This is a genomic window from Mucilaginibacter frigoritolerans, assembly GCF_007830615.1.
GTDB classification, from domain to species: domain Bacteria; phylum Bacteroidota; class Bacteroidia; order Sphingobacteriales; family Sphingobacteriaceae; genus Mucilaginibacter; species Mucilaginibacter frigoritolerans.
Window position 1 is genome coordinate 230687 of record NZ_VLLI01000003.1, and the last position, 57671, is coordinate 288357.

The window sequence follows — 57671 nt, forward strand, 5'->3', positions numbered from 1 at the left end:
GATGTAGTGGACATTTCGGAGTTTCAGCAATTTTCGGCCCTGGGAGAACTATAAGAAACAGGTATCATGAACAAACTAAAGTACGAGCGACCATATATAAAAAAACTGACTGCCGGGGCAATGAACAAATTTGGCAGCCTTAGCGGGTCGCAGCCATTTAAGTTTATTGACAACGTACCTGTTAAAAGCCTGGTGGAAGCGTATGGTTCGCCGTTATTTGTTATTTCCGAAAAGCATATCCGCCGCAATTACCGGGCTGCATACCGGGCTTTTAGCACCCGTTATCCAAAGGTACAATTCGCCTGGAGCTATAAAACCAATTACCTGAATGCTGTTTGCAATATTTTTCACCAGGAAGGCAGCTGGGCCGAGGTGGTATCAGGTTTTGAATATCAAAAGGCACTGGGCAACGGCGTACCGGGTAATAAAATCATTTTTAATGGCCCTGGTAAATCCAAAAAAGACCTTTTACTGGCAGTTGAAAATGATTCGCTTATCCACATTGACCATCTGGAAGAACTTGGCCTTTTATTACCCTTATGCGAGGGGCTTGACTATCAACCCAAAGTAGCTATCCGCGTAAATATGGATACCGGCGTTTACCCGTTATGGGACCGTTTTGGTTTTAATTACGAAAACGGCGAAGCTTGGCGGGCAATTTTAAAGATCGTTAATTCGGGCAAATTGAAGCTTACGGGTTTGCATTGTCATATCGGCACCTATATACAAACTACGGCCGCTTATGGGGTTGCTGCATCCAAAATGGCTGCATTGGCCATAAAATGCAATACCGAACTCAAACAGCATATTGAGTACCTCGACCTTGGCGGTGGCTTTCCATCAACGAATACCTTAAAAGGTGCTTATTTGCCGGGGACAGATACCATGCCCACCATTGATGATTTTGCCGAAGAAATAACCGGTACGCTCATCCGCGCAGGTTTTGAAAATGATGACCTGCCCCTGCTGATACTAGAAAGCGGGAGGTTGCTAATAGACGATGCAGGTTACCTGCTGGGCACCGTGCTTGCCAACAAACGCTTAAGCGACGGCAAGTTGGCTACCATTGTTGACATTGGCGTAAACATTCTATTTACCTCCTTTTGGTACGACCATCAGGTTAGCCCGGCAGATGATTATAGCCCAACTGTTGAAAATACCGTAATATATGGCCCGCTGTGCATGAATATTGATGTGATAAGGGAAAGCGTTAACCTGCCCTTACTCAAATCAGGCGATCATATTGTGATACATAAGGTGGGCGCCTATAATATGACGCAGTGGATGCAGTTTATTGCCCTGCGCCCAGCCATCGTGCTGATTGATGAACAGGAACAAGTTCATTTAATAAAAGCGGCAGAAACCCTGGAACATATTGAAACGAACGAATACATACCCGAGCATTTGAAATAAAGCGTGAAAAATAAGATCTCATCATTTATTGGGTCAATTTTAAACACCTATGCCATTTTGTTTTTTTCGCAAAACAAAGTACTGGGGGGTATTCTGCTGTTTGTATCATTCGTTAATCCCCTGGCCGGGCTAAGCGGACTCTGCTGCACTTTGTTTACATTAACAGTAATCAATATTCTTGGCTACCAACATGAAAACATACAATCGGGTGTTTATAGTTTTAACAGTCTGCTGCTTGGATTAGCTTTTGGCACATTTTTCAACTTAACCGGCTATTATGTTTTATGGCTGGCGTTTGTCTGTTTGCTGGTAATTATGCTCACCATCATCCTTACCGACAGGCTGGGCAAACTTGGCTTGCCTATATTATCCATCCCTTTTATATTGTGTTATTGGCTGGTGCTTTTTGGCGAAGGTGTTTACTACCATGGCGGCCTTCAGCAAAAAAATACTTTCCTGCTTATTCATAATGCAACTGGTACAGGTTGCCTTGTTAACATCTACCAGTATTTTTCTGTTGGTCTGCCATGTTACCTTGGCTTGTTTTTCCGGGCGTTAAGTGCGGTGCTTTTTCAGAATAATATACTAACAGGCATACTCATTAGCATTGGGGTATTCATCCATTCGCGCATTATGTTTAGCCTGCTGGTTATTGGGTTTATTAGCGCCCTATTGTTTAATACCATCACCCATAACTATCCCGATGGTATCAGCTACTACAATTTAGGCGCTAATTTTATGCTTTCAACAGCTACTATCGGCAGCTTTTTCCTAATACCGTCCGTCCGCTCTTACCTGTTGGCCATTTTGTCTGTGCCGGTAATGTTTATCATTACCAATGCGCTTACAGGAATTATGGCGACATACAATTTACCGGTATTCGCCCTCCCATTTTGCGTTATTAATATCACTCTGCTCTATTTTTTATTGTTGCGAAGGAAGCCCGGAAAACTGCAGCTCATTGGCTTACAGCATTATTCGCCCGAAAGGAATTTGTACCAGTTCCTTAATCAAAAGGATCGGCTGGATGATTTGAAATACTTCAGGTTTAGCCTACCGTTTATGGGCAGTTGGACAGTTTCACAGGGCTATAACGGCGATATTACCCATAAAGGAGAATGGGGTAAGGCCCTCGACTTTGTAATTGAAGATGATGACAAAAAAACCTACAGTCACCAAGGCAATCTGCCTGAACATTTTTATTGCTTCAATAAACCTGTGCTGGCCTGCGGCGATGGCATTATAGCCAATGTTGTTGACCATGTGGAAGACAATGCCATTGGCGAGGCAAACAAAAAGGAGAACTGGGGCAATACAGTGGTTATTAAACACCTGAATGGTTTATATTCAAAAGTTTCGCACCTAAAAAAAGGCTCCATAAAAGTTAAGGTGGGCGATATAGTAAAAACCGGCGACCTGCTTGGCCGTTGCGGCAGTTCGGGCCGTTCGCCCGAGCCACACCTGCATTTCCAGATACAGGCTACTGCTTATATCGATGCCAAAACACTGGCCTACCCCTTTGCTTTTTACATGACCGGCAACGGCAAAAAAGCATCGATCAACAGCTACAAAATCCCCGAAGGGGGACAGGTATTAACACCACCAGCCATCCATAAAACCATTCGCAAAGCTTTTGATTTCCAACCCGGATACACAGCAGTATTAATGTCTGAAGATTGTAAAATGGAGTCTATTGAGGTTTTCACAGATGAATCCGGCCAATCTTATCTCTATAGTAAAGAAACCAGCGCAGCGGCTTACTTTATAAACAATGGCACCCAATTTTATTTCACCAGCTTTTATGGCGATACCAACTCACTGCTTTACTATTTTCATTTAGCGGCCTATAAGGTTATTTTTGTGAATGATGACAGCATTTTAGCCAGCGATGCATACCCGATTCATTTGCACCACAATAAAATTCAGTTGTGGTTACAGGATATTATAGCTCCCTTTTACAGGTTCATCAGCTTAAGCTATCAAAGCAGCAACTTGTCCAAAAAAGCAGGAATAGCTATCAGCGTTAAACAGTTCAAAAATATTTTTGGCACCACAAGGCAGGAAATGGACGCTTCTATTGATATTTCAGAAGCCGGCATACAGGAGTTTAGCATCCACATTAACAAAGTTGACATTAAAGCGAAATGGGTAAGGGGAAATATTTACTGATATTAATTTTTACTGTTATGATGCATAAAGCATGGTGCCAGGAAAGCAATATCCAGGCAGCTGACAGCATTTCGACTGATTTATACAATAAAGGCAACTGGAAACAATTGATCAGCTACGGCAATAAGGCCCGTGCCGATGGTGTTTATTTTCCTGGATTGCAGTTAAAGGTTGCTTTTGCCTTTTTTATCACAGAAAATTATAAGCATGCTTTAAACGAATACCAGCGAGTGTTAAGCAAAGACCCTTATAACGAAACGGCACGTTACTACGCTTATTTCTGCTGTAAATTTTTGAATGATGATCTGCAGGCGGCCTATCATGCATCGTTTATGGATAAGGAAGCCTTAAACAAAGAGAGCCTTAAACCCTATGGATTAATAGCTGTCGGCGCAGAATCGGGTGTAAAGCAGAATAATGACGTTAACAGGGACAATGGATTTTACGAGCGCATTACAGCAAGTAACCGTTTGAGCTGGCGCTTCCAGCTTGATCAGTCGCTGGCTTATTTTAACCAAAATATTTTTAAGCTGGCAGATGATGCCGATAATGATGATGCCTCCACCCGTTCAGTCGATAAGCAAAAGGAGTATTATGCTAAATTGAGTTATTACGTAACTCCAAAACTATCTGTTATTGGTTCATTTCATTATTTAAATACTCAATTTAATAACACAATATATAACAGCAATTTGGGTTTAATAGGATTAAAATATGCCGCAACTTATACTGATATACAGGGTAATATTAACTTTGGCAGGCTTCAAAACAAGCCGATTGAACAATACAACACTAAGGTAACTTATTACCCGTTTGGAAATTTTAATTTATATACAACAAGCCGGGCATCAGTTAAACATTTAGACGGGGCCAATAATTTTATTTTCAGCCAGGCTGCTGGTTTTAAATTGATGAAAAATACGTGGCTGGAGTCAACCGTAACCTTGGGTAATGAAGATGATTATTTTGATGCCGATGGGCTCTATATTTATAACGCGATTGATAAAACAACATTTAGATGTGGCGAAACTGTCTTTTACCTGTTAAATTCGCATGCCCAGTTGCAATTAAGTTATGCTTATGAAAAAAAGACAGATACTTACCAATCATTAAAATATGATCAAAATGCTGTTACTTTAGGTTTTTTATGGAAATTTTAAAAAGAAGCTTATTACTCTTCATTTTATGCTTACTGGCTGCAGCAACGCAGGCCCAGACAAATGCCATTTTGCAAAAAGCCTTTCGCAACAGCTATACCGACGAATTAAATAAAAATTATTCGGCAGCCATCAATGATATATCCCCCTATTATACCGAAAGCAGTTACGAAATAAACATAAGACTGGGCTGGCTCCACTATTTGAACCAAAACTACAACGCTTCGCAAAATTATTACCAGAAAGCTGTAAATCTTAAACCAGGCGCCATCGAAGCCAAATTTGGCTATGTAAAACCATTATCGTTTTTGCAAAGCTGGGATAAAGTACTCGACCAATATTTGGCAATCCTGAAAATCGACCCAAAAAACACTCAGGCAAGCTATTGGGCTGGGGTTATTTATTATAACCACAAACAATATGAAACATCGACCAGGCTTTTTAAAGTGGTGGCCGATTTGTACCCTTATGATTATGACGGCAACCACATGCTGGCATGGTCACTTTTTATGGCTGGCAAAAAAGCTGAAGCCAAAGATTATTTCGAAAAAGCCCTTTTGATTAAACCTGGCGACGAATCAAGTACCGACGGTTTAAATCGGTGTAAATAGCTTCTATTCCTATTTTCCGGATAAAGATCATTTAATCGACAAAAAAACCACCTTCATCGACACATCGTTCCCATCCCAAAATTTCCGTCTTATTTTTAATTGTGATAAAGCAGGAAGCTTTATTTCCAAAACAATTATGAATTAAAATTTACAAAATGAAAACAAAAATTATTTACCCCTGCCTGGTGATGCTAAGCACCCTGTTTATCCTTTCTTCGTGCAAAAAGGATGTAACTTCAAATTCAAGTTCAAAAACTACTACTACTTCAACTACAACTTCTTCCTCATTAACGGGAAGCATTGCCCTTACTACGTTGGCAAGCACTAAAACCAGCACAACCGATACCATTTACCTGGTAAATTGTTTCCCGTCACATGGCACCAAAGATTCTGTTGCTTTTAGCGCATTACCCTCTGCTATAGGCACTTATTTAACCGCAAACTATTCGGGCTATACTTTTGAAAAAGCCTTTAAAACAACCGACAGTCTTAAGGTAGCTAATGGCTTTGTGGTGATCATTAAATATAATGGCAACCTCATCGGCTTAAAATTCAGCACATCCGGAACATTTGAGAAAGTATTGGAGCAAAAGGATGGCGCTAATATGGGTAATGGCGGTCTGGGATGGCATGAAGGCGGCCCATTCTGCGACAGGGATGGCAAGCACCGTGACACCATTGCATTATCAGCTTTACCAACAGCGGTATCAACCTATTTTACAACCACCTACCCCACAGATACCCTGCTGCATGCTTTTGTTACACCTGATACCACTTATGTACTCATCAGCAAAGACACTGTACTTTACGCTACTAACATAACTGCCACCGGGACACTCATCAGCAGGATAAAAGTGGCGTCGCATGGCGGCAGATTCACATCGGTAGCACAGACAAGCTTATTAGCCAGCATTACTACTTACTTAACCACCACTTACCCTGGTTATGTTTTCCAAAATGCTTTCTCCGAAAGTGTTAATGGTTCAATCGTTGGATACCATGTATTCATTACCTCCAACAGCACCAACTACGTCGTCAATTTCGACTCCAGCGGCACTTTTGTAAGTGCGAAAGTGGTACACTAATACTAATTTCTATCATATATAATACCCCCTACCCGGCGCTATTTCTAATAGTGCTGGGTTTTTTATTTTTGTCATCTTTTATTCTTATTTGTCTGTTTACACCGAAAAAGGAGGAAGATTAACAGAATATCTGTTTAAGAGGAGGTGAACAACTCATCTTGTTTTTGATGCAATTTAAACCGAAACCCGATATTTCTGAAAAATGCACCCTAACATCACTTAAAGCCCAATTTAACTGTTCGATTCTTCTATAACCAATTGTCAGAGGCTATTCTTCTGCATTTTAAAACAAAGAATGTAAAGCAGCGGGCATTATTTTAATCCTAACCTGCTGCGCAAGGAATCCCGGTAGGTGCTGCCGATGGGAATTTTTTCACCGTTAATGACGAGCTGATGCACTTCAATCATGGCAATATGTTTGATGGCCACCACGTACGATTTGTGCACCCGTATGAATTCTGCTGCCGGCACCATGTCGAAAATATCACCCATGTTTTCGCGGATGAGTATTTGTTTGTCTTTTAAATGCACGGTAATGTAGTTGCCATCCTTCTCCAAATAAAGTATATCGCTGATCTTTACCTGGTAGGTATGCGGGCCGCTTTTGATAAATACTGTTCCGGCCTCATCCTCCTTAATTGCTGGTTTATTTTGCAATACAAGCACGTTCGACGCTTTATTGACTGCCGCCAGAAACCGTTCGAAAGTAATGGGCTTCAGCAGATAGTCTATTGCGTTGAGGCTATAGCTTTCAACAGCGTAATTGCTGTAAGCCGTGGTAAAAATAACCATCGGCTTTGCCGCGAGCGTTTGTATCAGCTGCATACCGTTGATGTCGGGCATATTGATGTCGAGGAAAATGAGATCAATCTTTTCACGGTTTAGAAACTCGATGGCTTTCACTGGTTCGCGGAATGTTGCTTTCAGGTCAACCAGGTCACTCTTCTGGCAATACCTTTCAATCACTTCCAGTGCTTTGGGCTCGTCGTCAATAGCTATGCAATTCATGAGTGTAGGTTAATTTTTAATTCCACTGCGAATTTGCCGCCGCTATCTTTTATAGCGAGCTCATGCTTATTCGGGTAAACCAATTCCAGTCTCCTTTTCACATTTTCCAGGCCGATGCCACTCTTTTCGTCTTCCATCTTTTTGACGCCATAGATGGTATTTTCGCAGGTAAAGATCAGTTGTTTGTTCACTACCGCGATGGAAATATCTATTTCGGATGACTGCCCTATCGCAACTCCGTGCTTAAAAGCATTTTCAACAAAGGGTATGAACAACATCGGTGCAACGAAAATACCTTCGGTTTGTTCCGGGTAATCGAATATTACGTTTACCTCGTCATCAGCATAACGTAATTTATTGAGCAGTATGCAATTGTCCAGGTATTCTATTTCTTTCTTCAGGGGCACATTCTCTTCATTGCTCTCGTAAATCATGTAGCGCATCATTCCCGAAAGCTTTGAAATGCCATCGGCCAGGTTATCATTTCCTTTTTCCTGGGCCATTGAAAACAGGTTATTGAGGGTATTAAAAAGAAAATGAGGGTTGACCTGCGATTTCAAAAATTTGATCTCCGTATCCAGCTGAACCGCTTCCAATTGAACGCGAAACTTTTCGGCCCTGGCCCACTCTTTCAGAAAGAAATAGGCTATGGAAAGGCCGAATACAATAATGAAAACAAACCATACTGAATTTGATAAACCATCCGGGGCAAAAACAACAGCATTGGTTTGCGCAATAAAGTTATCCTTTTTTATATTTGGAGGAGGGCCAGATAAGTCCTTACCCCGGTCGAATTTAAAAGTATGTATAGCCGGTTGCCCGTTATTCTGCGTTGGCAGTAGTTTATCTGTATAGTAACTTGCCATGATGATGGCAACAAAATAAAGGACAGGTATAGCAACCCTGATCAGTATATTCTTATAGCGCAACGCCTTTTTAAATAATAAGAAGATATTGCCGTAGAATAATAAGACAAGAAAACCAAACGTAAGAAATAAATGAGGCGATAAGGTATGCTTTACGTCCCTGCGTATAACAAAGTCCTTTTTCATAGTAGCGACATCATGATCTATCCGTATCATAACGTGCGACTCGGTAAGCGACAAAAGCGCATAGAACACCCCAATCCAGAATGCTATGTGAAGCACTACCTCTATCCAGTCTTTTTTCTTAATGGAAATCATATAAAACAAAGGTAAAATCCTGTCAATAGTAACAATAAATTATGTTACTAATAAGACCAATTGTTGGCTAAACTGTTCCTTTTTGTTATTGCAGGATAACAAATATCCCTTTTTCGCAATTGGCGAGCCGCTATTCATACCAAAGTTTTCAGGTTACTGTGCCGGGAATATAGTATTGCTTAAAATTATTACAATATGAAGAAGCAATTACTAATGGTCGCGACTTTAATGTTCGCGGTATTCGCCGCCAGGGCACAAAAAACAGACACTGCCGGGTATATGGTGCATTACAAGTTTTCGCACCTGAGGGACACTAACAACCGCGCAAATCCTTATACCGAAAACATGGCGCTGTTCCTCGGCCAAAATTCAAGCGTCTACAAAAGCTATGATAAACAGCTCCAGGATGCCTTGTTCAAAAAACAAGTGAAAGAAGCAATTGCAAACTCGCCCAATGGTAACATTAGCATTCACACTAAAAATACCGCTTCGCCTTTACAATACTATCAGTTTTCGGCACAGAAGAAATTGTATAGAAAGGAATCACTCGTTATTAATAGCTACCTGATCGAAGAAACCTTGCCGGTTATCGATTGGAAGATCAGCAGCGATACGGCCAGTTTTGGTGGTATGCATTGCCAGAAAGCAACCGCACATTTTAAGGGGCGCGATTATACCGCATGGTTTTGCGCGGATATGCCTTTTCATACCGGGCCATGGAAGCTGAACGGTTTGCCCGGTGTGATTCTGGAAGCCTACGATGCAAAAAAAGAAGTGGTTTTCAAGTTTGATGGCATTGAAAAAGTGGCACCGGCCCAACCCGTTGCTGCCGTAGCAGAGCCTCAATCGGGGGACCGTAGGATGGTCATGATTGGCGGGGATGATTCAGATACCGATCCGGCTGTTATTCAACTGCCTTCACGCTCTATCAAAACAACGGACAAGGAATTTGCCAAATTGCAGGATGCTATGCGGAAGGACCCGGATGCTTTTGCGCAAGCTATGATGGCCTCATCCGGCATGAACAGGCCGGGTAATGCCAATGGCCCGGGGCCAGACCATATCAAAATCAAACTCGGCCCTCAGGCGGTGATCAATAATCCTATTGAGTTATCGGAAAAATAATTATGCTTTTTATGCGATATTTTATATTACTGCTTTGCGGCATGCTATTTTCTGCTCTTTGTTTTGCCCAAAACAATATCCATGGGGCGGTTAAAGACAGTACAGGAAAAGCCGTGCCCTTCGCAACCGTGAGCCTGAAAAACAAGGCAAGCAATGCGATAGTAACTTATACCGTTACCGATGACAAAGGGGGTTATAACCTTACCAAGCCATCCGGCCTAAACCCCGATAGCTTATTGGTAGAAGTGCGCAATATAGGCTATAAGAGCCAGGCAAAAGCTATCAAAGGCATAGCTCCGGTTAACTTTGTATTGCAGGCATCCATTAACCAGTTGCAGGCGGTTGTGATCAAAAGCAACCGCCCGGTTTTGCGCACCAGCGGCGATACGCTCAGCTATAAAGTATCCGATTTCAGCAGCCCCCAAGACAGGGTTATTGGCGATGTGATCAAAAAACTGCCGGGTATAGCGGTAGCTGCCGATGGGACGATCAGCTATAACGGCAAGACCATCTCCAACCTGTACATCGGCGGGGATAATTTGCTGGACGATAAATACAATATTGCTACCAATACCGTGCCGCAAGGCGTGGTTGATCAGGTACAGGTGATACAAAATCATCAGCCTATAAAAATGCTGCAAAACAAGGTTACGAGTGAAGATGTGGCCTTGAACCTCACTATCAAAAAAGACGCTAAATTACAGCTGGTAGGGCAGGAAAGCATAGGAGCAGGTTTGCCTGGCAATTACGATGTGGACCTGAACGCCATGATGTTTAAAGACAACTATAAAGCCATCAATTACCTGAAGGGGAACAACACAGGAGAAGATGTGCAAAATGATTTTCTATCGCACAACCAATCTTCGTACCTGCAAAAGATCGATAATAACCTACCCGCTACCGTACTGTCGCTGGGAACGGTTAATACGCCCGACCTGGCTGAGAACAGGTATCTGTTCGATCAGTCCGCCGCCGTTAGCCTCAACAATTTGGTAAACCTTAAAAAAGGTGAGCAATTAAAGGTGAACCTGCATTACGTGCACGATACGCAATACCAGAATTACAAAGAACAAACACAAGTTTATTTACCAAATGATACCGTTCGGTATAATGAGACTGAAAGAAACAGGTTCAGGCCCGACATTCTGCACGGACAGTTTACGCTGAATGTCAATAAAGATAAATATTATCTGAATGATATTTTGGTAACTGATTACAGTCGCAAAACAGATTACTCTGGGCTAAATACAAATGGGACGGCTGTTAATCAAATCTTTAAGGATAACACATTCGATTTTTCGAACGAGTTTAACCTGATGCAACCGCTTAAGTCGAATAATATCATCGAGTTTTACTCCTACATCAGCCATGTGGGCGAGCCCGAAAACAGAACTATAGACCCCGGATTTAATCCCGCCGTGTTCAATAATGGCATCCCCTACGCGCAGCTGAATCAAACGGTAAATGTGCCTACCTGGTTCACCAATAACTATTTTTCGTTTAAGTTACCTTCCAACTATTTTACCCAAAGCTACCGAACGGGATTTGTGGTGCAGTCACAAAAACTGGTGTCAGACCTGGATGTAGTACAATCCAATAATGTCATCAACCCAGAGTCCGACAGCTCGGCTAACCGCCTGAGCTGGACGAGGAAAAAGGTGTATGTAGAAGCTGCTTACGATTTTCCGGGCAAGATATTAAAAGCCAACCTTACACTGCCCCTCAGCCTGCAGCAAATCAGTTATTCCGACAGCCTGTATGCGCTGAACAAAAGTTTGACAAAGTTATATTTTGATCCTCAACTTCACGTCAAATACATGGTTGGCATCGAAAATTTCATTACCGCACTTTACAGTTTCAGGAATGTGATCGGCAATATCCAGGATGTTTACCACGGTTATATTTTACAGGATTATCGCACATTGTATGCCAACAATGCCAACCTGACGGAACAGAAGGACCAGACGGCTGCGTTAGGATTCAATTACAACAAAGCGCTGACATTATTTTTCTGGAGCGCCAATGTTTCTTACGATCATATTAACGCCAACAATATTACCTCGAGTATTATTTCGAATAGTTTTCAGCAACGTATCGTTTTGCCTTATCAGAATACGACAGATTCATGGACCGCTAACGGCTATATCAGTAAATATTCTTTCGCCTTGCGTACTACGTTTAGTGGAGGCATCCTGTGGCAAAGCAACCGATCGAACCAAATACAGAACAATGCCCTGTTGCCCTATAATACTGTCGCAAAGAATCTTAACGTGGGCGCCGAAACCAAGGTAAGCAGCGTGGTAACATTTAGCTATAAGGCTATCCTGAACCAAACCGACAGCCATTCATCTGCTGATGCACCCACCTATCACATCAAGGAATTGGTACAGCAGGCCGCTCTTAACTATAATCCAAGCGACAACCTGCTTTTCAAGCTTTCGGGTGAACACTATATCACCTACCAGAACCAGGCGAGTGATCTGAAGTACTTTTTTGCGGATGCCTCAGCAAAATTCAGGATCGAAAAATGGAAAACTGACCTCGAACTGAGCGCCGCCAACTTCCTGAACGTAAAAAATTACAATGCCCTTTACTTATCAGCCAATACATTGACAGCCAGTTCGTATACCCTTCCGGGAAGAATTGTCCTTCTCAAAGTACTGTTTAACCTTTGATTTGTATTCTTTTGTTTAACCCAGCTGTTCGAAGCTGTAAAACTTCGGACAACTATACCTGTAATCTCCAACCACCCCAAACAAAAAAACCTTCTGGAAATAGCCTAAGGGGCTTTTATTCTGTCTTTAAACTTTTTATCGGATTAGCCAACGCTGCCTTTATACTCTGGTAGCTAACCGTGAGCATTGCAATAATCAATGCACCAGCGCCGGCGGAGGCGAATATCCACCAGGCCAGATCAGAGCGATATTGAAAATGAAGCAGCCATTTATACATAAAGTAATAAGCTGCCGGAATGGCGATCAGCAACGAAATAGCCACCAACACTACAAAGTCCTTCGACAAAAGGCCCCAGAGATTAAGCACTGAAGCACCCAGCACCTTGCGCACCCCGATCTCCTTGATACGCTGCTCGGCCATGAATGAGGCCATACCGAACAAACCAAGACAACTAATTAAGATGGCGAGGGAGGCGAAAAAGCTGGCTAAGGTACCATAACGTTCTTCATCGCCGAATTTTTTGTTGTATTCCTGGTCGACAAAGCGGTATTCGAAGGGCTGGCCGGGGTTATAAGTTTTAAATACCGTTGCTATTTTATCTAAAGAACGGGTTGCGCTTTTGCCGGGGTTTATTCTCAGCAACACGTCATCTCCCGGGCCTTTAGAAAGGAAATAGGCTGTCGGCTTCACAGGATCATAAGGCGAATCATTTATCATATCTTTTACTATGCCTATGATTTGAATAGGATCTTTGTCATCATGTATAATCTGACCAACAGGATTCTTTAATCCCATAAATTTCGCGGCGGTTTGGTTAATGATAATTGCTGCTGTATCGGTCAAAAAGTCACGCGAAAAATCACGCCCTTCAACAAGCTGCCATCCAATGGTTTTCCCATAATCGAACGACACGGCGTTTTGAGCAAAGTCTACATTAACGTTGGGATCCTTGCCCGGCCAACTGATGCCGCTGGTGCCGCTTGTATTAACTGTTGGCGCCGACGGGGCCTCGGCAATAGCGGTAATGGCCCCGGCCTTAAATAAATCAGCCTTTACCGTCTCGAAATTTTTGTGGATATCGGAGGTGACGGTCGGAACAGCAACGAGCCCCTGGCGGCCATAACCCACCGGCCTGTTTTTGGCAAACTGCACCTCCCTGAAGACCACAATGGTCCCAATGATGAGTACCACCGATATGGCGAACTGCACTATCACCAGCACTTTACGCGGCACTGCGGCAAACCGCCCTACCCTGAATGTGCCTTTTAACACCTTTATCGGCTTAAACGACGATAAATAAAAGGCTGGATAGCTCCCTGTTATCATTCCGGTTGCCAGGCAAAAGGCCAAAGCTACGATCCAGAACAGCGCTTTGTCCCAGGGAATATTCACCTGTTTATCGGCCACTTGGTTAAAAAATGGCAGCGCCAATTGTGCCAGCAATAACGAAATGACAAAAGCCATAAGCACGCATAACAACGCTTCGCTCAAAAACTGGTATATAAGCTGGCTGCGCGATGAACCGATGGTTTTGCGTATCCCCACTTCGCGTGCGCGCTTTTCAGAGCGCGCCGTGCTCAGATTCATAAAGTTAATGCAGGCCAATAGTAAAACAAACATCCCAATGACACCGAATAACCAAACGTATTGTATCCTGCCACCGCGGTTAACGCCACCTTTGAAATCGCTATATAAGTGCCACTTGCTCATCGGGAACAGGAACAGCGCGGGTTTCCTTTTGGCAAATCGTCCGCTCACATGATTTAGCTTTACATCCCGTATTTTTAGCGACACCGCATCCAGATCGGCGTTATCGGCCAGTTTAACATAAAGGTGTACGATGTTGGGTCGCCACGGGTCCTTCATCTGGCCGAATTGGCCAATGTTATAAAGCATTTGCCAGGGAGCGATAAAGTCCATCCCAGCCAAATCCGAATTTTTCGGTATGTCTTCATAAACACCTGCAACTTTCAGGTTGGTTTGGTTATCAAATTTCAGTACCCGTCCTATAGGGTCAGCATTATTAAAATAAGCTTTAGCAGTCGATGCTGATATAATGATAGAAGACGGATCGTTAAGTGCATTTTTAGTCCCTGCAAGCATTTTCAGCGAGAATATATCCGGCCCCTGCGGCTCCATAAACGAGCCATGTTTAGAAAGCTTTTTATCGCCCAGCGTGAGGATATGGTCTCCATCTGCGGCTTGCATTGCAACCTCTGGAAAATCGCTGCTATAGCTTTTACGCAACTCGGCAGCAAGCGGATAAGGAACCACGAACCATGTCTCTACCCCGCCGTTATTGATTATGTTTTGAACGACCTTCGCTATACGGCCATAGTTTTTGTGATACCCGTTAAAGGTTACTTCATCCAAAATCCACAAACTGATCAGCATTACTACTGCCATACCCACTGCAAGGCCACCTATATTAATTAGCGACAATAACTTATTCTTAATAAGGTTGCGCCATGCAATTGTTAAATAATTTTTAAACATATAATTGCGATTTAACTTTACAGGAGCCCAACCTGGCGGGCTTCCTGAACGCAATATTACCGACGGTAAGTGTGATGGGATGGCCAACTTATCATTTGGCAACTCTTTTTTCAGGCCGTTCTTGTATTCCACCGGGGTTTTTCCGGTCATCTCTTTGAAAACGCGGTTGAATGTTCTTTGGGAATTAAACCCCGACTCGTAGGCGATCCCCAGCAGTGTGAGCCGGTCGTGGGCCGGGTCCTGCATCTTCCGGGCAACTTCACGAACCCGGAATTCGTTAATAAAATCGTTGAAGTTCTTTTCCATCCCCACATTAATAATCCGCGATAAATCGTGCGGGTGAATATTCAGCTTTGCTGCCAGGGTGGTCAATGTTAGTTCGGCATCCTCGTAAAGGCGATTTGCGGCTACGGCTTCCTTTAGCCTGCGGCTTTTTTCCTTTGCATCATATCTATCGGTTATCGGCGTGGCCAGTTGTGTGCTGCTATCCAATTTTAGCATCACTTCGGACGCCATGCCAATAAGCACAAAAGCAACGGCAAAACTCAAGGCATCATTAAACAGCCATAACACGCAGAGCAAACCGAGCAGGTGCAATGCCTTATCCAATCGGCGGAAAGCAAAGCGCGGCTTATCCATCAGCACCGGCTGCAAGCGGCTATAAAAATGCTGTATCAACCGGTGTGACAGGTATAAATAAATGACAACCGAAATGAGCACCAGCCAGCCCGGCAGCCAATACGCAACCAGTAAAGGGCAAAAATGTAGAACATCCTTTCGACCAAATTGTAGGTTTGGTGCCGTCATCCGCCGCACATAAAAATACAACAGCGGCCCCAGCGCCGGTAAAAAAATCGATGAAAGCCCGCCAGTCTTCAGTACAATTACAGCTAAAGCGGCACTTAAAAACAGGTTGGCTGCTTGGCCTTCCCTTTTTGCGAATGCTAAAAGCAGCGCAAGTGTAAACCCCGAAAACAGGGTTGCCATGGCGGCCACATGGTACAGGTTAATATGGAATATATCAGGATTCAAGTAATTCAAATGGCCCAAAGGTTGTTCCAAATTTACAACATATTGATACATACAAAATTATGCTATGATAAATATGTTTTGCTGTAACGGAAGCGAACATAGGGCGTTCGGTTTTGGGGTGGGTAGGGGCATTGGTTTCGCCGGTTTGTTGAATTGTTGCGAATAAGTATACCAAGCAAAAAACCGCCCTACTTTCGTAAAGCGGCTTAGTAGCCGACTGGGATCCAACCGGTGTTCCTATGATTACGCAGCAATTCTGATTTTAAAACTTATAAGATAATGTTGTTAAAAACTGGCGCGGGGCAATTGGGGTGATACTGTAATTATCATGTATTAAGTAATTCAGTGTATTGGTAACATTTGTTATGCTTGCCAGCAGGGATATTTTTTTATAAGTGTAGCCCGCTGAAAGATCAAGTGTGGTAAACCCGCTAACAGGAACCAGACGGCTGTAAGCCTGTGTTTGCCCAACGGTGTTGTTATACCCTGCCATTCTGCTGCCAGTATAAAATGCGGTGGCTCCAACTTTAAATCCCTTTAGGGCCGGGTCTGTAAATGTATAGAACAGGGTAGCATTAGCGGTGCTTACCGGGCTGATCACTAAGCGTTCGCCCAATATAGGTGAGCCTTTTAAGCCTGACGTTTTGGTATACCGCGCGTTGTTATAAGAATAGCCGGTGATAAAATAAAAATTCTTTGAAATATGCCCGGTTATATCAATATCAAAACCATCGCTGGTAGTTTGTCCGCTCAGTTCTTTAACGGTGTTATCGCTGTTAACGGTGCCGTCGGCTTTAAATGGCGCTACCACAGCCAGGTTGCTGTTGATGATACGGTACACACTCACATTGGCAATAATTTTACCATCAAACAATTCGTTTTTTGAACCCACTTCATACTGGTTTACCAGAGATGGCTTAAGTGCCTGCCCGGTATTAACATCTGTACCGGTATTAACCAGAAAATTATTGCTGTAGCTCGCATATACTGAACTTGTACTTATGGGCTGATAGATGAATGCCAATTTGGGTGAAAATGCGCGATCATACCTGGTTAATGCAGTTCCTACGCCCGAAGTTTGCTTTAACAGGTATTGGATATTGGTTTGGTCAGTTTCCTGCCATGACCACCTTATCCCTGCCAGCATTTTAATTTTATCGGTAAAACTTACTAAATCCTGAGCATAGGTTCCCAAACGGTAAACAGGTGCTGTAGTACGTGAAGTATCTGTTGCATTCGGAATATCCGTTCTTTGCGTGTATTTGTTCAGGTCGATAGTATTGATCTTATCATAAATATAAGTGCTGATATTCTGGCCCGCAACACTGTAACCATTGGTCACATTTACCACTTTGGTAACATCGGTTCCTATCAATAACTGGTGACTTAGCGACCCGGTTTTAAATTTACCGGTTAAATTAACCTGACCAGTGTAGTCGTTTTCAATCGTATTTGCACGGGCAAGTCCCCTGTTCCAATCGCCTGTAGCGCTTACGGTATTGGGTAGACTTGCCTGGTATGAATCGATATCAGTTCCCTGACCGGATATGATTGCATTTAAATGCCAATTGTCATTAAACTGGTGGTTTAAAGTTGCCATCCCCGAAAACTGGTTCATGTGGCTATAAGCCCATGAGGTATTAATGTATTGTGAACGCGGCACCATTGTAGGAATGGCCCGTCCATTATTTAAAGACCCGATGCCAAAGTCGGGGGTCAAACTCTCACGCAAATAGTCGCCTTCAACCAGCAGCGTAGTTTTTTTATCAAGATTAAACAATAAAGAAGGGTTTACATATTTACGTATAGTATACACATGGTTGCGATAGCTACCATCGTTTTCATATACTCCAATTAGCCTGAAAGCTACATTTTCACTGATCGGCCCGTAAACATCCACACTTGGTTTAAACATATCATAACTCCCGTATCGCATAGAAACCTCGCCGCCGCTTTCAAATTGGGGCTTTTTAGTAACCATATTAATAATAAGGCCGCCAGATACATTACCATAAAGCAATGCGGCACTTCCCTTCAATACTTCTACAGATTCCAGGGTACTTGCTTCAGGAAAACCAGCCGTGTTGGTTAGCACGCCGTCCTTAAAAATACTGCTTGATGCACCGGTTATGCCAATGCTGTATCCCCGGGCAGAAAACGTTTCGCCTACTCCGCCTCGTGTTTGTGTTAACGAAACGCCGCTTACATTTTTTACCGCATCACCCAATCGGTTTATTTGCTGATCCTCGATAACCTGGCTGCTTACCGTTCCGGTACTTTGAGGAAGATCAAGAGGGCGAATATTTGCTTTATCTAATGATACCGGTTTGGGCGCTCTATTTGCATTAATAATTACCTCGTTTAGCTTTGAGGAGCTTTCTGTTAATGTAAAATCTGCAATAGTTGTAGTTGATTTCGTTACAGTAACCCGTTTTTCCTGACTTTGGGTGCCAACAAATGAAACCACAACGGTATAGTTACCCGGTTTAATACTGCTGATGATATAAGTACCATCAGCTTCTGTGCTGGTTGCACGGTTAAGTTCCTTAACAGAAACTGTTACAAATGCTGCCGGTTGCCCGTCTGAAGTTTTAACTGTCCCTGAAATTTTGCCGCTTGCCAGATCATCGGCCTTAACAATGTTGCAGCATATGATCATTAAAAAAGTAAGCCTGATAGATATTATATAAAGTATTTTCATTTGTTATTTAGATTAAGTCTAATTAAGCGCAAAGATATAACCACAATTAGAAATCCCAAACACTATTTAGAATTAATTTAAATAAGGGCGAAGAAGAAAGATTTTCCTCGCAATGGTATATTTGTAACTGATGAAGATCATAATTACCTTATCACCGTTATTAATGCTACTGGCAGGCTGTCAATTTGACCCATATGCAAATGATTTCACAAACCAAAATTCAATAATGTAATAGGTGTCTATAAGTTTGAACAGCAAGCCATTGGAAATGACTCAATTACAAATAAAGCAAAGTATGGAAGCATTACTTTAAATGCAGATAGCACATTTGAAGCTGTTAACGTTCCGAATGCAGTTAATGATGCATTTTGGGGAATGATAACCAGTAAAGGAAAATGGCGTATAGAAATAATCGGAGGAGTTGACAACGGTGGAGTTGCGCAAAACAACTGGGGTGTCATATTAACCGACATGCCTGCATCTTTACAATATATTGGTTTCATGAATGAAAAACCACCATATAAGTTAATAATAACTTATGGCGACCCAGATGAAGGAGCAGTTTCTATATATAAGAAACAATAGCATTTATATGGTAGTTTCGCGCTTTCCCTTTAACTGGTCGAGGTTTACAAACCTCGTCCTAAAATGTGTTAAGCTTGCAGCTTAATGACAGATCCTGGCAATCGGTTGGGCTTTGCCTTTCAAACATGCTTTCCGTTATCTCAGCCAAGCGGTACGCTTGGCTGAGCGGAGCATTTGATTATTGAGGAATCACTTTTTGCGCCTTTAGTTCATCAAATAACCTATAGAACATCTTCTCGGTATCAACAAATTCATGGAATCCCAAGAGCCTTGCCTTCGTGCCATCGCCAAAAAAATCATAATCCCAGCCAAAAACCGCATCGCCAAATGGCCATGAAGAGACTTCGTGATAGCTATGCTTTTGTAAGCCATATTTCTCCTGTATGTTTTTCCACAAGGGCGCCTTGTCCGCCATCACAGTTTGCAAAGACATTTGCAAAGGCGGCGCAATTTCCAAACCAAAGTATCTTGCAATCTTGGGCCACAAGTCGTCCCAACGGAAAAGATCGCCATTGGTAATATTGAAAGCCTGATTAGCGCACTGCTCGTTTGTTGCTGCCCAAACCGTTGCCTTTGCCAGCAACCCTGCGTCCGTCGTTTCCAGCAATTTATTATAAGCGCCCGGTTTTCCCGGAAAACGCAAAGGCAAACCTAATTCTTTCGATATGGAGGCATAGACAGCAATTACCAGCACCAGATTCATCGGGTTGCCCAACGCTGTCCCGGCAACTACAGATGGTCGTATGGCAGACCATGTCCATGACTTGCCTTGCTGCCGGTTCTCAAGAAACTGCTGCTGATCCACGTTAAACTCTGGTGGCATATGACCGCCATCGTCTTCTTTAGCGGGCGTTTTAAAAGGACCAAGATGTGCACCATACACCTTATAGCCTTGCATCAAACTGATATGCTCCAAGTTTGCGGCAATCGGCTCTACTGCCTCCACTAAATTAACCAGCATCGCTAAATTGGGCGGCACCAGTTCTGCCCAACTTGGCCTATCCTGGAAAGCAGCATAAAAGATATGAGTAACTTCCTGTAGGCCCTTAAGTTTATCCTTACACTGTTCGGGATCAAGGAGATCTATGGCAACATATTTCAGTTTTCCATTGTCGATACCGCCCCGCCTGGATAAACCGATTATATTCCAATCTCCAAGTTCCAATAAATAATGGATGAGGTTGGTTGCGATTACGCCATTTGCGCCAACCACTAGTGCTGTCTTTTGCATAATGAATAATTTTTATTTTCTGCTGGCTCAACCGGGCCTGCTGTTGGACAAAATTGAGTGTTTTAAAAGCAACTTATTGGTAAAACACCTATAAGTTTTTGTATCTTTCCGTTATGAAACAGTATAAACAGTTTCGATCATTGATAATTGCTGATTTCGAGGCAGCGGAGTGGCCGCATCCGCCGCATAAGCACAACCATTATGAGCTGATCTATACCCGACAAGGGACTGGCACCCATTATATTAATGGGAATGCAATTCCTTATGTCAATGGGAATATTTTCCTGATCGGGCCGGATGAAGAGCACTATTTTGAAATCGATAGCCCGACACAATTTGTATTTATCAAATTTACGGACGTTTATATCCACCATGCAAGTTCCGGTTCTTCGTATGGACTACGACATCTGGAATACCTGATCAAGAGTAAGGAAACACATCTTTCAGCTTTCCAACTGAACAATGCAGATCAGCACAGCGCAGATGCAATTATCCAGGTGATTCTTTCTTTAAAACAGGATACCCTGTCCAATGAACAGTTGATCTGGTTGCAAGTGCTCACACTGGCAGCTCTATTGCAGCGCAATATGCCAGAACTAAAAGCCACTTTACACCGAAGCCGGGATATGCAGGCACTATTTTGCTACCTGCATAAACATATTTACACGCCTTACAAGCTTAGGTCTTTGGTTATGGCTTCACACTTCAACACCACGCCTGATTATATCGGGCCTTACTTCAAAAGAAACACAGGAATAACGCTCAGAAACTACATTGGCAATTATCGTAAAAGCCTGATCAGGCAAAGGATGGAAAGCGGGAATTACAGTTTAAAACAGATTGCTGCCGAGTTCGGGCTGACTGACGAGAGCCACGTAAGTAAAATCATGAGTTAACCAAGGGGGTAACGATTTAGGGTTACACATCTGTCTCATTCGTCAACTGATGTGGAGAATAATTGTTTGCTGATCACTACCCCGCTATCCGAAGTTTCCGACTACACACCCTCAAACAAAAAAGCCTCCTAGAAATTATCTAAGAGGCTTTTGCCTTTTTGTGGTATCAGCTGGGATCGAACCAGCGACACAAGGATTTTCAGTCCTTTGCTCTACCGACTGAGCTATGATACCGCCTTTCCCGTTTAGGGACTGCAAATGTAGCGTTTTTTTTATTCGGCGAAAGTTTTTTTTGAAAAAAAATCAAATAATTTGAGTCCTCGCATTTCATCCCAATCAATCCCACTCGCTATCAGCCAATTAATAATTCCATTTGGACAATTCAACTTAACCATTAACTTTGGGAAAATTACTATGCACGCATAATGATTGCTCAAAGCCTGTTTATCATCATCCTTATTGCCGCTATTTACCTTTTCAGCAAGAATGTTGGGAAGATTCGCCGCAATATCCTTTTAGGGAAATCTGCCGACCACTCGGACAACCCCGCCCTGCGCTGGAAAACCATGGCGAGGATTGCCCTGGGCCAAACCAAAATGGTTAAACGTCCGCTGGCGGCCGTAATGCATTTTTTTATCTACGTAGGTTTCATCATCATCAACCTCGAAGTGCTGGAGATTATGCTCGATGGCATTTTCGGCTCGCACCGGATCTTCTCCAAACCCCTAGGCGGTTTGTATGATCTGCTCATCGGTGGGTTTGAAATCCTGGCCCTGCTGGTGTTCACCGCCTGCGTGGTATTTTTGTGCCGGCGCAATATTGCCCACCTTAAACGCTTCAGCGGCGTGGAGATGACCACATGGCCAAAAAGTGATGCCAATTACATCCTCACTATCGAAATACTGTTAATGACCGCCTTTTTAACTATGAACGCTGCCGATCACAAATTGCAGCTGTTAAACTTCGGTCATTATATTAAAGCGGGCAGTTTCCCCGTAAGCTCGTTTATAGGCCCGTTACTGCCAGATAATGCCCATGCGCTGGAAATGATTGAGCGCGGCTGCTGGTGGTTCCATATTGTAGGGATATTGGCGTTTTTAAACTACCTGCCCTACTCCAAGCATTTCCATATCCTGCTGGCATTCCCCAATACCTATTACAGTAACCTGCACCCAAAGGGACAGTTTACCAATATGGCTTCGGTTACCAATGAAGTAAAGGCAATGCTCGATCCCTCCTTCGTACCCGAAACAACCGGCGAACCGGGACGCTTCGGCGCCAAGGATGTGACCGACCTTACCTGGAAAAACCTTATGGAGGCTTATACCTGTACCGAATGCGGCAGGTGTACATCGGTGTGTCCGGCTAATCAAACAGGCAAACTACTGTCGCCCCGCAAAATAATGATGGATACGCGCGACAGGATTACCGAGGTAGGTAAAAACATTGATCAGCATGGCAAGGATTATAAAGACGACAAATCACTGCTGGACAATTACATTACCCGCGAGGAGCTTTGGGCCTGCACCACCTGCAATGCCTGTACCGATGCCTGCCCGGTAAACATAAATCCGCTGGAAATTATTACCGAAATGCGCCGCTACATTGTGATGGAAGAATCACAGGCCCCGGCAAGCCTTAATACCATGTTTGGCAACGTTGAAAATAACGGCGCCCCATGGAAATATAGTAATGCTGACAGGTTCAATTGGAGCGAGTAGTAAGTCCATAATCCATGGTCGATAGTCCATAGTACTTGAAGAAAATTGAAACCATGGTCCATGGACTATCGACTATCGACTAATAAACAACACTGAATTATCCATGGTCTATGGACTATCGTCTATCGACTAAAAAACAATCCGAAATGGAAAATCCGAATTCCGAAATTAAAGTCCCTACCATGGCGGCAATGGCTGCTGAAGGCAAGCAACCCGAAATATTGTTTTGGGTAGGATGTGCCGGCAGCTTTGACGAACGCGCCCAGAAAATAACCCGCGACATTTGCAAAATACTGCACCATGTAGGCATCAGCTATGCCGTACTCGGAACGGAGGAAAGCTGTACCGGCGATCCGGCTAAACGGGCGGGCAACGAGTTTTTGTTCCAGATGCAGGCTATGGCTAATATACAAGTGCTGGATGCTTACCAGGTAAAGAAGATAGTGACCGGTTGTCCGCATTGTTTCAATACCATAAAGAATGAGTACCCTGGCCTGGGCGGCAATTACGAAGTGATTCACCATAGCCAGTTGATACAACAACTGATAGATGAAGGCAAACTGAAAGCCGAAGGCGGCGAAAGCTTCAAAGGCAAAAAAATAACCTATCACGACCCTTGCTACCTTGGTCGCGGCAACAATGTTTATGAGGCCCCCCGTGCCGCGCTGGAAATATTGGATGCCGAACTGGTTGAACTGAAACGCTGCAAATCGAACGGATTATGCTGTGGTGCCGGTGGTGCACAAATGTTTAAAGAACCTGAAAAAGGCACCAAAGAAATAAACGCCGAACGCATGGCCGATATACTGGAAGCCAAAGCTACCCTCGTAGCTGCCGCCTGTCCATTCTGCATGACTATGCTGCGCGATGGCGTAAAACACGAAGATAAAGAACAGGAAATACAGGTATTGGATATTGCAGAGATTACCGTTAGGGCTAATGGGTTATAATTAAACAAATTATAAAACCAGGTCATGCTGAACTTGTTTCAGCACCTCATATGCAAGGTATACGCCTGGCAATTCGCACGTCCTGTGGGGTGCTGAAATAAATTCAGCATGACGTTTTGGATTAAATTATCCCCCTACAACCCCTTTTCTTTAAAATAATTTAAAGCCTCTTCCAGGCTGTCCAGTCTTTCGGTGGGTATATTTTTTAAGGGGATATTTAGTGCGGTGGTCATGGAGTCCACATCGCCCTTACGATCATTTCGGGTTTGTACAATAATATCGTCTGCAATGGTTTTTAGTTCGAGGATACCCGCAACAGGATTGCCCACATAATCCACATTATTCAGCTTGTGTAAATTAAAGGAATAATATTCCTGCTTGCCTTTTGCATAAGTTTTGCGCAGGCGTATAAATGAATCGGGGGTGATCAGCAACTCCCACTTTTTTAGTTTGGCATCTGCCGATGTATCATACGATTGTGCAAGGCATTTATTGGCCCATACCAACCAATCCTGCTCATCAAACTTATATTTAAAGCAATAATTAACGGCAAGGGTTAAAGCAACTGTGGTTATAATAAGCACTTTTTTAATTGCCGGAAGAACTGATGTTAACATGACAACAAAATTAAATCCGAAGTTAATAAAATGTATAGCTTTGTAAATGCAATTTTCAGAAAATTCACGTGTTTGGGTGTATCAGTCTGACAAGAAACTTACTGATAACGAAGTACTTCAAATAAAAGTATTGTTAGATAACTTTACTACCGGCTGGACAGCCCATAACAACCAGTTAAAAGCAAAAGCCGAAGTCAGATACAATCGTTTTTTGATTTTAGTGGTCGATGAAAGTCAGGCAGGCGCAAGCGGATGCTCTATTGATAAATCCGTTAATTTCATGAAACAATTGCAGGATCAGTTTAACCTAAATCTGTTCGACCGTTTTAATCTGGCTTACCGCGAAGGCAATGAAATACTATCTACAGGCAGAAACGACTTTGAGACATTGCTTAAAGAAGGTAAAATCGGCACAGAAACCATCGTATTCAATAACCTGGTACAAAACCTGGCCGAACTGCAAACTAAATGGGAAGTACCGTTTAAAGATAGCTGGCATATCCAGCTGTTTGGGAACCTGGTAACAGCATAAGTATAGATCATAATTAAGCTTATTTTTTTTTCAGATGCCATGTTCATTATAGATCTCCATTATATTGTTCCGCTGGAGGAACTGGATAAGCATATGGAAGCGCATGTGCAGTATCTGGACAAATATTACAAACAAAACATCTTTATAGCATCGGGCAGAAAAGTACCGCGAAACGGTGGTGTGATCCTTGCTTTAGCCGATTCTGTTGAAGAAGTAGAACAAATTATTACCGAGGACCCTTTCCATAAACATCATTTGGCGGAATTTAAAATCACTCAATTTTTAACTTCCAAAAGTCATCCCGATTTAAGAAATTTATTAAAAATTCAATAGGGTGTTTAGTATAACACCTTTTACAGTGGTATTTAATAAATTAATCTGATGGAACAATATGACAGCCGGGTAGATGCTTACATTGCTAAAGCAGCACCATTTGCAAAACCCATTTTGGAGTATATAAGGCAACTGGTTCATGAAACCTCACCACAAATCACCGAAAACATAAAATGGGGATTCCCTTTTTATGAGTATAAAGGAGTGCTGTGCAATATGTCAGCCTTTAAACAGCATTGCGCATTAGGGTTTTGGAAAGTAGCCTTACTTAATGACCCAGGCAGTGTATTAAAACGGGGCGATGGAACAGCGGGAAGTTTCGGCCCGATCACCACCATTGCCGATTTACCTGCAAAAGAGATTTTGACTGATTTTATCCGTCAGGCAATGGCACTGAATGAAAATGATGTAAAGGTCCCGGTAAAAAAAGCTCCTGTCGAAAAGAAAGCTGTACCGGAAACACCTGATTATTTTTTGGATTTCCTGGCCGATCATCCAAATGCGAAGCTAACATTCGAAAGTTTCAGCCCATCGCACAAACGCGAATATGTGGAATGGATAGTCGACGCTAAAACAGATGCAACGCGCCTTAAACGCATGCAAACAGCTTTAGAGTGGCTGAGCGAAGGAAAATCAAGGCATTGGAGGTACAAATAATCTACCTATCCTATTTCCCGTTAACTATCGGCGCCACCCTTTTCCCGATCAGTTCAATAGCATGCAATAGTATTTCATGCGGGATATCGGCATTATCCATCTGAAAGGTTAATCTTGAAATACCCCCCAATGCTTCGCTGTGCCTGATGATCTTTTCGGCAATTTCTTCGGGGCCGCCAACCAGCAGGGCTCCTGTAGTACCAGTTTGGGCATTAAACTGCGGACGAGTTACCGGCGGCCATCCACGTTCCCTGCCTATACGGGTAAACGTTTCTGCATAGCCCGGATAATATTCATCCATAGCTTGTTCTGTAGTATCGGCCACATAACCTAAAGAATGCAGGCCCACTTTTAACTTATCAGGCGAATGTCCTGCCCTGCGCCCTGCTTCGCGGTATAAATCAACCAGCGGGCGGAAACGGTGCGTTTCGCCACCAATAACAGCAACCATTAAGGGCAAACCTAATACTCCGGCGCGTACAAAAGATTCTGGTGTACCACCTACCCCCAGCCATACCGGGAACGGATCCTGTAGCGGACGCGGATAAATAGACTGATTTTTTAAAGCAGGGCGAAACTTACCCGACCAGTTAACTACTTCGTTATCGCGGATGTTTAATAAAAGTTCTAATTTTTCGGCAAAAAGGGCATCATAATCCTGCAGATTTAAGCCAAACAGCGGGAAGGCTTCGGTGAATGACCCACGCCCTACCACCATTTCTGCACGGCCACCAGAGATAAGATCAAGCGTAGCAAAATTTTGAAATACCCGCACCGGGTCGGCAGCGCTTAAAACGGTAACCGCACTGGTTAATATAATCCGTTTGGTGATTGCTGCCGCAGCAGCCAGGATCATAGTTGGGGCCGAGTCTAAAAATTCTTTGCGGTGATGCTCGCCGATACCAAAAACATCTAATCCACATTCATCGGCATGCTTTATACGTTCCAGCAATTGGGCAATTGCATCGGCGCGGTTTATTGTTTTAGCTGCATCCTCGCTAGTCATTGCCGAAGCAAAGCTATCAATCCCTATTTCCATGTTTGGTAGATTTTTGTAAACCCAAATATATCGTCTATGCGTTCAAAAAATGAACGCCTGCCTAAAACTCCAGCGGCCCCAGTCTCCGCATATTTCTCATAATCAGGTACTGCCTGTGCCTTACATAAGCGCTCGGATTAGTAGCCGACCATTTTAACGGACTTGGGAATATAGAGGCAATGGAAGCAGCCTCCCGGTTACTCAATTGCGATGCTGATTTATGGAAGTAGGTTTGCGCAGCAGCCTCGGCGCCATAAACGCCATCGCCCATTTCAATTACATTCAGGTATACTTCCATTATACGCTTTTTACTCCAAAAAACTTCCATCAGCAAGGTAAACCAGGCCTCAAACCCCTTACGGATAATGGACCTGCCCGGCCAAAGGAAAACATTTTTAGCCGTCTGCTGTGATATGGTGCTGCCACCTATCAACTTTTTACTGTGCTCATTCTTTTTGTAAGCCTTCTCCATAGCATTAAAGTCAAACCCATGGTTTTCCAAAAATGTTTGATCTTCGGCAGCAACGGCGGCGCGTTTCATGGGGTCGGCAATCTCCTCAAAGCTTTTCCAGCTTTTTTCAATCTTCCATGGCTTTCCGGCGGCTTTTTGCTCAAATCCGCGCTGAATCATCAGCAAAGTAATGGGCGGATTTACAAAACGGAAAAGCAGCACAAAGAAAATACTGCCCGCTACAAAAACAATAAACAGAATTTTAAAAATCCGGAAGATCAGTTTAAATATCCCACCCTTAAAAGCGCCTTTTTTAGGTGGAGTTTTGGATGTGCGGCTGCGGGTTTGTGCTTTACCCTTGGTAGTTTTCATTTTGCTAAATGTATCAATTTAGTGGTAGTTTAGAAAAGAAGAATTGGGAAGCAAGAAAAAATCACATTAGCGCAATTTTGATTCCTGACTCTCGTACCCTGATACGTTTTTTTTGTATTAGGGTTCACTATCCGGCCTTACAAACCAAAATTATAAGCTACGTGTGCCGCAATTTGGGTATATCCACCTCCTGGTTCAACACGGTTTTCGTAAAACAAACCAAAATCGGCACTGTTACGGCCCCGGTAGCCAAGTGGAATAGTATAACCAACTCCCGGCGAGTAAATAAATGCTGTTGTTTTGCCGGTATAATCCCCGGGATAGCTATTTACATTAAATGATGCACCTGCTTCACCTTCAATAAAAACCCTGCGGGCAACATACACTTTAACACCTGCCATAACCGGTATAAAAGAAGCCGTAGATCCATAGTAATCATCACCACTACTATACCCAACACCAACGCCGCCAAAATCAGCACCTACCGAGTAAGCAGAACTTGAGGTATAAAAAGTATAGCCTGTTGTAAAAGTGATGCTTACCGGGCTGGTTGACAAAGGGTACACTAACCGGAGCGATAATTCGCCGGCTACCGGATAAACACTTGAAACCGATCCCACGGCAACACCCGGGTTAAAACCTACACTAAATTGTGGCAAAGTAGTACGTTGTGCATATGCGCCAAATACCGTTGAAATTGAAATAATAAATAAGAGTACAGTTTTTTTCATACAAGCAAGATGTTATTTGATGCGAAAATAAAGAAAATAATCAGTTAGCGGGGAAGCGGCACGCCCCAAAACAAAAAAGGTGTCCTGCTTTCGCAAAACACCTTTTATTATAATTCAAATTCCGAAATCGAAAATCCGACTTCTGAAATAAACTTATTCAGCTACTACTTCAAAAGGAACCTGAACTTTAACTTCTTTGTGTAAGTTTACGTTAGCAACGTACTCACCAACAAATTTAGGTTCAGTTTCAAAAGTAATACGACGACGATCAACTTCAAAGCCTTCTTTTTTCAAAGCGTCAGCAATTTGAATAGTGTTGATGGCACCGAAAATTTTACCGGTTTCACCAGCTTTAGCGCCAATGGTTAGTTTTACACCTTCCAAACGGGCAGCAATAGCATCAGCATCTTTACGGATTTTTTCTTGTTTAAACTGAGCCTGTTTAAGGTTTTCAGCTAAAACTTTACGGGCACTTTCAGTAGCCTGTATAGCATAACCCTTAGGGATAAGATAGTTACGGCCATAACCTGGCTTTACCTTTACTACATCGTCTTTATCGCCGAGGTGTTTTACGTCTTGTTTTAAAATAACTTCCATCTTTTTACCTCCTGATTATTTTAATGAGTCTGTAACATAAGGTAATAAACCGATGTGGCGCGCACGTTTAACCGCCTGAGCCACTTTACGCTGAAACTTTAATGAAGTTCCGGTTAAACGGCGTGGTAATACTTTACCCTGATCGTTAATGAACTTTAATAAAAAGTTAGCGTCTTTGTAATCGATATATTTAATACCGTTCTTTTTGAAACGGCAATATTTTTTACGTGTATCCTCCACTTTTGGAGCGGTAACGTATTTAATTTGGTCGTTTGCCATTAGTTTGCTGCCTCCTCTGCTTTAGGTGATTTTTTGTTAAATGCACCACTGCGTTTTTTGTCGTTGTAAGCAACGGCATGTTTGTCTAAAGCAATGGTAAGGAAACGTAAAACACGCTCATCACGTCTTAATTCAATTTCCAGTTTGTTAATTAATTCACCCGGAGCCTTGAATTCAGTTAAGTGATAGTACCCTGTAGTTTTCTTTTGAATAGGGTACGCTAATTTTCTCAAACCCCAATTATCCTCCTGGACAATTTCGGCTCCGTTATCAGTAAGGAGTTTGCTGTATTTGGCGATGCCTTCTGCAGCTGCTTCTACTGACAACAACGGGGTTAGAACGATCACGATTTCGTACTGTTGCATTGTTATACTTTGATTTTTAATAAATTACCCGCTATTACGGGGCTGCAAAGATAAGTATTCTTGTGAAAAACTGTGCATTTTTGTAAAAAAATGTGTAGTTATTACATTATACTATTTCACTCCCCCTTTTTTGCACGGCCATACTTAGTATTTTCGAACATTTGTCAGATTAATTACCGCCCACTGATGACTGCTAACTAAAGGTTGGGCGCCCGGGGCGGGCTATCCGCTCATACTGCACGGGCCTTAGCCGCCGGGCCGGTATCCGCTGCTATCCCTAGCGCGAAGTGAACATTTGGAATAAATGGAAATATTTTACTTATAAAAATCACAAATGCTAATATGCTTAATCAATTGGTCGCCTTTTATGCAACCAATTTTTTCCAGTATACTCAAATATTTGCCTAATTCGTAAATCGTGAAGAATCTGATTTAGATAATCGTCGTAACTAATATGATGTCTAGCTTGAACTTGCGCTTCAATGTCTGGGTTTTTGAAAGCTAAGATATTCATTTGCTGACCTGCAAATATGATTATTTTTTGTTCCTTAATCGGAAAAACACCTTGAATATCTAACTGATTAGTACCAGTTATATCAATACTCACAGCGATATTACCTTCATTGTCCATTACTTCAAATCCGTGGTCATCGTAATTAAATTTGCCAGTAAAATTCCTATTGGGTCTCCAAAAATTATTTTCGATTTCAGCTATTAAATTACCCTTTAGATCAAACACTTTCATACTTATTAATATCTTACTATGGTCAAAACCGATTGAGATAGGATCTTTGTCTGCAAATTGAAATATTTTAGCCCCCATTTTGAAATTCTTCAATGGATTGCTAAAAGTATTTCCGCCTATCCTAAATGAAATTTTATCCGTGAAGGCTTGACTAAAATCTAAATGTAATTCTCCGGATTGTAGATTTTCAGCAGCTTCGTAAGCTGTTCTTTCATCAACCTTAGCTATCAATTTTTGAGTTTCTATCGTTAGTTTTTGGACTTCTATGATCAACTCTTTAGATTTTTGATTTAATGCCAAATTTTCATCAGAAGTCTGTTTGTTAGCAGTTGTTATTTGCTGAATTTTTATAGAAATATCCCTATTAAGAGCAGATAACTTTTGTGTCTCGTTTCCTAGCCGTTCAATATTATCACTTTGACTTGCATCTTTTGAGCTCTTATATGCATTAGCAATTAGCGCAGCGATGGTACCAATAACGACAATAAGTATTGGTAAATTCTTCGAAATATAGTTCATTATTTCCATTGTCTAGGTTTAAATAAATTAAAGGGCTCTCGTTAATTGATATGAAATGTATTAATAACTTTTTGTAAACCAATATATTAAATTAAAAAACATCTCCTATTTTGATAAAACCCTTATTTAATCAAATTACTCTATCATATGTTTACTTAGTAAACATTCCCTAACTTCGCTCTATCTAACTATAAAATATGAGCAATCCATCCACCATCACCATAGCTGCCAATAGCAGCCATCCATTAACCGTTAATCGTTTGGGCTACGGCACCATGCGCCTTACCGGCCCCGAGATATACGGTGAACCACAAAACCGCCCCGAGGCTTTGCAGATTTTAAAAAAAGCCATTCAAAGCGGCGTTAACTTTATTGATACCGCCGATTATTATGGCGATGATGTTACCAACAGGTTAATTGCAGAAGCCTTATATCCCTACCCTGCCGATTTGGTGATCTGTACCAAAGTTGGTGGCGCCCGCAAGCCAGACAAAAACTGGATACCCTATAATAAGCCCGAAAATTTGCGTGCCAGTATTGATAATAACCTGCGCACCCTGAAACAGGAACAAATTACCCTAGTGCACTACCGCTGTATGCATGGTCACGGCGCACCTTTTAAAGAAGGCATGGATGCCATGTTCCAGATGCAAAAAGAAGGTAAGATTTTACACGTAGGCGTAAGCAACGTAACCCGAGATGATCTGGAAGCAGCTATGAAAATGGGCGAAATTGCTACCGTCGAAAATATGTATGGCCACGCGCAGCGTACCACACATAAAGCAGACCACATGGAAAGCAACGGAGGTGAAGAAGTGTTGGATATTTGCGAAAAAAATGAAATCCCTTTGGTACCCTATTTTTCTTTGTTTCTTTCGGTGCCCAAAAAAGATACTCGTATTGCCGAGATCGCCAAAAAATATGGAGTGAACGAAATACAGGCAAATATTGCCTGGCTTCTGCATAAATCACCATGGATTTTACCTATACCAGGAACTTCTTCGCTGGCACATTTTGAAGAAAATATAGCTGCAGCAAATATAAAACTGAGTAAAGAAGATATGGACTTTTTACAGTAGTACTCTTTTAGTTTCGTATCTATTTTATAGGTAATAATATTATTTACGTATTAAAAAATACATATAATATCATTACTATTTTCTCCTGATTTTATCAAATCACTCTTTAAGCAACCAATAGTTAAGATTCTTTCCTTTAGTATAACAACAAAATAAGAATAATATAAATAAATTTATATTAAAGTAAATATTAGTGAATTCCATTGAAATATTGGTCGCTTTTCACCGTTAACATTATACTATTAATCTGCTATTGATGGTTAAATTAATCTATTTGTAAATATTAAAATTTACTAAATAGGGTTTGATAAATATTAAAGCAGTTCAAATGAGAGCGATAAGTTTACTAATAACGCTACTTTTTCTTCACTTAATAGTAAAATCACAGGATGTTCATGTCAGTCTAGAGGCGCAGGGTATCGGAACCACGGGCAACACTGTTCCGTTTTGGTTACGGTCCGACCAATTTGGAAGCATACCGCTTAAGGGGGGCTCGGGCAGCCTGATCGCCAAATTCCGCAAAGATTATGATTCCTTAAAAAAAGTAGACTGGGGTATGTCGTTTGAAGGCAGGGGGAATTTCGGACAACAAACCCAATTCACCCTGATTGAAGGATTGGTAAAAGCGCGTGCCGGCGTTTTTGAATTAAAGGTTGGGCGCTCAAAAGATATTATCGGCCTGGTTGATTCAACCTTATCATCCGGCTCCTTCTCTGTATCCGGAAATGCATTAGGCGTGCCCAAGGCAAGCATAGGTGTACCTCAATACTACAGCATACCCATATTTGGAAAGTTAATTGCCGTTAAAGGCCATTTTGCCACAGGCTATCTTGGCGATATTGGTATACAATATAATGAAAAGCCCAAAGGCTTTGTTGGCTATTACCTTGAAAACGATCTTTATTTTAATATCGGACAGCCCGGCTCGCGCTTCCATTTCCAGTTTGGCTTTAATCATGAGGCTGTATGGGGCAATGAGAAGGAGGTTTTTGGTTCCTCCTTTAAACTATCCCCTTTAAAAACATATTGGTATGTTATCAGCGGTAAAACCTATTACAGCTCAAAAGTGGGCAATCATTTGGGATCACTTGATGTTGGGGCCACTTATCGGTTTGATGATCTTACCTTAACTGTTTACCGTCAGAATCTTTATGACAAAGGCGCATTATGGCATTTGGCCAACTTAGCCGATGGGTTAAATGGCTTAAGCATTGCCAATAACCAGGCTAAAACAGGCGATTTTTATTGGAAAAAATTCCTTTTTGAATTTTTGTATACAGCCAATCAGGCAGGATATCTAAGCTCAAAAGACACCAAATCGGGTGCCGAAGATTATTATAACAACTATGAATATTTACAGGGATGGTCATACAAAGACATGGGATTAGGTACCCCATTTATAACGCCAACTTACGATGCAAAAACTAAATCCAGCGCCCAGGGCAATGAGTTTTTCATAAATAACAGGGTGTCCGCCTTGCACGTGGCGGCCGAAGTATATGCCTTTAAATGGTATTATACGGCTAAAATATCTTATTCAAAAAATTACGGCACTTTTGAAAATGGATCAGAACTGTATCGCGGCGTCGGCAGTATAGTAAAGGGAGTAGGCGACCCGCCATTTGCAGAAGTAAATGAAGCATCCCTCTACCTGGAAGGTATGAGACCACTAAAAAATGGATATACCATTGGTTACGACATTGGCATTGATCTTGGACAGCTATTAAACAACTCGCTGGGGCTCATCTTAAAAGCATCAAAATCATTTTTATAAAAACTTTTAATATAGATGCGTAACTTGCTTAATAAATACCTTATTTGGCACTTACCATTTACAAGCGAGTGTTTTTAATTGGTCAAAATAAAAAAGCTGCGATGATGATATTACCCAGTGTAAAAAAAAGCGAACAAGTATCCCCTATTAACGATGATAATACAGTAGTGATGTTAATGCCTGGTGATGACGACGATATAGCAGATGGCGAAGGCGATTGGTCTGACATAGACGATGAGGACTTTGAGGATATGGCCGAAGATGATGACGATTTTCACGAAATGGAGCTCGACAACAATATTGACGACCCATACGATGACGATCATCTACCGGATGACGATGATTAAAATAACCATCCATTTTGTTCATTGAGTAATTACACACACCACTTTTAACATCAACATATTGTTACTACCTTAGTGGCTGTGGATAATTTTATAGTTTCGGCACGTAAATATCGCCCGGTTACTTTTGAAAGTGTTGTAGGTCAGCAGCATATCACCAACACGCTAAAAAACGCCATTAAAAATAATCAGCTGGCGCAGGCATTTTTATTCTGCGGTCCGCGTGGCGTGGGCAAAACTACCTGTGCACGTATCCTTGCGAAGACTATCAATTGCGAAAATTTACAGCCCAACGGCGAAGCCTGCGGTGTTTGTGCATCGTGCCAGTCGTTTCAAAACGGAAACTCTTTTAATGTTCACGAACTGGATGCTGCTTCCAATAACTCGGTTGATGATATCCGCAGCTTAATTGAGCAGGTTAGGATACCACCTCAAGCCGTACGCTATAAAATATATATTATTGATGAGGTGCACATGCTATCGCAGGCCGCTTTCAACGCATTCCTGAAAACGCTGGAAGAACCGCCTCATTATGCCATATTTATACTGGCCACTACCGAGAAGCATAAGATATTACCTACTATATTATCCCGTTGCCAGATATTTGATTTCAACCGCATCAGGGTTGAAGATATGGCGGCGCACCTGGCCTCAATTGCCCAAAAAGAAAACATTGGCTACGAGCCGGATGGTTTACACATCATAGCTCAAAAGGCGGATGGTGGTTTGCGCGATGCCTTGTCAATGTTTGATCAGATTGTCAGCTTTTCCGGCGGTAATGTTACCTATCGTTCGGTAATTGACAACCTGAATATACTGGATTACGATTACTACTTTAATATTACCGAAAGCCTGCTTAAAGAAGACAGCGCCAAAACACTGTTACTGTTTGATGAGATCTTAAACCGCGGCTTTGATGGTGCACATTTCATATCGGGCTTGTCCGAACATTTCCGTAACCTGCTGGTAAGTAAAGATCAGGCAACGGTAAAGCTGTTGGAAGTGAGCGACGGTATCCGGAACAAATACCTGCAACAGTCGGTTGCCTCAACGGTTTCGTTCCTGCTGTCGGCCATGAATATTGCCAACCAGTGCGACCTTAATTATAAGCTGAGCAAAAACCAGCGTTTGCAGGTTGAACTGGCACTTTTAAAAATGTGTAACCTGCTCTCGGTCTTTAACCTGGCCTCAACACCCATCAGTGCAATGTCTTCAGCAGAAGGGCAATTAAAAAAAAAACCTGATTCCACAGCAATAGCGGCTGCACCTGAGGCTAAAATAACTGTAGAAGTTGCAGTTGCAAGCGATCCGCAGGTTGCCTATCAAACTACTGCCAGGCCCCAGGTTGCTGATAAACCACCAGTAAAGGAAGCTAAACCCGAACCTGTTGAGAAACCGAAGATATTTATTCCTGCTCCCAGCAGTGGTATAATTCCATCGTTAAAAGATGCAGGTAAAAAGACCGAAGCAGAAATTGAGGAAGAAGATCCTTATATTAAAGGTGAAGCCCGCGAAGATTACACGCCCGATCAGTTTTTAAAATGCCTGAGTGATTTTGCCGTAAAACTTAAAGCCGACGGCAAAAAGAATGCATTAACTATTTTTACATCCAACGCTCCTAAATTAATTGCACCTAACAGTTACGAAGTAATAGTAGAAAACAAGGTACAGGAAAATCTTTTCAGGGATGAACGGCCTAACCTGCTCAACTTTTTACGTACCAACCTAAAAAACTTTGGCATTGAGGTAAGCGCAAGGATTGACGAAAGAGAGGTAGTAAAACGCCCATACACAGCCATTGAAAAATTCCAATACATGGCCACCAAAAATCCCGCACTCGTTGATCTTAAAAACAAGTTTAATCTTGATTTCGATTAAATCTATTTCCCTTAAGCCTTCCTATATTATTTAACTTATATTAATAAGTTAAATCCCCACATAAAACAGTTCCACCCAACATATTTACGATGCCTATTAATGGCATGACTTATAAGTAATTAAAGCCAAAAAAATCTCAATTATTTGAATTTAACACTTGTTTATAAGTATTAAACCTATAAATATTATAATTTTTTTTCGCCAAATTATAATTTATAAATTACAACGTAATAACCTATGTATCAATACATTATTTACGTAAAATTACGTATGCCTTTTTATAAAATTCAGTAAAAATACGCATGGTAATTATTATTATCCCTCTTAATTTTACTCAAGAAATCTACCGGTAAGACATCCATCGCCCCTAAACTACTTACCAAGCCTTATAAATAGTTTTTGATATACAGCTAAAAAATCACAGCGATGATAGACCTGGCACTAAATTTTTTAAATACACAACTGGATAATTATCTGAGGGCAAAACTCGACCCTACTAATAGTAGCCCCTTTATCCAGCTGGCCAATATTGCCTGGAATGATACTGATACTTCATCTGCAACAAACGGAGCAAATGCCTCATCAAGTGCTTTTATAACACTGGTAAATATTGAAGAAGACAGGATCAGTAAATCGCCGGAGGCATATGTAAGGCATAATAACAATACGGTAACTTATCAAAACCCTACTATACATTTAAATCTGTACCTGCTATTTTCTGTAAATGTTTCATCGTATGTGGAATCTTTAAAAAGAGTATCCTATATCATCCAGTTTTTCCAATATCAAAATGTTTTTACTCCTCTCAATTCGCCAAGCCTGCCTGCTGGTATTGAAAAGCTGATACTGGATCTGAGTACCCTATCATTTCAGGACATGAACAATTTATGGGGCATTTTGGGTTCAAAATACCTGCCTTCGGTAATGTACAAACTAAGGCTGGTTAAAATTAGTGAAGAATTTGCACAGGGCAGCGCTCCATTGCTGCATGAAATAGTTATTAACGATAAAACCTTACAAACGTTATGATAGATGTAAATTTTGTAGGCCTTTTTACTGTTGAACTGTTGCACAAGTTCTTTGCAGATCAACTTTGTCCTGATTTTATCATTACTCCTTCTGATGCAACCACGAGTTCTATGAACGGACACAAAATGGTGGTAAAGCAATACCAAAACAAACTCTATGCGGGCATACAATCAACCAATGGGAAGCCATTTATGCCAGTTGAAAACGGAATGCAGATGACTTTCTTTTTAACGCTTAAAAACCCGCTGTTTTTTAATTACACCAATTTATCATCAACCTTTAATACCTCGCAGATTTATTATTTCACCAACAGGAATACTAATGCCATAAACGGAAAAAACTTTTTATCGTTACCCGTATCTGCTTACAATAGTGCTGTTACTTATGCCCCTGGCGATATAGCTGCTGATGGCACTGGGGTAACCTATAGAGCAATACGTTCCAGCTCATCAGGTAGTCCGCAAGCGTTAACTGCTTCAGGTTACTGGGCACAGGTTGATGATAACGGATATGTAAATAGTATGGATCTTTTGCAATTTATGCAGCCGGTATCAACTTATGCATTCACTACTGCACAAACTAGCGCCAATATTTCTGTATTGGGGTATAATTCTGCTACAGGGCTTTATACTCAACCAGCAATAACTAAAACTATTAATTTCCCCGGCCCAACACCTTCGTTTCCGCTTGATCTGTCAACACTCAATCCGGGTAAATACTCATTAACAGTAAACGGCACACAGCAATGGATTTACGTTAACAGCAATTTAACCGGAAACACACCATTTGCTGTTGTTGACATATTTAATGCCATAACGCCTGCGTCATGCAATTTGGTTGATGGCACTAACACACTTTTATCGCCACTTTATTCTATCTATTTTTTAAACAGGGCCACATTATGGAAATATGTTTTGCCTGTTGGCAAAACAGGGACTATAAGTGACACTACCGGCATTTTTAATTTTACCAGCCTTGCTAATGATATTACTTCTGCAACGCCTATACCGCTGAGCAACGCTTTATTAAACTTTCAGCTTACCATTAATGGTACGCCTTTTACGCCTATCCCCTGTGCCGATCCAACCCGGTTCACGTATTTAACGCAGGCCGGAGATACTTATGACTGTTCAGAAATCTACATAAATTATTAATTAAAAAACCAAAAAAATATGTCACAGATAAACGAAAGCACCATTCAAACTCCGGGGGTATACATCAATGAGATTCCTTCGTTCCCGCCATCAATTGCGCAGGTGGCAACCGCTATACCAGCATTTATAGGCTATACCCAAAAGGCTATAGACGGTAGTGGAAACAGTTTGACAAACGTTCCAACAACGATAAGCTCAATGCTGGAATATGAATTGTATTTCGGGACCGCACAGCTCGAAACAGGGATACAAATCCATTATACCCAGGTAACCAATGGCAATACTTCAAATGATACCATTAGTTTCAGTTGGGCATCTGCTACTGCGCAATCAAAACATATTATGCACTCCAGCATCCGCAACTTTTATGCTAATGGCGGTGGCGTTTGCTATATTGTTTCTATTGGCGGTTATAAGGCTAATGTTGGAGATGCCCTGGTTGCAACAGATTTTTACGACCTGGGAACAGGTGCAGGTTTAGAAGCCGCAGCCAAAGTACCTGATGTAACACTTTTTGTAATCCCCGAAGGGCAAAACCTCCCAACGGCTGCTGCTTATTACTCTTTACAGGGTGATGCATTAGCTATATGCGGAAGTTTGCAGGATAGATTTTGCATATTCGATTTATACAATACCGGTGCAGCAATAAAAACTTCAAGTGACTTAAGTACAGCGGTTACGACTTATAGAACCGACCTGAGCACAAACTCGCCAAATTATGGAGCAACTTATTTCCCTAACCTGGTTACTTCCTACGCTTATGACTTTGATGCCACACAAACTGAGGTTCTTCACCAGGTAAATGGAGTTGCAGGTCCATTAAACACATTGAAACTTTCAGCTATAAGCACTACCAACTCTGCAGCTTATAACATACTTCTAGCTGCGCTAACCAATCAGTTCCCTGTTGTGTTACCACCTTCACCGGCCATAGCTGGGGTTTACACTTCTGTTGATGGTTCGCGCGGGGTTTGGAAAGCACCGGCCAACGTTGCCTTGCTTGATGTAACCGGAACTACATTTCAGGTAACTGATGCCTTGCAGGCAGGTTTAAATATTGATGCAACATCGGGCAAATCAATAAACGCCATCCGCTCCTTTACCGGCAAAGGCATTTTGGTTTGGGGTGCACGCACGTTGGATGGTAACAGCAACGATTTTAGGTATATATCTGTGCGCCGCTTCTTCATTATGGTTGAAGAATCAGTAAAACTGGCTGCTATGCAATATGTATTTGAGCCGAATGACGGCAATACCTGGGTAAAAGTGCGCGCCATGATTGAAAACTACCTGACCAATTTGTGGCGATTAGGCGCACTGGCAGGCTCAAAACCGGAGCAATCATTTTATGTATCTGTAGGTCTTGGTCAAACAATGACGTTTGATGATATCCTGAATGGCAGAATGATTATTGAGGTTGGTATGGCCCCTGTGCGTCCTGCTGAGTTTATCATTCTTCGTTTCACTCAAATACAGCAACAATCTTAACCTTATCACTTTTCAATTATAAACTTCATTTAAAGAATTTAATATTATGGCTAATAAATATCCTCTACCCAAGTTCCATTTCAGCGTTGACTGGAGCGGCACAAACATAGGCTTTACTGATGTAAGTGGTCTTGATATCACTAATGATGTAGTTGAATACCGCGATGGCGCCAGCCCCGAGTATCATAAAATAAAAATGCCGGGCCAGCGCAAATTCAGCAATATCACCCTTAAACGTGGTGTATTTAAATCAGACAATGAATATTATAACTGGTTCAACACCATCAATATGAACACCGTTACTCGCCGTGACATTACCATAAGCCTTCTCGATGAAAATCTGACCCCTGTAGTAGTATGGAAAATTAAAAACGCATGGCCCACCAAAATTACCTCAACTGATTTAAAGGCTGATGGTAATGAAGTAGCTGTTGAAACACTGGAACTGGCGCATGAAGGCTTAACTATTCAAAACGACTAAACATGTTTGATTATCCTTTTACCGGGTTTCATTTCCTGGTGGTATTTGAAATATTTCCGCAGGTGCCTAATGATTTTCGTTTTCAGGAAGTTACAGGCTTAAGTGTAAACGTAAATCTGGATACTTATCCCGAAGGTGGAGAAAACCGTTTTGTACATCGCCTGCCGGGAAGAAACACCTATACCGACCTGGTTTTAAAACGAGGTATGACACTGGTATCAGGAGTAACAGCATGGTGTCTGGATAGTATTGAAAACTTCAATTATCAGCCAACAAATATGCTGATATCACTTTTAAATGAGGATCATTTGCCGGTATCATCATGGTACGTAACTAATGCTATTCCCATTAAATATGAACTGTCGGGTTTAAATGCCGAACAAAGTCAGATCGTGATTGAATCAATTACGTTGCGCTATGAATATTACAAAACGCTTAACCTTTCGGCAGCTGTTGGGGCGGCAGTGGGGGCCGTAGCCGGTTTGCTTGGTGGTGGCAGTGCAACTGCAAGCGCCAGTATAAGCGTACCTTAAAACAGAGATCAACCATTTTTAACAACACACCATGCCAGTAGAAATACGTGAAATACAGATTACTGCCGCCGTTCAGGATTCGGGGGGTGGCAAGTCATCAGGGAATGCTTCGGCTTCACCAAGGGGCGGTAATGAAGACATGATTGCCAAATGTGTTGAACAGGTACTTGAAATTTTAAAAGAACAAAAAGAACGCTGATGGACTCCGGACAACTATTAAAGATGCAGATAGTGGCTTATGATGATGCCGCTTTTCAAACACCATCGGGAGATTCCTATGAGGTATTGATCAACCCTGAATCATATGCGTTGACCTATGCTTCAGAAATCAATCAGCAAAGTGCACAGGGTTCAAGTGAAAGCGTGTCATCATTCAACAAACGTTCGCCGCAGTCGCTCACTTTTAAATTTTTATTCGATGGTACGGGTGTAATTCAACGGGGTGGCGGAGGTCTGTTATCGGGCCTTGCCGTACCAGGCCTGCCTGCCAATAAACCCGATGTAATGACAGATTACGAAAGCTTCAAAGCTGTAGTTTATCAATACGGGAGTGATACACACCAGCCGCGCTTTGTTCAGTTACAATGGGGGCCATTGTTATACAATTGCCAGGTAACCAGCATGACGATTACCTTCAAACTGTTCAATCCTGACGGTACGCCACTGAGAGCCGAAGCACAATGCACCTTTCAGAGTGTAATAGACCCGACCAAACTGGCAGCCATTGAAAACCGGCAATCGCCGGATCTGACGCATGTACGAACAGTAAAAGATGGCGATACACTGCCCTTGATGTGCTACCGCGAATATGGCGACAGCAAATATTATTACCAGGTGGCCCAATTTAACGGCCTTACCGATTTTAAAAAGTTACAATCCGGAACAAAAGTCATTTTACCACCAATAGCTAAATAATATGCCACTTAGTCAAACACTTCCCGGAACACAGAGTACCGACCTCGTAACCTTTACCATTAAAGTAAATGGCACCGCGTTGAGTACAACCTACCAGGTGGTGTCCATGAATTTCATCAACGAAATGAACCGCATACCCATGGCTAAGCTGGTAATTTATGATGGCGATGTGGCTAAACAGGATTTTCCGGTGAGTGATGAAGCTACCCTGGTGCCCGGCGCAACTATAGAGGTTACGGTAGGGTATCACTCTGATGAGTCCACCATTTTTAATGGTATAATACTAAGGCATAGCTTAAAAGCCCGCAATAACAGCTCGCCGGTATTGATTCTGGACTGCCGGGACAATGCCGTAAAAATGACCGTGGCCCGCAAAAACAAATATTTTTATAATATGAAGGATAGCGATGCCGCACAACAAATTATTGGCACCTATTCTTTAGACTGCGATATTGAAGATACCAGTGCCACGCTGGAATCTATTGTTCAGTACGACAGTACCGATTGGGATTTTGTGCTATCGCGGATGGAAGCCAACGGCAAGTTATGTTCCATAAGCAATGGAAAAATCACTGCAAAAAAGCCTGATTTTACTACTGCAACCGTATTAGATGTAGTATTTGGCGCCACTATGCTGGAGTTTGATGCCGACCTTGATGCACGCAACCAATACCAAAGCCTGGTGGCCAAAACATGGGATTATACCAACCAGGCCATAGCCACCGCCAATGCTGCAGAGCCAGGTTTCACAGAAAACGGTAATATATCCAGCAGTGATTTGGGCAGCGTCCTCAGCATTGCCGAGTATGACCTGTATTCGGGTGGCGACGTAACTACCGATGAGTTACAAAACCTGGCCGACTCAAGGCTATTGAAGGCTCGCATGTCGCGTTGCCGTGGCAGAGTGAAGTTCAGGGGATATGGCGGTGAGCTGAGTCCGGGAGATATGATTAATATCGGCGGTGTGGGCGATCGTTTTAACGGAGCGGTATTCGTTTCTGGTGTACGACATGAAGTTGTGAATGGAAACTGGACAACCGACGTTCAGTTCGGGCTTTCAAACGAATTATTCGCCAAACAACCCGATTTTAATTCTTCATCTGCGGTAGATATGCTTCCAGCAATACAAGGGCTTCAGATAGGCATCGTAACCGATCTGGAAAGTGATCCCGACAGCCAGGATCGTGTAAAAGTGCGGCTTCCTATAATTGACCCAAACGAAGACGGTATTTGGGGACGTATTGCATCCCTGGACGCAGGTAATAACCGTGGCATGTTTTTCCGTCCGGAAATTAATGATGAGGTAATTGTTGGGTTTCTGAATAATGACCCACGTCGCCCGGTTATTTTGGGCATGCTGAATAGCAGTAATAAGCCTGCTCCCTTAAAAGCATCCAATCAGAACGACGAAAAGGGATATACTTCCCGCAGCGGCATGACCATGATTTTTAATGATTCGGAGAAATCATTAAAAATCACCACCCCTGCCGGAAAAAAAGTAACTATCAGCGAGCAGGACGGGGTGATGAGCATGGAAGATGAAAATGGGAACAGCTTTTCTATGGATTCATCAGCCATTACCATGAAGAGTGCGGGTGATATCAAATTAACGGCAACCGGCGATTTAACTGTTTCGGCAGCCAATGTTTCTATCAGCCCTTCATCAAGTTTTGCGGTAAGCTCGGGTGGTGCATCAATAAATGCCGGAAGCGGCAGTGCTTCCATCTCAGCACCTTCCGTAAAGGTAGAAGGCTCAGGTACCGCCACCTTAAAAGGCGGAATTGTAATGATTAATTAAAACAAAAAAGATATGCCATTTGCAGCAAGAGCATCAGATATGCATGTATGCCCAATGTTTACCGGACCGGTTCCGCATGTAGGTGGGCCGATATTACCGCCGGGGGCCCCTACAGTAATGATAGGTGGCTTGCCCGCTGCACGTGTGGGTGATATGTGTACTTGTGTGGGGCCGCCGGATGTAATTGCCATAGGCTCATCAACCGTATTAATAGGCGGTATGCCCGCTGCCCGCATGGGCGATGTAACGGCCCACGGAGGGTCAATAATATTAGGATGTCCAACAGTAATGATAGGAGGTTAATATGTCTGATTTTTTAGGAACAGGATGGGGTTTCCCACCAACTTTCGACTATAATAACAATACCGTTATAATGACGAGTGACGAGGTTGATATTCAGCTGAGCCTGCAAATTCTGCTGGCCACCCGCAGGGGCGAAAGGGTAATGGTACCAGGCTACGGCTGCAATTTGGACGAGATGGTTTTTGAGCCGATAACAACAACCTTTAAAACTTATATAAGCGAAATGATTAAAACGGCAATACTCTATTACGAACCGCGTATTGATTTAAACTCCGTTTCGATAGACGACAGCCAGGTTACAAGCGGCTTCATTATTATCTCGCTTACCTATACCGTTCGCACCACCAATTCAAGGTTCAATTTTGTATATCCTTACTATTTAAATGAAGGAACAGAAATACAGTAATGGCAAACAATTGTTTAGACACCGGCTTATTTTTATACGATGGAACCAGTCAGGCACAACGTTCACTGGATGTTTTGCTGGCTGCTTGCCCACAGGTAGACGAACGTACCACGGCTGACCTTATCCTGTTTGCAAAAAAATATGGCGCATACTTAAATTATTTCGATCTGACCAATACTGCTACAGGCGATTGGCAGAACCTGCTCGGGAGCGACAGCGTCGTTATAATAGCCTCCATTGCAGATTGGACCACTACTGACTATGCCAACTTTGTAAAGACTACAATAGATAATGCCATAGGAGCCAAAAATGAAAAAGATGCCCAACAAAACTTTAAGGTGCTGTTTGATTTTGCTTTTTCACTGGCCTCCGGTATATTAAATGGATATAGCAAACTACCTCCCGCATCGGACTATGCAACGTTTCTGAATGTTGCTATTACATCAGGTATCGTTACTCCGTTAAATACATTATTGGGCTATTATAATTATTTCTCAGCCAATCCGGCTTCATTTGCCCTTGTTGACAATACGCTAACCAACAATAACAATACGCCAACATTTACCTACCCGGTACTACCGGTGGATGTATTGGTTTTTGCACAAAATTTTGCTGTGCCGCCCATCATTCCGCCATTTAACATTCAAACAACAAACTCCGCCAGCAATATTACATTCGGCGCGGTTACCGATATACAGACCAACATAAATCATGTTTTAACGCACAACCTGTTCACCGGCGTTTATCAGACATTTATTGATGCTATTGTGAATATTGTGGCTCAAACGCCAGCATATCTGCAAAAAGAACTTGCAGACTCGCCTTCGCATGCACCACATTATGCCCTGTATCTTACTTTTTTAGAGCTTTTTAATTACGCGCAGCAGCATTTAAACCAATACACCAAAAACCATCTCGACTTTTATTACAAAGAGGTTCTTCAGCTGAGCAATAACGCTGCTCAACCCGACTTGGTAAATCTGGTTTTTACGCTTCAAAAAAATATAACCCAGCACTTAATTCCTGCCGGAACATCATTCAGCGCAGGTAAGGATGCCAACAGCAATAATATTTTTTATGCTACCACTGGCAATGTGGTTTTACAAACAGCAAGCGTACAATTATTGCGGTCGCTGTTTTTAAATAAAGGCATTAGCCCGGCAACGCTGTTTGCATCGCCAGTAGCCAATTCTGCGGATGGACGGGGAGCAAAACTTTTAAGTACTGACGGTTCATGGTTCCCTTTCGGCGATCCGCAGCAAAACTTAAATGATGCAACGCTTGGTTTTGCTATTTCAAGCAATGTGCTCTATTTAAATGAAGGTAACCGCACCGTTACCATTACCTTTAATTGCAGCAGCTTAAACAACATAGCCCAAACCGACCTGGCAGGCATATTTAACCTGCAGTTTACTGGCAAAAGCGGCTGGTACACAGCTACAGATTACACAGCTAGCCTGGTTAGCAGCAGTTCATTTTCGCTATCGGTAACCCTTGCAGGCGATGCTCCTGCTATTATCCCCTACTCATCAAAATTGCACAGCGGCAATTTTACTGTAGCGCTGCCAATGGTACAGGTTATACTCAACAGCTACACATCGTACCAAACCATCAAAGCGTTAAATATTGAAACTATTACCGTTGCGGTAAGTGTTGATGCCGTTAAGAACCTGATACTTCAAAACAACGATGGTAAAATAGACACATCTAAACCATTTAAGGTATTTGGCGATTTTCCGGATAGCGGCTCATCATTTATTATAGGGAGTAAAGAAGTCTTCCAAAAAGAGCTCACTTCCTTAACCGTTAATTTTGAGTGGCAACAAAAACCTTCAACAGACACCACTGTGTTAATTAATACACTGGCAAAGGGAAGCTGGCAAAGCGTCAATTCAGCTGCATCTGTTAGCTTGTATGCATCCGATATCACATTAACCACGCCCGTTACCTCTGTCTCAAAAAGAATAGCTACTATGAAGGGGGCCTCATTCGGCCTAACACTGGATCCGACACTTCTAGAGCGCTCAGGAAGCCTTTTAACAGATTATACAGAAACCCCAGAAGATATTGCGGCCCAAGATTATATGGTAACCGGTCCGGAATATGTAATGGGTACAGAATACACCCTCGGGTCTGAATCTGCGATGGGCTCGGCATACTTTACAGATCCGGCCTATTTGAAGAACTCCGGATATACTATCGACCCCGGATATGCAGCTGCTGACCCTTCTTTATCATCAGTAACTACTACGGGGCTTAATATTATCGTGCAATCGCCCGCAGATTTTACAGCCAGCGTGGCTTACGATGCAACCTCTATTGACGGATATATTGAACTGGAACTGAATGTTACTGAATATAACCTCAGCTCTTTTTTAAACAGCATCCCACAACCATCAGTTACCGTAAACTACGACACTACTGATACAACGAAAGTTATCGGCTATACCGTCAATAAAACTAACACGCCGGTTGCAACGCCGCCTGCGCTACAAGCGGTGTACCTTTCATACAGTGCCGAAGATAATTTACTTTTTACCAATACCAGTGCCGCATTCAACACACGTACCAACTACTATTACCAGATTGAGCCTTTCGGCTACCGCGAAATGCATCCGTTTATAACTACCGATGCGCCGCTAACCGTTTTACCGATATTTAATTTAGATGACGGAAGCGCTAACGATAATGGTGGCGAACTATGGATAGGGCTTGCTAATGCATTGAACAATGAAACTTTTTCGGTATTGTTTCAGGTATCTGACGGCAGCTCCAATCCATTAAAGGCTATGACCGAGGTAGATTGGTATTATATGAGCGCCAATAACTGGGTTAAGTTTAATTCACAGTCGGTAACGGATGGTACAAGTAATCTGGTCAACTCCGGGCTCATCGTCTTTAACGTACCCGGCGATGCAACTTTGAATAATACCCTTGCCGACAGCAATTACCTTTGGATAAAAGGCGTGGTAGCACATGATACCGATGCAGTATGCAATTTAATAGCCATTGATGCCAATGCGGCCCAGGCACAATTTGTACAGGTACCGGCAAGCAATATCGCCTTTACAAATCCTATACCGCCCAACACCATAAGCAAACCAGCGGTAGCTGATAGCGCGCTAAAACAAACACAGCAGCCATACAACTCATACGGTGGTCTTCCGGCCGAAACCGATAGTCAGTTTTATATACGCGTAAGCGAACGTTTGCGCCATAAGCACCGCGCCATTACCGGTTGGGATTATGAGCGGCTTACCCTGCAGTACTTTCCGCAAATTTTTAAAGTAAAATGCCTTAGTCATACTGGTTTTATTACTGATGATATTACCGGGCAGCTAGACTATTCAGAAACACTGGCCGGACAGGTAACCGTAATTACCATCCCTGATCTTACCAAGCTAAGTATGGCCAATATACTAAGGCCCTACACCAGCATTGGCCTGCTTACCAATATACAAGCTTATCTGCAAAAACTTACTTCGCCATTTGTAACACTCAATGTGTGCAACCCTTTGTTTGAGGAAGTACAATTTGATTTTTCGGTAACTTTTAAAGAAGGCTATGATGTAACCTATTACACCAACCAGCTTAACCTGGCCATTGAGCAGTTTTTAACGCCGTGGGCCAACGGAAACCCGCAGAATATTGATTTTGGCACAAGTCTGCAAAAATCAGTAGTGCTCAATTTTGTTGAGGAACAGGTTTATGTTGATTATGTAACCTGCTTTAAAATGAACCAGTTTGTGCGCAACGGATCAGTGGTTGAGCAGGCATTTTATAACATTGAAGAAGCCGATCCAACAACGGCCCGTTCCATCATGGTGTCGTATTACGACGCGCCAACTAATACCAGACATTTGATCAGTTCACCCGCTAATTGTGATTGCTAATGAATGAGTTAACCATATCCAAAACCCCGGCATTAACCAACGACCAGGACTACGCCTTTCTTTTACAAGCAGGGCTAACCTATATTGAGCAACTGGGTAGCGATACCTGGACCGATTATAACGAACATGACCCGGGTGTTACCATACTGGAAGCGCTATGTTATGCCATTACTGAGCTGGGCTACCGCTCGGGTTTGCCAGTACAGGATTTACTGACAGAGCAGAATGGCACCATTTCTTCATCACAAACATTATACACAGCCAAAACTATTTTAACACAAGCACCTTTAAATATTGACGATTACAGAAAGTTGCTGATTGATATAATTGGCGTACATAATGCCTGGCTATTGCCAGAGAGCCATTACGTTTTAAATGACCGTAACAAAACCACCGGGGAGGTAGCCATTTTTGCCGACTGTACCACTGATAGCTTAGTTTATACTAACACCCCACATGCGATTTATTTGTCGGGGCTGTACCGGGTATTGCTTGATTTAGATAATGACGACCAGCTTGGCGACCTTAATAATGGCGAATTGCAGGTATTAAACCCTGGCAATAGCTCATTCGCAAGCGGCGCAGTTAGTTTAACTGTTGCCTTCCCCGCCTGGAATGACAGCAGCGTTAATACACTGCTTGGTGCCGATCTTACCTCAGTTAGTAACATAAGCACAACCTTTGCATCAGGAGCCGATCTTACTATCACCATTAATTTTGCTTACTTAAGTGGTGGCCAAAATACTACCATCGCGCTAACAGGCACAGTATCTGTCGATTTGCAGCCTGCAGGCAAAACACTTGCCAATACTGATATAGAGCAATTCTTTGATACTGCATTTACAGCGCAGGTGATTAACCTTTATCTGCTTAAAATACAAAAGACAAATTCTATTGTTCAAATAGCCACAGCCACACTTAATCAAAACCGGAACCTTTGCGAAGATTTTGTAAGCATAACCACTATCACTGATGAGGAGATAGCTATCTGCTGCGACATTGACGTAACGCCGTCGGCCGATATGGAGCAGATACAGGCGCAGGTATTTTATGCCATTGAAGAATATTTTGATCCCTCGGTTAATTTTTATCTGCTAAGTGACATGCAGGCAAAAGATTATACCACCGATGAGATTTTTGAAGGCCCTGCTTTGCAACATGGCTTTATTGACACCACTGAACTGGAACAAACGCAGCTGCGGGAGGAGATTTACGCTTCCGAAATCATCAGCCTTATCATGAATATTGATGGGGTACTGGCGGCCCGTAATTTCAGAATGACCAAGTACGACGCTCAGGATAACCCCATAAGCACCGAAACCGGAAAACAGTGGTGCATGCCCATAAGCTCCGGTTGTAAACCTGTACTGGCCGATACGAAATCAAAAATACTGTTTTACAAAAATCAGTTTCCTTACACCGCCTCCTTGGCCGATGTAAGAAGCATTTTACAGTGGATGAATGCCATTAAGGCCAAAAATAAGCTTGCCGGGCATACAGATGACATTCCTGTGCCCGGCGGAACCTATTATCCACTGGACAGCTATACTTCTGTTCAGGACTTGCTCCCGGCAACATATGGTATCGGCAATGCCGGCTTACCGGTAAACTCAACTAATCAAAGAATGGGGCAGGCCAATCAGTTAAGGGCCTATATGTTACTATATGATCAGTTGCTGGCCGATTTCTTCTCCCAATTAAAAAATGCTAAGGAACTGTTTTCCACTGATACAACTGTACAGACCTATTACGCTCAGTTTTTGGGCGAAATAAAGGATGTGTTACCTGTTTACAAAGCCATTAGCCCAGGCAACATCATTAACGAGTTGGTGATGACAGCGCAGGACGCTACCGTTACCCCTCCCAACCCATGGCAGGCGCTGTATGAAACCAACGAAGTTTTCCTTGATCGCCGGAACCGGTTTCTTGATCATTTAATGAGCCGCTTTGCCGAGTCGTTTAACCAGTACGTTTTGTTGATGTATTCGCTGGATTATACCACCCAGCAGGAATCGGGTATTGACCCTTCGGATTTAATAAAAAGCAAAATCCAATTTTTACAAAACTATCCAGGCGTAAGCTACCAGCGGGGCCAGGCGTATAACTATTGTCCGCTAAAAACTGACCTTTCTGTAGATACATCTCAACTATGGGATACCGGTAATGTTTCAGGCGCCGAAAAAAAACTGAGCAGTCTGGGCGGATTCAGCAATTTTTACCGCAGGTTTTTGTATTGCATAGGCACCTCAACCATTATTACCACCAATGATACCCCGGCAAAGTATCAGTTTCAATTTAGCGATGGACAGGGAAACACGCTAACGTCCATCACTACCTATGCAACACAGGATGATTTAAATGCAGCATTGCCCGCCTTTATGGATCAGGTATTAAGTGGCGAATATTACAATATAACCCAAACCGGCAGCAATTGGAATATTTATGTTACCGACACCCTTGGCAATAATTTAGCTATAAGCAATAACTTCCTATCGCAAGACATTGCCAATACGGTATTGACGCAATTTATTACCCAATTTAGTAATGAGTGCGATGCGGAAGGTATGCATCTTATTGAACATATTTTGCTGCGGCCACGCAATAACACCTTTGCTCTTGCGCCGGTTTGCCTTGATGCCAATTGCAATTTCTGCGGCGAACAGGACCCCTATTCTTTCAGGATATCGGTAGTGTTGCCTTACTGGCCCGCACATTTTCAAAGCATGGCTTTCAGAAGTTATTTCGAAGACATTATCAGACAGGAGTTGCCTGCACATACCATTGTTAAAATATGCTGGGTGGGCGATGCCATGATGTATGATTTTGAAAATAAATATAAAACATGGATTACCACGCTGGCCACTTATAAAGCCAACCCGGTAACCGCAAACCTTACCAGCCTGCAAACAGTAAATGATAGTTTATTAGCTACCCTGTTTACGCTTTACAGCCAATACCCGGTAGCTACCCTGCATGATTGTGCCGAGAGTGTAAACACCAACCCTGTAATGCTGGGAAAAACCATTTTAGGATCTTTAAATAATTGACATATGGCAAATCCATTTGAATACATCGTATTTGAACCAGACCAGGTGCTCACCAATGACCACCTTAACGAAACCTTTAATTACCTTGATCAGCAAGACCGCTGGACAAGAAATAAGTTAATAGGTATTGGCATTGTTTGCGGGCTCGATATTGTACTCAATACGGGCATCATTCAAGTAAATAAAGGCTGCGGCATAACATCGCAAGGGTACTTGATTACCCTGGATACGATGCAGTATACCTACTATATTCCGTATGCTGCAGTTGATATGCCGCTCGATTTGCCGTTTACCTATACCGGCAATCTGCCTTTTTACAAACCTTTTTGCGCTGGCAAAAATGTATGGCAGTTACTCACAGATGACGATTTCAATGCGCTGGAAAGTGATAAACAGGCCACAGCAGTAACCATATCATCGGCCACAAGCTTTTTAACCGATTATGCAGTGGTGCTTTTCCTGGAAGCTGCCGAAACAGAGCTCAAAAACTGCAACATGCTCGATTGTAATAACAGCGGATCGACCATGGTATTTACGGTACGCCCTTTATTGGTTGCCATTAGCGATTTACCGGGTACCTTAGCAAGAGTCAGCATTCCGCTGTTAGATTTAAGGCTGCTAAAGCCTAACCAGTTGAGCTTAAAAAGGTACAACGTACCTTATGCCGATTTAAATAACAGCAACGATGTACTCAACGCATTTGCCAGCCTGGTTGATGATGCTACGCTTACTGCTGTAGCCAATGCCTATACAAGTTGTTTTCAGCAATATGGCAATATGGTAAAGGCTACTACCAATCCGTTTGCGAACCTATTGGTTAATTTACAAAGTGCGCGCAGCAGCATACAAAGCAGCAATCCGGTTTTCATCCAGTATCTGTATGATTTTGTTGATGATTTGATAAAGGCCTACAACGAATTTAACACCCAGGCATCAGCCATTATGGGTACCTGCTGCCCTGATGAAAATTTGTTTCCGCTGCACCTGGTTTTAGGCAGCGCCTCGCAAGCCACCAACGCCTTTACAAAAGATAGTTACCGCAATTATTTTATCTACTCGGCATTATTTTCAAAAATGGGCGAAGACGTTGCTGATGCGGCGTTGCTATTTAACCGCATGGTGATAATGGTTAACTATTTTACCGTACAGACACAGGCTTTGCAAACGCAGGCAACTATCACTATAACACCAAGCAAGTTTGAATATGCTTTGCTATCTGAACGTGCCATACCCTATTATTACAAGATTAATGTAAACGGTTCTGAACTGTATAAATATTGGAACTATTATAAAACCGTTAATAACAATGCCGCCCGCAATCTCAGCTACAATTCGAGCCTTTACAGCAGTGATCCAACCGTTACCCAACCATTGTTGTACGATATTGAGTGCTTTAATTTTTTCAGGGTAGAAGGGCACATCGGTCAAAACTATAATACCGTTTTAACCAACATCTTAAATCAACAATCCCAATATAATTTACCGTTTGATGTGGTAGCCGTTTCTGCCGATCAACTGCAACCGAATGCTTCCTTGCCACAATGCAGCATGAATGATCTGGATACGGATTACCAGTTACTACTAAGCGAAGCAGCTTGTAAAATACACACTGTATTTTGTTTTATAACCAAGTTGCCTTATGTAGTAGCCGCAAATACAACTGCCCAAAATACAGGTTCATTCACCACGGCCCGCTCTTACCTGTACGAAATACCGCAAACGGCAAACCTCAACTACAGCGCCTTTAAGCTGGAACCGGCGACCATTAATATAGCTGCAAGCCAAACCCTCACACCTACTTACCAAAAGGGTAATTTTATGCGTACTTATTGCCCTGCTGTGGCAAGTACCATTGGAAGTGCTTACCTGGCTGCGTTAGATAGCACGGGCGTGTTTACCAATCCGGTGCAAATTGATTCCAGCAACTCGTTAACTACAGTTTACTATTATTTATTTGCTTTTGTTGATGCTGTGGAAGAGCTCATGTTTGCATTGCAAACCAATACCCTTGCAGAGATTGACATAAATGGCTTTAATACCATTTACCAAACTTACCTGGCCGATACCTTATACGCCATGGGCATATTGATGGAACTTACCGAAAACATAGCATCAAACAATACTACGGCCGCCAATGCACAATATGTTACCCTTGCCGAAGACACCGAACTAGATCTTTTAGTTGACGAATTAGGGCTTCTTACCAGTTTGTGTTTGGAAGAACGCCTGCAGGTTCTGGTAACAGCATATACCAACAGGCTAACACAGTATGAGCAACAACTCAATTTTTTAAACCACTTTAAAAATCATCCGGGGCTGGAGCACAAAGCAGGCGTGCCCAAAGGCGGCACCTTGGTGTTGGTTTACCACACCGGCACTGAAAGAGTAATTACCGACACCGCAACAACGGCAGCAACAGCCGCGGCAACAACTACCGCCACGCCGCAGGCAACCAACCAGATACTTATTAAGCAAAGCACTGACGTTAGCGCCGCCCAGGTAAATATTGCAGCAACTACTGCCGACAGCTTAAGCACTGCAACAACCGCCGATACCACCTCTGCGCTTGACCCTAGTACATTAAACCTGATCAGTAGTTATGTTAATAGTGCTACTGATATTACTGCAGCTACCAGGCAAACCATATTAGGTATTCTCCAAAACGTTCCAACACGGCGTCCGCCCGGGTATTCAATTCCTAACGGAGCCGTAATAGCCGATTTTTATATCCCTTATTTATGCTGTTCAGACTGCCCGCCCGTTGCTTATGTGCTCACCAATACTGTTACACCTGTTAAGCCTACAATAACAATGGGAACAACCTTTTGTGATAACGATACTACTGCCGAACCAATAACAGTTTCGGCACCGGGAGGAACATTTAATACCGTAGCAGGCCTCGATCCGGTTAAACTAACCTTTACGCCGGCCACCGCAAAGGCGGGTGTTTATAAAATCACCTATACTTTAAACGGCGTGGCCTCTAACCCCGTTACGGTTACAGTATTGGCAACACCGGTAAGCACCTTTAGCTTTAAGGCAAGTTTTAGTACGGTTAACAGCGTAAATATTTTAACCGCAGTGTTTACTCCGGATGCTAGTGGCATTGGGTACACTTATAGCTGGAGTTTTGGCACCGGTTTTTCAGAAACGGCTTCGTCTCTTCAATCACCTCAGCTAACTGTACAGGTTGATCCGAATGGTGGGCAAACTCAAACCTTTGCAACACTTACGGTTTCAAACGGACAATGCGCCCTGGCATCGGTTACCCAAACACTATACATTTCGCCCAACGGGCTCAGTGAAACTCCAATTGGGTCAGGAAGCATTTTATCCGGCATAAAAAATATATTCACCAAAAAAGGATAGCTATTAACTGATTGAAGATGCAAAAGCATTTAGTTCACCGGCAAAAAGTAACACTTCAAATCCCAGGAAAGGATGATGCATTTGCTTTGCAGTCAATGGTGAGCTATTTGCTTCAGAACGAACTAAAAACGAAGCTGGAATCAGCACTCGACAGTGTGTTTCCTCCGGGTAAAGTAGTTCGTATTGACACTCTGCAACTGGATTTAGGCGAGATTAATCCGCAAAATTTTGAACATGAATTTAAAACCAGGTTTGTTAGTGCACTTACTGAAAGTCTGTCTGCCAAAAAAGAGAGCATCAATAATTCTTCGGGCGATGAATCGATACAGAGCGTTGCACAGTCATCCGTTAATGCGCTAGTATTTTTTCTCGAAAAAGGTTATCTGCCCTGGTATTCGTCAGTCCAGAAAATGGCCAACTGGGAGGCAGACCTTCTACAAAATCTTACCAAAAATGAATACCGTTTTTTAGCTGAATGGTTAAAAAACAACCCAAATGCAACAAGTATTGACCGCCTTGTTTTGCAATTTTCTGATCGCCTCATCACAGAAGTATTGCTAAATATAGCCTCCTCGGCTAGTGATAACTGGGAGCCAATGTTTGCAGATTATGTTTTTATATTGAATATTTTCAATGCTGACAAAACCGTTTTATCCTCCAGAAAAGAACAAAAATCGCACAAGCAAAAGGCACAGACAGATAGTGAAGATCGATATTTTGATTCAAATGGGGTAGTACTTCGTAACAAAATCTGGCAGTTTGCATTTGAGGTTTTATTAAACAAACAGCATAGCGAATATTCATTTAAAATTTTAAAACTATTAACTGACCATTTCAGAATTACCAGTAAACCAATTGGCGCTGCTAAAGAAAAAAAGATACTGACAGGTATTAAAACTTACGCAGTTAAAAATGCTTTTAAACAGTTGGTTTTGTTTTTTAAATCGAATGGCAATACTATCAACATAAAAACCAAAGTAAACGGTGAAGATGAGGAGACAATAGCTAAAGATATTAAGCAAACAATCGAAGGCAGCCAGGGGACAAGCGATACTTCCAGAAAGAAAAAAGGTAAAAATAAATCCGGAATAATAAATACAGATGGGGATAGCATTGATAGAAATGATTCGCAAAGTAATCAGGACAAAAACTATAACAAACAGGAAACCATTTTGGATAATGAGACCAAGCCTCAAAGCAAGGAAGAGCTCCTTAAAAAAAGAAATAAAAACTCAGACCTGAATGAAAAAGATATCATTAGCATTAATAATTGCGGCACGGTAATATTAAATCCTTTCATTAAAATATATTTTGAAAGGCTGGCATTAATGGAAAATAACAAATTCATTAATGAAGAAGCACGTGCAAGAGCCGTGATGCTGCTTTATTACCTGGCTACAGGTATGACCGAAGCTGCTGAATTTGACCTGGCACTTCAAAAAATATTATGCGAGCATCCTTTGGAGCAGCCACTGGTAACAAACATCAAACTAAGCACTAAAGAGAAAAGACAGTCGAATGATTTGCTAAAAAATGTGCTCAGTTATTGGGAACCATTAAAAACCAGCTCTATAGGTGGTTTCCGCGAAGCTTTTTTACAACGCAATGGTAACCTCGAATTAAAAGAAAACGGCTGGTTGCTAAAGGTTGAACAAAAAACGATTGACATTTTATTGGGTAAACTCCCATGGGGATTTTCAACCATCCGCCACCCCTGGATGGAAAGTATATTAAGTGTTGACTGGTATTAAACCGAGATATTATGGAAACAGCTACTCTTAAACACAGTAATGACAATAAGCAAAAAAGCAATCCGGTTAATGGAGGTTCTTTTTTTAAACCTGTAATACAAACAAAACTCACTATTAACGAGCCAGGGGATCATTACGAACGGGAAGCTGATCATATGGCCGATAAGGTTATGCGGATGACTGATAACTCAGTTAGTATCACTACTTTTTTTAAACCGGCAGATAAAAATTTACAACGCAAATGCCAGGCCTGCGAGGAGGAAGATAAACATGTACGCCGTAAGGAAAATAGTGCGGGTGAAACAGGAAATAGTGGCGGACTGGACAGTTATGTGAGCTCATTAAGTTCATCAGGGCAACAAATGTCTGAAAGCAGCAGGAAGTTTTTTGAACCCAGATTCGGTTATGATTTCTCGAACGTAAAACTCCACACTGACACTGTTGCCGCAAAGTCTGCACAATCTATCAATGCATTGGCCTATACCACTGGCAATAATATTGTTTTTAATAGTGGGCAGTATTCGCCCGAGAGCGAGAGTGGAAAGAAATTAATGGCTCATGAGTTGACACATGTGGTGCAACAGGGCAGCAATATACAACGGCTTATAAGAACACCCTACCCGTGGCAGGGAGTAGTTACTCCGGCTTCAGGCGCGAGGATAAGAAGCTCTACCGACTCATCAAATCCATCCAACATTTTGGCTAGTGTTGCAAAAGGTGCTACTTTAAAGGTTATAGCCAATAGCGGCGACTGGTTGCAAGTGGATACTACTGTTAGTGGATTGGCAATAAAAGGGTATATATTAAATACGCTTGTTGATGATGCGACCGCTGCCAATATGGAAAAAACCGTGGGCACTACCATGGTTTGGGACCAATCTTTTCCTGGCTCAGGAACTGATTTTGAATCGTGGGCATCGGCACCTAAAGAAGCGCCGTTCCCTGCAATTTGGCCAGGTACCGTAATGAATTGCTGGGAAGCTGTTTTAATGTCGGCCTTTAAATCAGGTTCAATTAACTGGACTTGGATCCATAATTTATATGTGAATATACCAATGAATCAATGGGCTGATAAAATGTCAAGAGGAGCAAAGAAAACGTACTCACTTATGGGACCAAACCTTCCGGTTCAACGCGGCGATATAGTATTCT

47 protein-coding genes and 1 tRNA gene (2 of these 48 running past the window's edge) are annotated in these 57671 nt (G+C 42.4%); 33 read left to right on the forward strand and 15 right to left on the reverse strand.

The genetic code is table 11. The features are described from left to right. From JN11_RS06825 to JN11_RS06850, 6 genes are all read left to right on the forward strand, one after another. Positions 1-54: the 3' portion of an ATP-grasp domain-containing protein gene (locus JN11_RS06825; RefSeq protein ID WP_144910993.1), read on the forward strand. It extends 1002 nt beyond the left edge of the window; the window shows 54 of its 1056 coding nt (coding positions 1003-1056); its start codon lies beyond the left edge, outside the window; the stop codon is at positions 52-54. 12 nt (positions 55-66) lie between these two features. Continuing rightward, positions 67-1413, forward strand: a complete 1347-nt coding sequence (locus JN11_RS06830) for a type III PLP-dependent enzyme domain-containing protein (RefSeq protein ID WP_144910995.1) — start codon at positions 67-69, stop codon at positions 1411-1413. A gap of 3 nt (positions 1414-1416) precedes the next feature. After that, a complete protein-coding gene (locus JN11_RS06835; protein WP_144910997.1) occupies positions 1417-3582 on the forward strand; it encodes an urea transporter in 2166 nt (721 codons plus the stop codon). Between the two features lie 17 nt (positions 3583-3599). Next, positions 3600-4742 (forward strand): hypothetical protein, encoded by a 1143-nt coding sequence (locus JN11_RS06840; protein ID WP_144910999.1) that lies wholly within the window; start codon positions 3600-3602, stop codon positions 4740-4742. Next, on the forward strand, positions 4730-5350 hold the full coding sequence (locus JN11_RS06845; protein WP_144911001.1) for a tetratricopeptide repeat protein: 621 nt from the start codon (positions 4730-4732) through the stop codon (positions 5348-5350). The genes JN11_RS06840 and JN11_RS06845 overlap by 13 nt, the downstream gene beginning before the upstream one ends. Positions 5351-5505: 155 nt before the next feature. Then, positions 5506-6435, forward strand: coding sequence for a hypothetical protein (locus tag JN11_RS06850; protein WP_144911002.1), 930 nt, complete (start codon positions 5506-5508; stop codon positions 6433-6435). A 312-nt stretch (positions 6436-6747) separates the two neighbouring features. On the opposite strand, the gene JN11_RS06855 is transcribed toward JN11_RS06850, so the two are convergent. After that, positions 6748-7443 carry a LytR/AlgR family response regulator transcription factor gene (locus JN11_RS06855; RefSeq protein WP_144911004.1) on the reverse strand — a complete coding sequence of 232 codons (696 nt, stop codon included), beginning with the start codon at positions 7441-7443 and terminating at the stop codon, positions 6748-6750. Next, on the reverse strand, positions 7440-8627 hold the full coding sequence (locus tag JN11_RS06860; protein WP_144911006.1) for a sensor histidine kinase: 1188 nt from the start codon (positions 8625-8627) through the stop codon (positions 7440-7442). Before JN11_RS06860 ends, JN11_RS06855 begins: the two co-directional genes overlap by 4 nt. Positions 8628-8822: 195 nt before the next feature. Between JN11_RS06860 and JN11_RS06865 the strand changes: the two genes are divergently transcribed. Both JN11_RS06865 and JN11_RS06870 read left to right on the forward strand, forming a co-directional pair. Beyond that, on the forward strand, positions 8823-9752 hold the full coding sequence (locus tag JN11_RS06865; protein WP_144911008.1) for a GLPGLI family protein: 930 nt from the start codon (positions 8823-8825) through the stop codon (positions 9750-9752). Positions 9753-9793: 41 nt separating this feature from the next. Further along, positions 9794-12427: a carboxypeptidase-like regulatory domain-containing protein gene (locus tag JN11_RS06870; RefSeq protein ID WP_170227705.1), complete on the forward strand. Its 2634-nt coding sequence runs from the start codon at positions 9794-9796 to the stop codon at positions 12425-12427. A 115-nt stretch (positions 12428-12542) separates the two neighbouring features. On the opposite strand, the gene JN11_RS06875 is transcribed toward JN11_RS06870, so the two are convergent. From JN11_RS06875 to JN11_RS06890, 4 genes are all read right to left on the reverse strand, one after another. Further along, positions 12543-16007 (reverse strand): ABC transporter permease, encoded by a 3465-nt coding sequence (locus JN11_RS06875; RefSeq protein WP_144911012.1) that lies wholly within the window; start codon positions 16005-16007, stop codon positions 12543-12545. A 211-nt stretch (positions 16008-16218) separates the two neighbouring features. Then, positions 16219-18657 carry a TonB-dependent receptor gene (locus JN11_RS06880; RefSeq protein ID WP_144911014.1) on the reverse strand — a complete coding sequence of 813 codons (2439 nt, stop codon included), beginning with the start codon at positions 18655-18657 and terminating at the stop codon, positions 16219-16221. Positions 18658-18896: 239 nt separating this feature from the next. Further along, complete coding sequence (locus JN11_RS06885; protein WP_144911015.1) at positions 18897-19160, reverse strand: hypothetical protein; 264 nt, start codon at positions 19158-19160, stop codon at positions 18897-18899. Positions 19161-19420: 260 nt separating this feature from the next. Beyond that, positions 19421-20473: an SDR family oxidoreductase gene (locus tag JN11_RS06890; RefSeq protein WP_144911017.1), complete on the reverse strand. Its 1053-nt coding sequence runs from the start codon at positions 20471-20473 to the stop codon at positions 19421-19423. A gap of 98 nt (positions 20474-20571) precedes the next feature. Here JN11_RS06890 and JN11_RS06895 point away from each other — a divergent pair, with 98 nt between their 5' ends. After that, positions 20572-21369: an AraC family transcriptional regulator gene (locus tag JN11_RS06895; RefSeq protein WP_144911020.1), complete on the forward strand. Its 798-nt coding sequence runs from the start codon at positions 20572-20574 to the stop codon at positions 21367-21369. Between the two features lie 161 nt (positions 21370-21530). Here JN11_RS06895 and JN11_RS06900 read toward each other — a convergent pair. Then, a tRNA-Phe gene (locus JN11_RS06900) sits at positions 21531-21603 on the reverse strand. Between the two features lie 191 nt (positions 21604-21794). On the opposite strand from JN11_RS06900, the gene JN11_RS06905 reads away from it, so the two are divergent. Next, the gene (locus tag JN11_RS06905) at positions 21795-23090 is read left to right on the forward strand and encodes a (Fe-S)-binding protein (protein WP_144911022.1); all 1296 of its coding nucleotides are present in this window, start codon (positions 21795-21797) and stop codon (positions 23088-23090) included. A gap of 146 nt (positions 23091-23236) precedes the next feature. Continuing rightward, positions 23237-24040, forward strand: coding sequence for a (Fe-S)-binding protein (locus JN11_RS06910; RefSeq protein WP_144911024.1), 804 nt, complete (start codon positions 23237-23239; stop codon positions 24038-24040). A gap of 134 nt (positions 24041-24174) precedes the next feature. On the opposite strand, the gene JN11_RS06915 is transcribed toward JN11_RS06910, so the two are convergent. Beyond that, the gene (locus JN11_RS06915; protein WP_144911026.1) at positions 24175-24657 is read right to left on the reverse strand and encodes a hypothetical protein; all 483 of its coding nucleotides are present in this window, start codon (positions 24655-24657) and stop codon (positions 24175-24177) included. A gap of 46 nt (positions 24658-24703) precedes the next feature. On the opposite strand from JN11_RS06915, the gene JN11_RS06920 reads away from it, so the two are divergent. Genes JN11_RS06920 through JN11_RS06930 form a run of 3 tightly spaced genes read left to right on the forward strand, consistent with a single transcriptional unit; the run spans position 24704 to position 26179 of the window. Next, positions 24704-25189: an ABC transporter ATPase gene (locus JN11_RS06920; RefSeq protein WP_144911028.1), complete on the forward strand. Its 486-nt coding sequence runs from the start codon at positions 24704-24706 to the stop codon at positions 25187-25189. A gap of 39 nt (positions 25190-25228) precedes the next feature. Further along, positions 25229-25522: a YciI family protein gene (locus tag JN11_RS06925; protein WP_144911030.1), complete on the forward strand. Its 294-nt coding sequence runs from the start codon at positions 25229-25231 to the stop codon at positions 25520-25522. A 48-nt stretch (positions 25523-25570) separates the two neighbouring features. After that, positions 25571-26179: a YdeI/OmpD-associated family protein gene (locus JN11_RS06930; RefSeq protein ID WP_144911032.1), complete on the forward strand. Its 609-nt coding sequence runs from the start codon at positions 25571-25573 to the stop codon at positions 26177-26179. Between the two features lie 10 nt (positions 26180-26189). Here the strand turns inward: JN11_RS06930 and JN11_RS06935 are convergent, their stop codons facing one another. From JN11_RS06935 to JN11_RS06965, 7 genes are all read right to left on the reverse strand, one after another. After that, positions 26190-27218 carry an LLM class flavin-dependent oxidoreductase gene (locus tag JN11_RS06935; protein ID WP_144911034.1) on the reverse strand — a complete coding sequence of 343 codons (1029 nt, stop codon included), beginning with the start codon at positions 27216-27218 and terminating at the stop codon, positions 26190-26192. 61 nt (positions 27219-27279) lie between these two features. Further along, positions 27280-28041, reverse strand: a complete 762-nt coding sequence (gene mtgA, locus JN11_RS06940; protein WP_144911036.1) for a monofunctional biosynthetic peptidoglycan transglycosylase — start codon at positions 28039-28041, stop codon at positions 27280-27282. A 137-nt stretch (positions 28042-28178) separates the two neighbouring features. Next, positions 28179-28772: a hypothetical protein gene (locus tag JN11_RS06945; RefSeq protein WP_144911038.1), complete on the reverse strand. Its 594-nt coding sequence runs from the start codon at positions 28770-28772 to the stop codon at positions 28179-28181. Positions 28773-28925: 153 nt separating this feature from the next. Further along, positions 28926-29369: a 50S ribosomal protein L9 gene (gene rplI / locus JN11_RS06950; RefSeq protein WP_144911040.1), complete on the reverse strand. Its 444-nt coding sequence runs from the start codon at positions 29367-29369 to the stop codon at positions 28926-28928. 15 nt (positions 29370-29384) lie between these two features. Next, positions 29385-29648 (reverse strand): 30S ribosomal protein S18, encoded by a 264-nt coding sequence (gene rpsR, locus JN11_RS06955; RefSeq protein WP_144911041.1) that lies wholly within the window; start codon positions 29646-29648, stop codon positions 29385-29387. After that, the gene (rpsF, locus tag JN11_RS06960; protein ID WP_144911043.1) at positions 29648-30013 is read right to left on the reverse strand and encodes a 30S ribosomal protein S6; all 366 of its coding nucleotides are present in this window, start codon (positions 30011-30013) and stop codon (positions 29648-29650) included. The genes rpsR and rpsF overlap by 1 nt, the downstream gene beginning before the upstream one ends. A gap of 346 nt (positions 30014-30359) precedes the next feature. Further along, positions 30360-31286, reverse strand: a complete 927-nt coding sequence (locus JN11_RS06965) for a hypothetical protein (protein WP_144911045.1) — start codon at positions 31284-31286, stop codon at positions 30360-30362. Between the two features lie 188 nt (positions 31287-31474). Between JN11_RS06965 and JN11_RS06970 the strand changes: the two genes are divergently transcribed. The 19 genes from JN11_RS06970 to JN11_RS07055 all read left to right on the forward strand — a co-directional run. Continuing rightward, positions 31475-32356 (forward strand): aldo/keto reductase, encoded by an 882-nt coding sequence (locus tag JN11_RS06970; protein WP_144911047.1) that lies wholly within the window; start codon positions 31475-31477, stop codon positions 32354-32356. 328 nt (positions 32357-32684) lie between these two features. After that, positions 32685-34130: a capsule assembly Wzi family protein gene (locus JN11_RS06975; protein ID WP_144911049.1), complete on the forward strand. Its 1446-nt coding sequence runs from the start codon at positions 32685-32687 to the stop codon at positions 34128-34130. 101 nt (positions 34131-34231) lie between these two features. Further along, on the forward strand, positions 34232-34477 hold the full coding sequence (locus JN11_RS06980) for a hypothetical protein (protein ID WP_144911051.1): 246 nt from the start codon (positions 34232-34234) through the stop codon (positions 34475-34477). 78 nt (positions 34478-34555) lie between these two features. Then, the gene (locus tag JN11_RS06985; protein WP_144911053.1) at positions 34556-36352 is read left to right on the forward strand and encodes a DNA polymerase III subunit gamma/tau; all 1797 of its coding nucleotides are present in this window, start codon (positions 34556-34558) and stop codon (positions 36350-36352) included. A gap of 426 nt (positions 36353-36778) precedes the next feature. Continuing rightward, positions 36779-37381 carry a DUF4255 domain-containing protein gene (locus tag JN11_RS06990; RefSeq protein ID WP_144911055.1) on the forward strand — a complete coding sequence of 201 codons (603 nt, stop codon included), beginning with the start codon at positions 36779-36781 and terminating at the stop codon, positions 37379-37381. Next, entirely contained in the window at positions 37378-38535 is a 1158-nt protein-coding gene (locus JN11_RS06995) for a hypothetical protein (protein ID WP_144911057.1), read from the forward strand. Before JN11_RS06990 ends, JN11_RS06995 begins: the two co-directional genes overlap by 4 nt. An 18-nt stretch (positions 38536-38553) precedes the next feature. After that, positions 38554-40023: a phage tail sheath family protein gene (locus JN11_RS07000; protein WP_144911059.1), complete on the forward strand. Its 1470-nt coding sequence runs from the start codon at positions 38554-38556 to the stop codon at positions 40021-40023. Between the two features lie 46 nt (positions 40024-40069). Beyond that, positions 40070-40504 carry a phage tail protein gene (locus JN11_RS07005; RefSeq protein WP_144911061.1) on the forward strand — a complete coding sequence of 145 codons (435 nt, stop codon included), beginning with the start codon at positions 40070-40072 and terminating at the stop codon, positions 40502-40504. A 2-nt stretch (positions 40505-40506) separates the two neighbouring features. After that, positions 40507-41037, forward strand: a complete 531-nt coding sequence (locus tag JN11_RS07010) for a phage tail protein (RefSeq protein WP_144911063.1) — start codon at positions 40507-40509, stop codon at positions 41035-41037. A gap of 31 nt (positions 41038-41068) precedes the next feature. Next, a complete protein-coding gene (locus tag JN11_RS24400; protein ID WP_170227706.1) occupies positions 41069-41236 on the forward strand; it encodes a DUF5908 family protein in 168 nt (55 codons plus the stop codon). Continuing rightward, positions 41236-41952 carry a CIS tube protein gene (locus JN11_RS07015; RefSeq protein ID WP_144911065.1) on the forward strand — a complete coding sequence of 239 codons (717 nt, stop codon included), beginning with the start codon at positions 41236-41238 and terminating at the stop codon, positions 41950-41952. The genes JN11_RS24400 and JN11_RS07015 overlap by 1 nt, the downstream gene beginning before the upstream one ends. A 1-nt stretch (position 41953) precedes the next feature. Beyond that, complete coding sequence (gene vgrG / locus JN11_RS07020) at positions 41954-43750, forward strand: type VI secretion system tip protein VgrG (protein ID WP_144911067.1); 1797 nt, start codon at positions 41954-41956, stop codon at positions 43748-43750. 12 nt (positions 43751-43762) lie between these two features. After that, positions 43763-44053 (forward strand): PAAR domain-containing protein, encoded by a 291-nt coding sequence (locus JN11_RS07025; RefSeq protein WP_144911069.1) that lies wholly within the window; start codon positions 43763-43765, stop codon positions 44051-44053. A gap of 1 nt (position 44054) precedes the next feature. Continuing rightward, entirely contained in the window at positions 44055-44459 is a 405-nt protein-coding gene (locus JN11_RS07030) for a GPW/gp25 family protein (protein WP_144911071.1), read from the forward strand. Then, positions 44459-48352 carry a baseplate J/gp47 family protein gene (locus JN11_RS07035; RefSeq protein WP_144911073.1) on the forward strand — a complete coding sequence of 1298 codons (3894 nt, stop codon included), beginning with the start codon at positions 44459-44461 and terminating at the stop codon, positions 48350-48352. The genes JN11_RS07030 and JN11_RS07035 overlap by 1 nt, the downstream gene beginning before the upstream one ends. After that, positions 48352-51399, forward strand: coding sequence for a hypothetical protein (locus tag JN11_RS07040; RefSeq protein ID WP_144911075.1), 3048 nt, complete (start codon positions 48352-48354; stop codon positions 51397-51399). Before JN11_RS07035 ends, JN11_RS07040 begins: the two co-directional genes overlap by 1 nt. A gap of 3 nt (positions 51400-51402) precedes the next feature. Beyond that, positions 51403-54768 (forward strand): hypothetical protein, encoded by a 3366-nt coding sequence (locus JN11_RS07045; protein WP_144911077.1) that lies wholly within the window; start codon positions 51403-51405, stop codon positions 54766-54768. A gap of 17 nt (positions 54769-54785) precedes the next feature. After that, the gene (locus tag JN11_RS07050) at positions 54786-56519 is read left to right on the forward strand and encodes a contractile injection system tape measure protein (protein ID WP_144911079.1); all 1734 of its coding nucleotides are present in this window, start codon (positions 54786-54788) and stop codon (positions 56517-56519) included. An 11-nt stretch (positions 56520-56530) separates the two neighbouring features. Next, positions 56531-57671 carry the 5' portion of an eCIS core domain-containing protein gene (locus JN11_RS07055; RefSeq protein WP_144911082.1) on the forward strand. Its footprint extends 200 nt past the window's final position, so the window shows 1141 of its 1341 coding nt (coding positions 1-1141); the start codon lies at positions 56531-56533; the stop codon falls past the right edge of the window.

Coding starts and splice junctions, on each gene's coding strand:
- JN11_RS07015 (WP_144911065.1), top strand. CDS start 41,236: ATGGACTCCGGACAACTATTAAAGATGCAGATAGTGGCTTATGATGAT.
- JN11_RS06865 (WP_144911008.1), top strand. CDS start 8,823: ATGAAGAAGCAATTACTAATGGTCGCGACTTTAATGTTCGCGGTATTC.
- JN11_RS06945 (WP_144911038.1), bottom strand. CDS start 28,772: ATGAAAAAAACTGTACTCTTATTTATTATTTCAATTTCAACGGTATTT.
- JN11_RS07040 (WP_144911075.1), top strand. CDS start 48,352: ATGAATGAGTTAACCATATCCAAAACCCCGGCATTAACCAACGACCAG.
- JN11_RS06855 (WP_144911004.1), bottom strand. CDS start 7,443: ATGAATTGCATAGCTATTGACGACGAGCCCAAAGCACTGGAAGTGATT.
- JN11_RS06990 (WP_144911055.1), top strand. CDS start 36,779: ATGATAGACCTGGCACTAAATTTTTTAAATACACAACTGGATAATTAT.
- JN11_RS06910 (WP_144911024.1), top strand. CDS start 23,237: ATGGAAAATCCGAATTCCGAAATTAAAGTCCCTACCATGGCGGCAATG.
- JN11_RS06840 (WP_144910999.1), top strand. CDS start 3,600: ATGATGCATAAAGCATGGTGCCAGGAAAGCAATATCCAGGCAGCTGAC.
- JN11_RS06880 (WP_144911014.1), bottom strand. CDS start 18,657: ATGAAAATACTTTATATAATATCTATCAGGCTTACTTTTTTAATGATC.
- rpsF (WP_144911043.1), bottom strand. CDS start 30,013: ATGCAACAGTACGAAATCGTGATCGTTCTAACCCCGTTGTTGTCAGTA.
- JN11_RS24400 (WP_170227706.1), top strand. CDS start 41,069: ATGCCAGTAGAAATACGTGAAATACAGATTACTGCCGCCGTTCAGGAT.
- JN11_RS07005 (WP_144911061.1), top strand. CDS start 40,070: ATGGCTAATAAATATCCTCTACCCAAGTTCCATTTCAGCGTTGACTGG.
- JN11_RS06875 (WP_144911012.1), bottom strand. CDS start 16,007: ATGTATCAATATGTTGTAAATTTGGAACAACCTTTGGGCCATTTGAAT.
- JN11_RS07000 (WP_144911059.1), top strand. CDS start 38,554: ATGTCACAGATAAACGAAAGCACCATTCAAACTCCGGGGGTATACATC.
- JN11_RS06860 (WP_144911006.1), bottom strand. CDS start 8,627: ATGATTTCCATTAAGAAAAAAGACTGGATAGAGGTAGTGCTTCACATA.
- JN11_RS06980 (WP_144911051.1), top strand. CDS start 34,232: ATGATGATATTACCCAGTGTAAAAAAAAGCGAACAAGTATCCCCTATT.
- JN11_RS06885 (WP_144911015.1), bottom strand. CDS start 19,160: ATGAAACCAATATATTGTAAAGATGCAGGCATGTCGGTTAATATGACA.
- JN11_RS06930 (WP_144911032.1), top strand. CDS start 25,571: ATGGAACAATATGACAGCCGGGTAGATGCTTACATTGCTAAAGCAGCA.
- JN11_RS06905 (WP_144911022.1), top strand. CDS start 21,795: ATGATTGCTCAAAGCCTGTTTATCATCATCCTTATTGCCGCTATTTAC.
- rpsR (WP_144911041.1), bottom strand. CDS start 29,648: ATGGCAAACGACCAAATTAAATACGTTACCGCTCCAAAAGTGGAGGAT.
- JN11_RS06925 (WP_144911030.1), top strand. CDS start 25,229: ATGTTCATTATAGATCTCCATTATATTGTTCCGCTGGAGGAACTGGAT.
- JN11_RS06915 (WP_144911026.1), bottom strand. CDS start 24,657: ATGTTAACATCAGTTCTTCCGGCAATTAAAAAAGTGCTTATTATAACC.
- rplI (WP_144911040.1), bottom strand. CDS start 29,369: ATGGAAGTTATTTTAAAACAAGACGTAAAACACCTCGGCGATAAAGAC.
- JN11_RS07030 (WP_144911071.1), top strand. CDS start 44,055: ATGTCTGATTTTTTAGGAACAGGATGGGGTTTCCCACCAACTTTCGAC.
- JN11_RS07050 (WP_144911079.1), top strand. CDS start 54,786: ATGCAAAAGCATTTAGTTCACCGGCAAAAAGTAACACTTCAAATCCCA.
- JN11_RS06935 (WP_144911034.1), bottom strand. CDS start 27,218: ATGGAAATAGGGATTGATAGCTTTGCTTCGGCAATGACTAGCGAGGAT.
- JN11_RS07025 (WP_144911069.1), top strand. CDS start 43,763: ATGCCATTTGCAGCAAGAGCATCAGATATGCATGTATGCCCAATGTTT.
- JN11_RS06845 (WP_144911001.1), top strand. CDS start 4,730: ATGGAAATTTTAAAAAGAAGCTTATTACTCTTCATTTTATGCTTACTG.
- JN11_RS07045 (WP_144911077.1), top strand. CDS start 51,403: ATGGCAAATCCATTTGAATACATCGTATTTGAACCAGACCAGGTGCTC.
- JN11_RS06830 (WP_144910995.1), top strand. CDS start 67: ATGAACAAACTAAAGTACGAGCGACCATATATAAAAAAACTGACTGCC.
- JN11_RS06920 (WP_144911028.1), top strand. CDS start 24,704: ATGCAATTTTCAGAAAATTCACGTGTTTGGGTGTATCAGTCTGACAAG.
- JN11_RS06965 (WP_144911045.1), bottom strand. CDS start 31,286: ATGGAAATAATGAACTATATTTCGAAGAATTTACCAATACTTATTGTC.
- vgrG (WP_144911067.1), top strand. CDS start 41,954: ATGCCACTTAGTCAAACACTTCCCGGAACACAGAGTACCGACCTCGTA.
- JN11_RS07010 (WP_144911063.1), top strand. CDS start 40,507: ATGTTTGATTATCCTTTTACCGGGTTTCATTTCCTGGTGGTATTTGAA.
- mtgA (WP_144911036.1), bottom strand. CDS start 28,041: ATGAAAACTACCAAGGGTAAAGCACAAACCCGCAGCCGCACATCCAAA.
- JN11_RS06975 (WP_144911049.1), top strand. CDS start 32,685: ATGAGAGCGATAAGTTTACTAATAACGCTACTTTTTCTTCACTTAATA.
- JN11_RS07035 (WP_144911073.1), top strand. CDS start 44,459: ATGGCAAACAATTGTTTAGACACCGGCTTATTTTTATACGATGGAACC.
- JN11_RS06850 (WP_144911002.1), top strand. CDS start 5,506: ATGAAAACAAAAATTATTTACCCCTGCCTGGTGATGCTAAGCACCCTG.
- JN11_RS06890 (WP_144911017.1), bottom strand. CDS start 20,473: ATGCAAAAGACAGCACTAGTGGTTGGCGCAAATGGCGTAATCGCAACC.
- JN11_RS06995 (WP_144911057.1), top strand. CDS start 37,378: ATGATAGATGTAAATTTTGTAGGCCTTTTTACTGTTGAACTGTTGCAC.
- JN11_RS06970 (WP_144911047.1), top strand. CDS start 31,475: ATGAGCAATCCATCCACCATCACCATAGCTGCCAATAGCAGCCATCCA.
- JN11_RS06870 (WP_170227705.1), top strand. CDS start 9,794: ATGCTATTTTCTGCTCTTTGTTTTGCCCAAAACAATATCCATGGGGCG.